Source organism: Pseudolactococcus insecticola, from assembly GCF_011170065.1.
GTDB lineage: Bacteria > Bacillota > Bacilli > Lactobacillales > Streptococcaceae > Pseudolactococcus > Pseudolactococcus insecticola.
This window is the reverse complement of the sequence record NZ_BLLH01000011.1, coordinates 1-57,671: the sequence shown is the minus strand read 5'-3', so window position 1 is coordinate 57,671 and position 57,671 is coordinate 1. Positions and strand designations below refer to the sequence as shown.

Sequence of the window (57,671 nt, the reverse complement as noted above, 5' to 3'; positions counted from 1 at the left end):
CAAATGCTTTGAACACATATGTAACAGGACTTTATAAAGTTATTAATGGTTCAATTTTTGTAGGTGCAGATGAAGCTAAATCTGAAGCTGCAGTTGTCCCAGAATTTGCTTCATTAGTCCAATCAGCAGAATATTCTGCTAGTGTGCCACTTGCAACTGGTGCTACAAGTAATGCTACTAATTCAAATACCACAGGAGATGCTGATGTAACACCTCCAACAACTCCTGCAAAAGATACTTCAAGTGATACAGCTACTTCTACAGACGTTGACGTTACTGTGCCAGTTACACCAACACCAACAGTTGTAACAAATTTTGTAGATGAAAATGGTAAAAGTATTTCCGCTCAAGTTAATGGTTCACAACCTAAAAAAGATATTACAGGTTATACCTGGGTGAGCACAACAACTGATTCAGATGGTAATACTGTTCATCATTATAAAGTAACCCCTACAGTTACAGTGCATACTAACTGGGTTGATGAAAATGGTAATTCATTAATTGTACAACAAGATGGTACACAACCTAAAAAAGATATTCCTGGCTATACGTTTGTAAATACAACAACTGATTCAGATGGCAATACTGTTCATCATTATAAAGTAACTCCTACAGTTACAGTTTACACTAACTGGGTTGATGAAAATGGCAAAGACCTGATTGTACAACAAGACGGTACACAACCTAAAAAAGATATTCCTGGCTATACGTTTGTAAATACAACGACTGATTCAGATGGCAATACTGTTCATCATTATAAAGTAACCCCTACAGTTACAGTTCATACTAACTGGGTTGATGAAAATGGTAAAGACTTGATTGTACAGCAAGACGGTACACAACCTAAAAAAGATATTCCTGGCTATACGTTCGTAAATACAACAACTGATTCAGATGGCAATACTGTTCATCATTATAAAGTAACCCCTACAGTTGGAGTTCATACTAACTGGGTTGATGAAAATGGTACACCATTGGTTGTACAACAAGATGGTACCCAACCTAAAAAAGATATTCCTGACTATACGTTTGTAAATACAACAACTGATTCAGATGGTAATACTATTCATCATTATAAACCAGTAGTTACAGTGCATACTAATTGGGTTGATGAAAATGGTAAAGACTTGCTTGTACAACAGGACGGCACACAACCTAAAAAAGATATTACAGGTTATACGTTTGTAAATACAACAACAGATTCAGACGGTAATACAATTCACCATTATAAAGTAACACCTAAAGCAGCAGTTGCGGTGCATACTAACTGGGTTGATGAAAATGGTACACCATTGCTTGTGCAACAAGACGGTACGCAACCTAAAAAAGATATTACAGGTTATACTTTTGTAAATACAACAACAGATTCAGACGGTAATACTATTCATCATTATAAACCAGTAGTTACGGTGCATACTAACTGGGTTGACGAAAATGGTAAAGACTTGATTGTACAACAAGACGGCACACAACCAGTTAAAGATATTACAGGTTATACATTTGTAAATACAACAACAGATTCAGACGGTAATACTATTCATCACTATAAACCAGTAGTTACAGTGCATACTAACTGGGTTGATGAAAATGGTAAAGACTTGATTACACAACAAGACGGCACACAACCAGTTAAAGATATTACAGGTTATACGTTTGTTAATACAACAACAGATTCAGACGGAAATACTATTCATCATTATAAACCAGTAGTAGCAGTTATTACAACTGACTGGGTTGATGAAAATAACACCCCTCTTGCTACACAACAAGAAGGTGCACAACCAGTTAAAGATATTCCTAAATATACTTATGTGAATACAACAACTGATGAAGATGGCAACGTTGTTCATCATTATAAAGCTGACGTTGTTACAACTAACTGGGTAGATGAAGATGGTAATCCACTCGCTGAACAACAGGACGGCGTTCAAGATAAAAAAGACATTCCAAACTATGAGTTTGTTAATACTACAACTGATGAAAATGGTAATGTTGTTCACCATTACAAAGCAATTGTTAAGGTAACAACTGACTTTGTAGATGAAGATGGTAATCCACTTCTTCCTCAAGAAGAAGGTACTCAACCTGAAAAAGATATTACAGGTTATACGTTTGTTAATACCACAACTGATTCAGACGGCAATACCGTTCATCATTACAAACCAGTTGTTAAAGTAACAACTGACTTTGTAGATGAAGATGGCAACCCACTTCTTCCTCAAGAAGAAGGTACTCAACCTAAAAAAGATATTCCAGGCTATACGTTTGTGAATACAACAACTGATGAAGACGGAAATACTATTTATCACTATAAGAAAACACCAGTTGTTGCGACTCCAGCTCCAGTGGTAGCGACTCCAACTTCAGCTCCAGTAGCAGCAACACCAGCTCCTGTAACTTACGATGCAACACCAGTATCGGCTGAACCAACTATTCCTGCAACAGCTCAAACATTGCCTGAAACAGGCGAAGCACAAAGCGTTGCAGAAATTGCTGCTGGCTTGGCTGCAATGGCACTTGGAAGCCTTGGCCTTGTTGCTAAAAGCATGAAGAAGAAACGTGAAGGCGAAATCTAAAAGATAATTTTTAGAGGTGAGCTATGACAGTTTTATTTCGCGACCTTTTCCCTTATTTCATCGAGATTGTTAAATACGTTCTGATTATAGCTATTTTTGGCTTGATTGGATATATGAATCACCCGTCTTTGAAAAAACGGGTTTCTGGGAACACCGCTGACTTACACTTCTCTAAAAGAAGTGCAGAGGTTACGGCTATTAACCAAAGGCAATTCCTGCCTATACAAGTTTTTACGCTTTTGTAACGCGTGTTTTATTTCTTGAAATTTGTTCCAAAATAACAGCGTGTTTTTCTGGGTCTGACGCCCATTCCAAAATGTTTTTGGCTGCGTTTATATCCCGATCAATTAGATGTCCAAAACTATTAGTGTATTTGCGAACAGACAAGTCATGTTTTATGACTTCTTGCGTTTCATAGTCGACTTGAGTTGTATAACTCGGGTCGATTTTTATTAACGTTTTGCCATACCATTCAGTTTTATAAGCCAACATCTCGCTCAATTTATACCATGACGCGTTGGCGATTGCCCGTGCAAGTTTATGATTTTTCATCATTTTGCTTGCTTGAAGTTTTTCAATGGCAATCACGTCGTAGTTTTTGACTAATTGTGTGGTGTACTTATGCAAGTAGTCTAATCGTTGATTGGCAATCTTTTCCGAGTATTTAGCAATCATATGCTTGGCTCTCGCATAGTTGCTAAAATCATCAAGTGTCAATTCCTGCCCAGTCAATTTTTTTGTGTTGTGTATCACTTGTATTGCCCTGTTACGTCGTCTAGCTAATCGTACCTCCCAGTAAAGTTTCTTTTTAGCTAACTGTTTATCAAAACGAATATTAGGTAGTTTGTATTCGTCTGATTGAATAGCTAAATCAGCTAAACCGAGGTCTACACCAACTGACTTACCAGTTGTGTCGTAAGGCTTAATTTCTGTTTCAGCTAAGACCATGGCATAGTATTTCCCTGTTGGACTAATACGTACTGTGACACGTTTTATTTTTCCATTTGGAATAGCCTTAGCCTTGAAATACACTGCGCCTAATTTAGCTAATTTAAGATGTTTGTCATCAATTAAGCTCATTCCCATTTTAGTCGTGTAAGACTTACGTGCGAACTTACGAGATTTAAATCGCGGTTGTCCACCTAACTTTTTAAAAAACCGTTTGTAGGCATCTGCTAATTGTTGATTTGTTTCTTGCAAAGCTGTGCTATCTGCTTCATTAAGCCATTTCAACTCTTGCTTTAGAACAGTCAATATGCTATTCATGCCGAACGTATTAATGAATTTAGCATTTTTGTTATTCTTATAGCGAGCTTTTTGCATCTCAAGCATTTCATTCCAAACATAGCGTGAATGGTTGATTGTAATATCAATCTGTTCTCTTTGTGAAGCATTGGGATATAGCCGTAATTTGAAAGCTTTCAACTTTTGCATTTGCTTTTTTCTCCTTTCGTATGGTATACTTTATTATATCATATAATAACCAAAAAGAAAGCGCATGCCATTTAAAAAATGCCGTGTAGGTGATTACGTTTGTCAAAGAAAAGAGAACCAATTCATGAACGTGGCTACGTTTATAATTTTCATTTTCATCTAGTTTGGGTAACTAAATATCGTCGTTCTATTTTTAAAACGCCAGAGCAAGTCTTAAAGATGAAAAAAATACTCTACGATATTGCAAAAAACAATGAGGTGAAGATTGAAAATTTGGAAGTCATGCCAGACCATGTTCATATGTTAATCAGTTTCAAACCTAAATATGCACCTACCAGTATAGTTAAATCTTTCAAGGGCACATCAGCACGCCTATGGTTCACAGCATTTCCTGAAACTAAAGAAAAGCTCTGGGGTGGTCATCTTTGGTCGAATAGCTATTTCATGAGTACACTAGGCGATATGTCACGAGATACAGTCGCAAACTACATTAAAAACCAAAGAACCCAAAAAGCAGCGAGTGGGCGACCTGCTAGCAAGAAATAAATATTAGTGTAGTGCATGCTTACATCCCCCCATTGAAATGAGGGGTTTTTCGCTCGCCTATAATAATTGTCGATGAGATATTGTGAAGTCAAACTAAAAGGGAAAGCACTAGCAAAATTCACTGCTAGTGTTTTTTCTTCGTGAAAAACGTAGTTAAAAGTGCCTGTTTTTTTGCTATGTTTTAGGCTATTATTGAGATAATCAAAAAGTAGGCGGTGTTAAATGGCGTTTTTTAATAAAGATAAAAGTAATAGTAAAGATAATCCGTTAAGAGTAGATCCCTTAAGTGGGAATGGCGTTATGGATTTGCTTGAGCAAAGGCGTCTTAAAGAATCACACGAAGATGATTTATATGACTTTTATGATAATCAACAGTTGGTCCGAGGTAGCCGTGACGTTGTTCAAGAAAAAAGTTTGTTTCTTCCAGTAGTATTATCAGTGACAGCATTTTTAGTTTTTATGATACTAATAGGAATTATCAATAGTATTTTAAGGATGATACACGCTGTTAATCCTGAAACTGGTCAGGTTATGCAGTTCAACCTAATTAGAAGACTTCTTTTTAGTTTTTTAGTGGCAATTACAACTTTTGGCATAGCATATGCTTATTTTAACAAGACCAACGCAACAAAAAATATATTAAATCGTAATGATGATATAAATGATTACAAAAATGATATGCACGTTATGCTGCCAAGGGAAATTATACGAGATTATAAGTTCGTGCCTGATGCTAACGTAGAATTCACAGGTCACGTAACGGCAATTGTTGCACATTTCATGGTTAAGAATGATTTAAAGAGTCCTGTTAAAGTGACTGTAAATGTTCCTGCGAGAAATAAACAAGGAAATGTTATCTTAGTTGATGAAGAAGGAAATCAAAGAGTTTCTAATTCAGTTACAGGATTTGATGATCGTTCGTTTAACGAAAAACCTTTATTTCAAAATAAAACTTTACCGATGTTTGATGAAGATTTAGGAAATGATTTGTTTAATGTTGCTTTAGTAGCAGATTCTCAAAGAAATTATTATCAGATAGATGATTTTGAAATTTCTAAAAAAGATATGCCATTAAGACAGCTAATAAAGGATGATTGGAAAATGCCTACTTATGAACATGGACGCCCTGCAGGTGTTTATGCGAGTATTTCTGAACCAGGACATGTTTTAATGATTTCTGCAAGTCGTTCTGGTAAAGATGTGACTTTAAATAATCCTTTTATCGACATATTGATGCGTGAAAAATCTAAGCCAAATATTATTATCAACGATACTAAAATGGAAGCACTTGTTGAACATGCTAAAATGGCTGAGGTTCGTGGATATGAACCTATACAGTTTAACCTGATGATTCCAGAAAATACTGACGGCTATAACACATTTGGTCCCGCTATTGAATCTACTCGTACAGGTAGGTACGAAGAAGTTGCTAAAAGAACGGAAGTTGTAGGCAAATCACTTTTTTCAGCAAACGGTTCAAGTGATCCATTTTGGACGGATGCTTCAAATAATATCTTCAAGCGCCAAAAATTGGAAATGCTTAGTTATTATATGAACGAAGAAAATTTGATTGTTTATAAAGGCCGTAAAAACAATTGGTCGGAAGAGTTTGTTAGTAGTAAAATAGATGAACTTTGGGGATTTGATATACCTTCTAATTTATATTATGCTATCTCAGATTTAGTTTCGAAGTTCACTGACGATCCTAGTTTAACATTTTTAACAGATAATGTTCCTGAAAATGGTAAAGTCGATTTAATGACTATTCTGTTTGATGGTATGATTGATGTACTACCCGAAAATGTGCTTACAACGTTTGCCTTAAATGCTCATAACGCTTTAGCTCCAATGATGGCGTCTGAGAAGACGAGAGCGTCCGTTTACGGCGTTTCTTTAACAGGCCTATCATTCTTTGTGGATCCAGTTGTTATGCGTCTGACCTCTGTTAAGCCTTCTCAGTCGCTCGATTTAGAAAGCCTTTCGTTCCCTCGTATGGTGTCAATTAAGTTTTCGTTTTCTGCATTTGAAACATATGATTTAATTGGAGATTTAGTTGTTTGGCATGCGTACAGAGATTCAGAATTTACCGATATGTATCCTGATTCTTTGTTTGGATATGAGGGAATTGTAGATGGTAACGCATGGGCGTCATATTATATTCGTGGGAAATTTGAAAGTTCTACTATATATATTAGAGCATCTGTTAAAGATTTAGCTTCTGAAAAACGTTATGAAAAATTTTCTATTGATTTTAAATTAACACTTGAGTATAAAAAAGATTTAAGTGGTGAAAATTATGTGATAAAAAATGGTCGTATGTTTTATCATGGGGGAGTACTTGAGGTTATTTCAAAAAAAACATACACTACTTATGCTAAAAGGTTAATACGTGAAGATAACGGCAATTTAAAACCAGTCATGGAAGAAAAAGAAGTTTATTATATTGATAAAACTAAAGTTAGATATACGACAAGACCTAAACAAATTTATTTAATCACGCCACCACATATGATGATTTACCAAAAACAAATCATTACAATTTTGACTCAGTTAATTGATGCTCAACTCGAACCGTCTTATGTCGTTGATAAAGACCAAAAGCCTTTTACGTCAACTTATTATTTCTTTAACGAGTATGGTAACTTACAAGCAGACGGTAAGGGAATTGAAAAAATGCCAACATATGTTACAGCAGCGTTGGCTCAAGAACAGTTCTTTATTTTTGCAATTCAAGCCTTACAACAAATAAAGAAAATGCACACAGATGATGTTTGGCAAATTCTCCAGTCTAATGCCAATGTAACGATGTTTATGAAGTCATCCGATAAAGCATTGATTAGTCAGTTATCAGAAGCAAGTGGTACGAAACACGAAAGTCATGTAAATTCAAAAAGTCTTACCATGGATACTAAGAAAATGATTCCAAGTGATAAGTCTGATGGTAAGATTCAATATACTAAGACAACAAGTGAACGTCCTGTTCTTGAAAAAAATGATTTCTTGAATCTCTCTCAAGGTAGATTAGGTAATACGATTTCGCTTATTGCAGGTTCTTCCCCAATTGTTGCGAGAAATGAATTAATGTTCCCTGCCTACTTTAGACTCAATAGAGATCGAAATATTGAGTTGCCTAAACTATCAGGTGCTTTGATACGTACGAAAGAGGGGACTGTTAATTTATCACGTTATCGTCTTGATACGGACGCTTATTTTAGAAAACGAATTGCGCAATATAAGATTGCACCGTATGCTACTGTTTATTATAATGAACAAAACGCTTATTCAATCGACTATATTAAGACATTAAACAGCGCTTTTTATTCTCAAGAAGTTATGCTTCAAATCAATTTGTTCATTGATTTAGAAAATGACTTAAAAGAAGAGATTAAAAGCTTTGAATCTAAGTTGAAATCTTACAACGGTGTTTTGGAAGAGTTTAACGGTTTTGTTGATATAGATAAGATTGAAGAACGTCATATCAATTATTACTATTATATCCAAGGACTTTTTGCGGTATCCTTTGAAGAATATAAGGACACGAAAAAAGGAGAAAGATTTGTCAAGATACATGAGAATAAAAAAATTGAAACACTTGCTTTGTATATCAATTTCTTAAAACTTTTCAAGGCATTTTATAGTCAAGAATTTAAAGATGTACTTCTGGATGAAATAAAAAATTACGATAATAAATCTGAGATTATTAGTGCAGCGATTAGTTTGTGTGTTGATAAAACTTCAGATGAATCTACTGAATCAAATAAACAAAAATACGCTAATGCACTTGCTCTTTTATCTCTTGATAGTAGTGATGTAGTTGAAAGTATTGAGGATCCTTTTAAAATTGCATATAATTTATTTGTTGATGAGATTAACAAAGTTTCTCTTGAATCGGATGAGCTTGAGTTTTACCCTGTTAGCTTGATTCGTAAAATGAGTTCTGTTATTTCAGACTTTCTATTTATTGGCGTAGTAGAGGGTGCTGTTAAAGGACTTAGTGAAGAAACTCTTATAACTTATAAGAAGCAGTATGGGATTCGTGTTAAAAATTCTCATATAGATGTTGAAAAAGGTATGAAAGATATTTCTGATAAAGATATTTCTAAAGTATCACATTCTACACTTACAGAATTTGAAGAAGACCATGAAGTTGATTTTGAAGTGAATGATCAGATTCTTAATGAAGCGATGAATTCTACTATTGAACAAGTATTACTTTTTCAAGATGTTTATAATACTAATATTGTTGAAAACTTTGTTACTGGGTCAGTAATGGATTCAGATCTTGTCTCTGTTTTGAGCCTAGCTTATCTGACAATGCTTGAAGAGAATAACTATTCTTTAGATAGTGATTTTATTATGGATAGTGATGGCAATTTGTCATTTAATGATGATGCAGTATCTAAACAAATACTGAGCGCAGCTCATTTAAATTGGTTTAAGAATGAAAAAGATGTTGTTCAGCCTATTGCTGGGGAAACACTTATTGCAAGACAAATCAATGAGAAAGATGAAATCATCAACACTCAAGATGTTGCAAAAAATACTAAAGCATTCGTTTATGACGGCGTAAGTAAAGAAAGCGTTGACGCAGATAATGATGGCTTGCAAGATTATACGAGCGAGATGGATGATGATGCTAATAACATGGATGTATTTAGATTTACAGGCTTGTTTTTAACGATTATTAGTGATCCTGACAGTAAGTATTTCATTAAGAATATTTTTGAAGGTAGACTTTTCAAAAAGTTTGTTGAAATGTATAATGCGCGTGATAATTCAGATGATGATTTCACTGATAATTTGTATGATTGATTCATGAAAAATAAGGGCTAAAAGTGCCTTTATTTTTTTAATCGTTTTGTTAAAATTGCTTTAACGATTAAATTGGAAAGATGGACTAAAAATTGGCAAGAAAAAAAGTAGTTAAGCTTAATCAATCCGTAATTACTGAAAATAATACTAAAAAGGTGTATATAGGTGAAGATTATTATCATGTTTTTGATAGTTCTTCTCTGACAGAAGAAACTGACAAAAAGACGCTTGATGAAATATTTGAAGGAATTGATTTTTCGACAGATTCTGGTGATATAGTTTTGAATACGGAAGAAATTGAAATTAAGGAAGATAAAGTCCAAAAGAAAAACGGTGTTTATGTAGGCGTGTACTCAGTTCATTTATCTGGTGCATACTCACAAGGTTGGATGCTTAATTTCTTTGGGGACTGGTTTGATAAGTCAACGCCAGATACGTCATTTACGCTGTTACAATCGTACGATTATGTACCCGATGATAAATTAAGTAAGATATTGAAGAAGTCTAGCGGTTCACTTAACGCTTCAGATATGTCTGAAACAAATGCGACTAAGCTCTCAGAACAAGTTGGTGCATTAGGCGATCTGACTGCTGATATGGGACGAAATTCAGAGTTTTATAACGGACACTTAAGACTGATACTTAAAGCTAATTCAAAAGAAAATCTGGAAATACTTATTTCAAAATTAGTTAAAGAGATTTTATCCAATAATACTTTTAAGTCAGGGTATAAATTTGCATTTAATGTACCACCTGTAACACCAGTTTTTGGACAAGTAACTGAAAATATATCTCCTATATTAAATCGTTCTGCCAACGATTTTTTAGAAGGTGGTTTACAGTCTTCAAGGACAATATCGGGTAGTACTTTGTTTCCGATGTCGTTTGCAAGCTCTCGCCGTGGTCTATATCTTGGAACAAGAAACTTTGATTATATGAATGAGCCAGTTCTTGAAGATTTCACTGACGTAGAACATTTAACAGTTATTGGGGATATGGATTCTACCAATAACATTGTTGATTCAATTATTCAAACAAATCTTATTGATGGTGGTAAAGTAGAAGCGATTAGTCTACATAAGAATCCATATAAAGGAATTGATTTAAAAAATGCAATGACAACTATTGGTACTAAAGAAGATCCTATCAATATCTTTGAATTTTTCGGTAATCGAAAAGATTCAGTAGAAATCTATAATTCAGGGTCTGAGCGTATCTTGCAAAGTCTTTTAATGTTTATAAAGAAAAACGAGATTAGTACGTCAATTGAAACTGAACTAAACAATATATTAAAAAACTTCTATATTCAAAATCACGTATGGAATGAAAATCCTGATGCTATGATGAATGATCTGCGTGTTATTGTAGATGAGCACGAAACAGTGGATACTTTTAGAGATTTTATTCAATATTTAGCACAACAAAGGCAAGCAGCAAATGTTAATCAATTTGCAGGAGCTAAAACACTTGATGATTTATACGGCGTTTTCTCGGATGTTCAATCTAAATTGTCATCTTATATGGATAAAAAGACTTCATATTCCCTTGATGAAAAATTGAAAGCCCCTTTTAACTTAGTTGACTTAGCAAATATTATGAACGCTGATTCAAAAGGTGGTCTTGCAACTATGATTATGAGTTATATCTCAAGGCTGCTTGCATTTGATGATACTGACAATGAACGTTATAATCATTTTACGTTAGTGCTATACGACTGTGATTTCTATGATGAACGTATCACTAAATGGCTTGACACTTATATTACCAAATTTAACGGTAGAAGAAGGATTGATAATCTTTCGCCTATAAAAGTCGTTTATCAGTATAACGATATTGAAAATGCGATTAAACAAAAAGATTTCAATAAGATGATGAAGAACTCGTTTGTTTCACTTGCAAGATATTTCTCAGAGCCTATTTTAAATGAAATTTTAGAGTATCGTTCATTCCCAGAAATGCTTAATGAACGCCTTGTTAGTATTTCACAAATTGATAAAGGTAATGGTTACGATGATGTTCATTTTCTTTATTTAAAAGGACGGGCAACTATCTTTACGGAAGAGGTGATAGTGAAATGATAGAATCACAAAATAAAAAAATTTTCAAATATAAAAATGCTGGAATAGTAAAATATAAAAATAAAGAAATAATAAATTACACAAATAATAAAACAATAAAATATAAAAAAAGCAAAACGTGTAAAACAATAATTAGTAAAACTTTGTTGTCAGTTGTGCTATTAGCTAGTCTTGCAGGTGCTAGTAGTGCAACTCATGTATTTGCTGATACAGACACCTCTACAACAGATACCTCAACAGTTGATACTTCTAGTTCATCTGCGGAAAGTGATGTCAATGGGCAAACAGATTTTTCGTTTGTGTCAGCGTTTCTTTCTTCAGCAGTCGGACAAGGTAGTAGTTTTGTTCCAAGTGATACAAGTGATCCTGATCAAGCGAAAAATGCTGCTTTATTTAAGACAAACTTGTCTGCTTATTTAGCGGATGCAGGAGATTCATCACAAGCAAGAACAAATCCATCATCGGTGACTTCTCGTGCAGGTTCTTTAATTGGTAATATAAGTTCTGTAACAGCTACTAAAAATAGTCAAACAAAGGGGAAAATTGTTACCAATTCAACAGCAGGTGCTGAGAAAGGTGATTCGGTAGTTGTCTATGATAAATCTTTTCTTGATGATTTAGATGCTAAAAGTGGGACGTCGGCTTTTAACAACTATTATAGCATTGGCCAATTTAAAGATAAAATAACCAGTGGTCAAGAGCTTACAAAAGGAGATATTGATAAACTCGAAAAGTGGAATAGTAACGACAGTTCGTTATTAGGTGCTTATAGTGATGTATATAACACTGTAGTTGGCAAGATTGTTGATTTCTTTATGTTGATTGATATATTTGCATGGTTAGCTAAACAGACGGCCTTTGCTGGATTACAGACTATTGGTTATGTAATTTCTGCTTTTGCTTTGTTGGGTGGTATTACACTTGCTTACATGCGTCAAAGAAATTTACGTGGTTCTGGTAAAGTATTCGGCAAGTTTATTATTCGTGTATTGCTTATTTTTGGTTCTGTTGGCTTAGCATCATCATTAGTTTATAGCATGGGCGATAATATAAAATCAGTTCTTCAAGTTGACGCTACTAAACAATCTGAAAGTGATTATATAGCAAGCCATGTTTTGAGTTTTAAACGATACGTAACAGAGTCTCGTTTCAACACTGCTGATATAGATAAAAATAATCCAACATCTGAGCAGGCAATATTAAAAATGAATCAGATGGCTTGGCATGAAACAGATTCTAAACAATTAGCTGCCGATATTTTAAATGACGCTAAAAATAATGTAAGCGATTCTTCAACATTTACTGCTAGTACAATAGCAAGTAGATTTTCTGTTTCCCTTAAAGATAGCAATTCTGGTACAAGTTGGTCAAGAAAAATCTTTGATTTAGATCCAGCAGATACTGATGATTTCTTCATTACAAATAAAGTTACTATTGATGGTGATGACCCGTTGTCAATTACTACTAGGTCTGGTCTTGTAGGTAGTACTGGTAGTGATGCTTTAGGTAGTGTTTCAAATACAGTTTCAGATAAAGGACTTTCACCATTAGCAACTTATAATATTTTATCTTCAAAATTTAATTCTGATAATGTTGAAGTATCAAATACAACTGCTAATGATGACTTACAATATGCACCATATTATAATTATGCTGATATGAGCGTGGTTGGTATGGGCAAGATTATTTCACTTTTCTTTGGGCTATTTTTGATAGCTGTAACTTTTATTGGCGGATGGTTTTTTGTTCAACATATTGCAGAAGCTTTGGCAGCCTTATTTAAAGGCGTGCTTTCATCAATTTTAGGTGGCATTCAATTTATTAGTGAGATTGTTGTATCATTTGTTGGTTTCTTTGCAATTGCACTTATGGGTGTTATCTCTGCTAATGTAGGGGCTGTATTATATGGTACATTGAAAGATATACTGGGGTGGTTTAAATCTGATGCAGAACAATCAAGTGGTGGCGGTTTAGGTAAAAGAATCGTTAGCGGTATTTATAACGTGATATTATTGGGACCAATTAAGTGGTTCCTTGAAACAGTTATCTTCCCACTTATTATCATTGCACTTACAGTTGTTATGTTTATCATACTTAAAAAGGTAATCACAACTCAATTGGAAAAAATGACTGCTAGACTTTTGAGCCTAGGCGAAAGAATGTCTGGCGGTATTTATGATAATACTGGAAGTACAGTCGTTGGTTCATTAGCTGGTGCAGCAGCAACTTCTGGCGTTAGTGACGCAGCAGGAAATGTTGCTTCTAAGGCGGGTGCAGGTGTTAAACAAGGCGGTAAATTAGCAGCAATGGCTGTTGGTGGCGTTGCTGGTGCAGCTTTATCTAGGGCTGGTAATGCAATAGATGCAAAAGTTGCTAATGATAACGAAGAAAAAACAAATCAAGAAAATAAAGCTAACATTCCTAATAATGTTGGTAGACCAACCGCTTCAATTCCAGCCGCTGGTAAAGTTGATAATAATGATAAGTTGAAAAATTCTGCACTTGACGACATGAGTGATGAAGAACGTGCTAAATTTGATAGCTTATCTCCAGAAGAACAGGAAGAATTCTTGAATGGTGAAGATGCTGTTCAAGCGTCAGATGGATCAGAAATGGCAGAAGTTAATCCTGAAACAGAAGCATCTAATAATATTATTGATGGGGATAATAATGAAATAGAACCTGTTGAAAATGCTAATGATGATATTGATACTCCAGAGGTTGCTACTGATGATGCAATTGTTAATGACGAATTTGATGGAAATACATTAAGTAGTGATGCTGATAATAGTAATCTTACAAATGATATTGAAAGGGGTAGTTTAAATGATAACGTTATAACGCCACTTTCAGACCAACCAGTAGGTGCAGATAATAATGCTATCGTCAGTGATAATCTTACTAATGATGTTGAAAATGGTAATCCAAACGATAACGTTGAAAATACACTTTCAGACCAACCAGTAGGTACAGTTGATAATGCTATCGACAGTGATAACTCTAATGACGTTGAAAATAGTAATCCAAACGATAACGTTGACAACACATTTTCAGACCAACAAGTAGGTGCAGTTGACAATGCTATCGGTAGCGATAACCCTAATGACGTCGAAACTGGTAATCCAAACGATAACGTTGACAACACACTTTCAGACCAACCAGTAGGTGCAGTTGACAATGCTATTGGTAATGATAACCCTAATGACGTTGAAAACGGCAATCCAAACGATAATGTTGAAAACACACTTTCAGAACAATCAGTAGGAGCATTCGACAATGTTATTGGTAGTGACAATCCTAATGACGTTGAAAATGGTAATCCAAATGATGATAAAACTGATTCTAACGGAAATACTATCAATGCGCTTAATCAGCCTGGTTCTCAAAAGGTTGAAAATTCTAATCAAGAAAATGGTGGTAAAACAGATATTGCTGGTAATACCATTAATCAAAATGATAAAGATAAAAACCCATCAACGGCTCGCCTTAAAGATGCTCAAGAGTCTCTTAATAAAGCTAAGCAGGACCTTAAAAAGCCTATTTCAGATGAGTTATCAAAAGTTCAACAACAACCAAATGTAGGCGTTAAAGATAAAGTTGTTAGTGATGCTACAGATAACAAACCTAAGACTGCTGCTGAAAGGGTTAAATCTATTAAAGATAAAGTTGGTAGTGTTGCTACAAGTGAACCTGTTAAAAAAGTTGGTAGAGGAACACTTAAAGTTGCATCTGCTACAGGTTCGGTTGTAAAAAATGGTATTAAAGATTCTACATCAGATTTAACTGGTAAAAACTTTAAAAATAATACTAGCAATCGTCTAGCGGCTCTACGTTCAAGACAAGCATATAAGGATTTAACTGATGGCGATCCTTCAAATGATCGTCAAGCTCTGAACAAATTAGGGTACGGTGAAAAAAGTAATACAAGTACGTATGATGCCGCTTTTGCAGAAGCGCAAGCATACAATCAACAGGTTGATTCGACCAATTCACAAACGGTTACAGGTGATTCTCCAAAGACATCTTTAGATAAGACTTCTAAAAAATCTGGAAAAAATCTGCAAAAAAATCGTATCAAGGAAGCCGAAGAAAATCAATATTTTGAGTAATCATAGACAAGTGCTTAAGGCACTTGTTTTTTGTGAAAAAAATAGTGAAATTTTGATGATTAGTAGTGTTTTAGACAAAAAGTGGGTTTTTTTTGTTTATCTGATAGTGTATTCTATTAATATATTAAAAGAAAGGCTTTTTAAAGGTACTTAAAATGAACAATGGTTTTGTAGTTGGAGATGCTAGCGGCATTTTTGATCGTATTAATACTGTATTGACTAATGCGACTCAAAGTATTACGACAATTGGTACGACAGGAAAAACTCTCTTGGCAGCAGTTGCAGTTGTTGTATTTGTTCTATCTCTCTTCTTTATTCTATTCACATTTTGGAAACGTCGTAAACCTGAAGGAAAACAACAACACAAATTGGGTGGGGTGTTTATCCTTGCTCTTGTTGCGTTAGCTTTTTCAACTGTAACTTTGATTGGTACTATCCAATCAGGCGGTTCTGGCGTGTCTAAGGATATTGTAACGACAATTACTGGCGAATAGTCAATTATTTCATTGATGAATTCAGAAAGAAAAGAATCGAATCATTAGCGATTCTTTTCTTTTTTGCAAATTTTTGGCTAAAATCAGCTTATATCAATACGCATTTTTTTGTATGATTGTAGATAATAGATAAATAGAAAGCAGGGAAAATGGTACAAAAAATAGATTACTTACAGTATTTAAAGAAAATACAACCACTGTCTATACCATTTAAAGGCAGAGAAGAAATTATAAGAACGATGCGTTTTGTATTAAGGAAACCGAGTATGCCTAATGTTTTGTTATTGGCTGACGCAGGATCTGGTAAGACGACATTAGTACAACATGTAGCAACCATTGATACTGAAAGAGATTACTACGAGTTAGATATTGCAGGGGTTATTTCTGAGTATTCAATGTCAAAAATGATTGCGCATTTAAAAAGTATGTCGAGTTCTGGTGGAAGGGAAATTGTTGTTTTCATTGATGAATTTCATAGGATAGCAGACATTGATGCAACTTCATCAGAGGAGATGTTACAACTGTTAGCTCAAAACGGTATTTTCTTTAAAATTTCATTCATTACAGCAACTACGTCAAAATGGTTTTATGAAAAGCTCCAAAATAATGAACCTTTGGTACAACGTTTTACAAAAATTCAGTTGCCAGAGTTAAGCGATATTGAAACTATTGAGGTTTTGAAAAGTCGTGTTAAGCAATACGAACGAGATTATGATGTTTCAATTGACGAACAATTGCTTAAAGAAATAGTCGCAAATACCTCAAGGTATATGCCTGCGGATGCACAACCACGTAAATCAATAGGTATGTTAGACTCGCTTGTGGGTTATTACAGAGAGTTTCATGAACCAATATCGCATAAGACATTAGCAAAAATGTTTAAAGATAGTATTGGCGTAAATATTGATTTTAAAATAAATATTGAAAAAACATTTGATAATATTAAATCAAGAGTTTTCGGTCAAGATAACGCTTTAGAAGCGGTTAAAGATTGGCTTTATATAGCAGCTGCAGGTTTAAACGATTTGCATAGACCAATTGCAAGTTTCCTGTTTGTGGGTCCTACTGGGGTTGGTAAAACAGAATTTGCTAAAGCGATTGCTGAAGGTATGTATGGTAGTGAACGTGAGATGATTCGCTTTGATATGTCTGAATATCCACTCGGAGATGTTAATGCGAGTAATCGTTTTAGAGAAAAGCTCTCAAGAGAAGTCTCAGCGAAACCTTTTTCAGTTTTGCTGTTAGACGAGTTGGAAAAATCTGATAAAGCAGTTGTCAATTTGTTACTGCAAGTGTTGGATGATGCGAGACTTTCAGATGAATACGGTAGGACGATTTCTTTTAACAACGTTATTGTTATCATGACAACTAATACAGGTACTGAGGTATTTAGGGAAATTGCTAAAACTGTGGATGCAATTGATTATGATTCTACAACTGACCGAGCAAAAAAGAAGAAGTTACGTGATATTTCAATGCGTATTAATGGCAGTTTGATTGCTAATCCAATTTTTGAAACAGCTGTACTTGGTCGGGTTAATTCAATTGTTCCCTTTATGCCTTTAAAACGTGGTGTTTTAGTAGATATTATCAAAAATCAGCTTTCAGTTATTTCAGATTTGGTCAAAAGAAACACAGGAAAGAAACTCTATATAGATCATCGCTTTTATGTTTATTTTATAGTAGATGTTGCAAGTCGTGATACTGAAAGTGGTGGTGTTCGTGATGTCTTACGTATTGTTAATGCGGATATGACAGCATTTATTGCTCAAAATATTATTAACTTTCAAAACGATCTACCAAATAATTTTGAAATTGAATTAGGTGGTAGTGTTCGTTTTATGAATGATTCAAGTAATGAGGATAAATCAGAATTTTTGATAAAAGAAGTTTATTCGGAAAATGAGATAAGAATTGCTTCAAGAAATGTTGAACAATCTATTAAAGCAACGCTTGGAATGTCTATAAAAATTGATATAGAGGAGTTCCTATCAGACGTCTCTGCTTATATTAGAAAAGAAGATGTGGCTAATTTAGAAGAATTAATAGTTTCATTGTTATTATCCGATGTAGAAAATGGAATTGTTAAGCAAAAATATAAACTTGCTATTGCTTATGATAAGCGTTCTGATGAAGTAGCTTTGGAAAATTCGTTACAAATTGATGATATTGAGGAGTTAATCGAGAAAGACTTGATTACTTGGGGAAGAAGCGATAGCAAAATTGTATTAGAAAGCGAGTAATTAGTTTGACAAAAATAAATTCAGTAGATGGTCTCTTGCAAGAATTTGATGAGCAGACAAACGGAACAAAAAAAGTTAAAACAAAAAAAGTTAAAACAAAAAAAGATAAAACCAAAAAAGAAAAAAAGGTAAAAAACAAAAAAACAAAAAAAGTAAAAAGCGAAAATCAAGATGTGAAAGCTGTAAATAAAAATTCTGATGCAAGTGAGCAACAATCCGATAAGGGGGTTGTGTTGAAATATAGGTCACTATATTACTCTCATGATTTTAAGTCGCTTGTTAAACGTGAGTATGCAATAGAACTACTTGAAAAAGGTAAAAAGCGTTCGGTAATTATATACGTTAAAAATTGGTTTAAAGTGCTTAAAAGATTTATTTCAACAATTTCTGAATATGGTCTTTGGCAAACTTTTAAACATTTTAAAAGTGGTGTTGGCATAAAAAAGAACTATAAAAAGAGTTTGTATTTTAGATTTGGCGCAGTTTTTTTACTGTTTGCAGTCGCAATTACGATGAATTATCGTAAGTTTGAAGCAGATAAAGCAGCGTTAAGAAAAATTGAAGTTGTTCAAAGTAAACAAACATATGCCTTTAAAAATAGTTCAGATAATACATTTCATTTTTTAGCTGGTAACATTGTTAATAATAATAAATTAGCAGTAGCTGTTTTCAAATTTGATAGTGATAAAGTACGCTCATATAACGCAAACGATTATAAACTTTTGGTGACAAAAGGAAAGAATGCTGTTCAATCTTCTAAATTAAATTTAAAAGCAAAACTTGCATTTTATGGAACGTCAGGATATGGTGCTATTGTAATTCAATCTAACGGTTCAGAGACGTTGAGAAATCTTGAAAATATTAATATTTCAATATTCAATACTTCAATTTTATCTAAGATTGAAGCTAGAGACATGAATCTTAAACAATCAAATAAAGCACTTAAAGATCTATCATACGTAACTGTCCCAATGAATTTTGTTGCCAGTGGCTATGATAGTACTTTAAAAGGCAAAAATGATGTTTCTGTAGACGATTTTGCTAGATTCTATAAAGCATACGTGTCATTGTCAAATGATACAGAATATCTGAAAGATAGTAAAGCCTTAGCAAAAACAATCAAAGTTGACCGTGCAAAGCTAGATACTGCTAAGTCTTCTCTTGATACTTACGGTGTTAAACAGTTCCCAGAGTTATCTAACGGATATGTTGAAGGAAAAACGCCAAGCTTAGGCTATCAATTACCACTTGAAAATTTGACTAAAGTTGATTTATTAAAAGAACTTGGTTTTAGTAGTAATGCTGAATTATATAAATCATACGAGCAAATGAGCGCATCTATTCTTAATTCAGGTACTACTGATGATGCAAATTTATCCACTTATGATGATCTTGCAAATGACTTTAAATATCAAACAAGTTCTGGTAAATATTACCAACAAGACGATTCGTCTCAAGGATTGATTCAGAGTGATAAACCACAAGCGGTTGATGCAAATAAGATGGTAAAAACTGACTTGAATTATGATTCAATTTCTACTTTAGTTTCAAACTATAACAGTGCATATAAAGCTTTGATTTCGGATTATAACAAGTTATATCTTGATGTTAATATGAATAGATTAAAAGATTATTTATCTTTCTATACGTACGAAGATAACAATGCTATGAGTATAATTGATAGTAAAAACGTATCTATTCCAAGTAAGTGAGGGAAAAAATGAAAAAAAATCCAGTAGTTATCATTCTGTTGATTGTTTCACTGGTAGCTATTGCTGCTGTAACAGGCGTGATGACATATAAAAATATATCGTATTATGGCGATAAGAGTATTAAATCATGGCAAGCTAAATATAGCTCCGTAGAGAAGCAAGTAACAAAGCAAAAAGCTATTAATACATCTAAAGCGAATGATGAAAAGATTGTTACTAAAGATGAAACTGATGATTATTCTGATGTGGGATATGATTTAAAATATTTAGATGTTAAAACAATTAACGATAGAATGACTTCTCTGTATAATGATAAAAAAAGTAATGATATTAAAAACATAGAAGCACAGAAATTGTTTTCTCAAGCAGATACAAGCTTTAAATTTGATTCAGCATATAGTACAATTAGTAGTGCGAGTGGTGATGGATTTGAAGGTTTCGTCACTGTTAAATATTTTGCTTTTAAAACAGGAAGTGATACGTCTAAAAGTGATATGACGCCTAGTTATGACGTTTATGCTTTTAGTAGTGAAGATGGAAAAACATTAACTTATAGTTACCTTGGGACAAAAGTAAGTTAAAAGGAAGAGGAATTGATGAGTATTTTATTTTTAATTTTTATTATGATTGTCGTTTATGCAGTTATTTATCTGACAATGTTTGTTTTTAACGATGATTTAACAACTTTTTTTAAAATCATATTAGGTTTTCCATTAGCTGGTATGATTATTGCGGCAGGATTTATTTTCATTGATTCAACAATGAAAATAAAGAGTCCAGAAACAGATAAAACAATAGTAGTTGCACGTTCAGCATATGTAGATGATCTTGTAAAGGAGTATAATCAATCTAGTAATCAATTGATTGAGTTGAAATTAAAAAAAATTACCCCCAAAACTAAAATTGAAGTCAATCACTTAAAAGTTGCGAAAAAAGAAGTACCTCAAGAGGTGACAGATTTTGCGAATAAGATTATTGATTTAAACAGTACTTTTTATGATAATCTTCATAACAATGTTAAACCAATAATGTCTGATAAGATGAACGAAGAAAATAAATATCTGACAAGCGTTATTGGTAGTCGTTCTGTGATGGGTTCTTCAAACATCTTTACGCCAAATGATAAGTTTGATTATTCATTTAACAGTTCAGTAACGCCGTATAACCCAGATTTTCATTACAGTATTTCGATGAGTCAAGATGATTCTCCTGTAGGCATTTTGTATTTTTCTTTTGATAATAACACTAAAAAAATTAATATTGAAAACGTCGTTTGGACAAAATCTATTCAAGGATATGCCTTTTAGCTGAAAATAGGTGGATAAGTAAGATAAAAGTACCTTTAATCAGGTGCTTTTTTTTCGTATAATAATTTTTATATTTATCGAGATATGCAACAGAAAGGGGATAATATTATTGAATATTTCTAAAAAACGTATTGTTAGTATTAGTGCGGCAGTTTTAACTTTATTCGGGTTAGTAGGCTCTGCTCAAGTATTTGCTGAAAATACTAAATCTGATGCTGATACTTCAAATAGAAACTATAAGAGCTATCTTTATGATGATGGCACTTGTAGCATTTCTTCAAGTGATACTTCAAGTGATGCTGCCGATAGTGGTTCTAAAAACGGTTCTGCTTTAAGTGCTAAAATTGGTGCAAATTCTGCTAACGTTAAAACTTTTATTGAACGTGAAAAAGATAAAGGCTTTTCAGGCGCGAATTTAGCTGCGATGATAGCTATTGGTGCGCGTGAGTCTGGTTGGGATCCGAATGCTAATAATACTTCTGGTCAGGTTAAAGGTATCTTTCAGTGGGGTGCAGGCTCAATTAATGGTAATCGTTACGGCGATACTAAAGATACACTTGATTCACAACTTGATTTAATGGAAAAAGAGCTTAGTACTTCACACGCACAAGTACTTTTAGGGGGTTCATATAACGGGGATACCTATAAAGGTTTTGCAAATGCCCTAGACGATAAGACGGATTCTTTGATGAGCTGGTCAATTGGATTTGAAGGAGTTTCTTATAACGGAGATTCTCAAACAAATGTATCTGAAATAGAACAGTTTTATGATGATGCTTTTAGTTTATTCCCTGAGTTAAAATCTATTAAAGGGGATTCTGCTAAGTTGAAAGCTATGGTTAGTTCAGCAAGCTCTACTGCGACAGCTAATTCATCAGGTGGTCAGAATGGTTTATCTTCAGATAATTGTTCATCAGATTCTTCAGGAACTACTCCTGATGGAACAGGTGTTCATACAAGTCCTACTGGTACTCCTTGGCTTCCAGAAGATCTTCCAGCTGATGTTAAAAAATACATTATTGACCCAGCTAAATTAGGTATGTCTTTTGGAAGTTCTAAAGGTTGGACGTTAGCATCTACTGGTGGACAGTGTACAGACTTATCTCGTTCGTTTATGGTTCAATATTCTGGAAAAATGATTAGTGGTGCAACTGGTAATGGTGTAGAAGTAACGTCATCACCAATTCTACAAAATCTTTTTGGTACTAAGAAAACAGATGTACCTTCAAGTGTATCGGTATTCTCACAAGATACGGGTACTACTTTTGGACATACTGGTATTGTCGAACATGTTTATGCAAATGGAGATTTCTTAATTGTTGAACAAAACTATGTAGGTGTATCAGGAGATGATGCTGGCAAGCCTTATACTTGGGATTATAGAATTGTTCCTAAGGATCAGACAAGTAAGTATTCATTCTTGAAAGTTCCTGCCAAATGAAAAATATGGAAAATAAATGTGAGTGTGAAAGTAATGAAAAAACGAAAATTAGTAGCGGTTAGCTTTTTGGCAGCTGTAGCAGCAATGGGAATTTATGTGCAGTCAACTGTTTCCGCAAATGATGTAGGTTCTCAATCAGTATATCGGTTTTATAATTCTAAGTCAGGAGAAAATTTTTATACCGCAAATAATACAGAGTATAAAAGTCTAGTCGGCAATAGTAATTGGACTTATGAGGGTATTGGGTGGGTTGCTCCTGCTAGCTCGAAAATTCCTGTTTATCGCTTGTATAATAAAAAAAGTGGTGAACATCAATTTACAGCAAATCAAGCTACAAAAAATAGTTTGATTAAACAGGGATGGATATACGAAGGTGTTGGGTTCTATAGTGCAGAGAGCAAGAAAGTTCCTGTGTATCGAATTCACAACCAAAAGGTTGCCTCTGGGCTCCATATTTATACAGATGATACCATTGAACGAAAAAATCTTATCAAGGATAAATCTGTGTGGTTAGATGAGGGTGTGGCGTGGTCAGGAATTAAAAAAGGAAATATATCAACTGCAACAGTTAGCGAAGGAAAGTCGATAATTGCGACAAACGGAACCTTTGCAGATCCAACTGCAATCAGTGTGAATGATGTAACATACATGTATTCTACTAGTATAGGCACAAAGAAAATTCCACTCGCAATCATGGATCGTGATGGCGGTTATGAAATTAAGAAAGATGTATTAAATAGGTTGCCAAAATGGGCGAAGGGGAGTATTTGGGCGCCAAGTGTTAGTAAATTTAACGGAAAATACTATCTATATTTTTCGGTTACTGACAAGACAACAAACAAATTTCGGATAGGTGTTGCTACTTCTAATACCCCTGATGGCACATTTAGTGTTTCTGATGAGCCAGTGACAGCTATGGACGCTGCGGGTGGCGTAATTGACCCTTCAATTTATATTGAAAATGGGACACAATATTTGGCTTTTAAAAATGATGGTAATGCAGTTGGACAAGCAAGTAATCTCTATATTATAAAACTAACTGCAGCAGGTTCTCATACAACAGGTAGTTCTTATAAGATGATTTCAAATCTTAACGTAGAAAACCCTAATCCTAAATATAAAGGAAAAGCAGCTTATACAATTGAAGCACCTTACTTGGTTAAAGCACCTGATAACACTTATGTATTGTTCTTCGCAGGAAATTCATATGCGCAACTTGATTATTTTACAGGCTATGCAACATCAAAAAGTTTGCTTGGTGCTTATAAATATCAAAATACAGTTTTTACGTCAGAAAAAACAAATAATAAAATACAAGGTCCTGGCGGGACAGAAGTGCTAATAAGTGATAAAGGCGAAAAAATGCTTTATCTACATGGTTGGGTGAATTATAATAAAACAGACTCAACTAAAAGACGTATCACTTATGGTGTACCCTTTTCTTGGCAGTCAGGGCATGTGCCATATGTTAATGTGAAGTGAGGAATTCGAAAATGAAAAAAATAAAGATGATAATAAAAAAAATTAAGAATTGGATAGAATCGCCAATTTTCATTGATGATTATGATGAATACTTAGAATCGTTAGATGTGTTATGATTATTTTGACTAAACAATGGAAACTAATCAGGTGTGTTGGTATTTTAGCTTTAGCTGTCATAATTGGAGCAATGCAGCATGGCAACACTAATAATCATAGCAAATCAAGTCCATATAGAGTATGTGCTGACTCGATTGCAGATAAAACTGGTGCACGGCTGCGAACTCCGTATCAAAGTGGTTCAGCGTCCCTATACAACCAGTTATTGACTGATAACGTTACAGCGACACTTGATTTTTCAGGTAAAGTACCTGCAGATGTTACGAAAAACGGCGTCTATTTCAAAATTTGGTCTGAAAGCAAAGGACAAGACGATGTTTTTTGGTACAAAGGTGTCAAAAACGCTTCTAATGGTTATGTTGCTATGATAGATGCAATGAAGCACCTTACCTCAGGAAATGTCACTGTACAAGCCTATACAGGCGATAAAAAACGGTTGATAATCAGTGATACATATGCAAATGGAACAATCAAAACAGCAAGTGACATACAGACAGCAATTAATGCAACTAAATCAGGTGGGACAACTGTTTTGTCAGGTATTTATCGTTTGGATGGCTCAAGTATCTATATGGCGTCAAATAAGAAAGTTGATGCTAGGAATGCAGTATTTATCGGTTCTGGGTACATGTCAGCCGTTAATGCCAGCAATATTTCGTGGAATGGCGGGACATTCATCAGACGTAACGACAGTGATCCAGTGAATCGAACCAGTAGTAGCATTTTAGTTTTTCCAATTTGGAACTCAGATCATCTTAACTTCACTAATATGTCCTTCATTCACAATGGCATAGATAGCCATATGTTTGACCTCATGGGCGCGTCCTATGTTACTTTTTCAGGAATGACTTTTAAGGGGTATCACCCGTTAGCCAATTCCTTTGTGACAAACCAATTAGTGCATACTTATTATGCTGAAAGTGTTCAAGTAGATTTTGCAACAGCAGCCTCTGCTGGGGGTACTATCTTTGACAAGATAATTGCTCCAAAAGGTGGAAAAGAAACAGGTGCCCCAAGTCATCACATTACAATGCAAAATTCGACTTTCACAGATTACAACGTCTGGGGGCGACCGTATGAGAAGATGAAAAATCCAATGGGAAACCACAATAATCCGAATCCAGCACTAAACGGTGCCCCATTACCAGGGAAAAGCAAAGGAATCGGTTGGACTCACGATATATTAGTACAAAATATTAAGTGGAATCCAAAAGTAGGAGTTCCATTACCAAGTGGCTATAAGACATTCATGTTTCCAGGCGCTTATAACGTGACGTTGCGATGAATCATAGAAAATTATTATAGGCGAGCGAAAAACCCCTCATTTCAATGGGGGGATGTAAGCATGCACTAGACTGATGTTCATTTCTTGCTAGCAGGTCGTCCACTCGCTGCTTTCTGAGTCCTTTGGTTTTTAATATAGTTTGCGACAGTATCACGTGACATATCGCCTAGTGTACTCATGAAATAGCTATTTGACCAAAGATGACCACCCCAGAGCTTTTGTTTAGTTTCAGGAAAAGCTGTAAACCATAGACGTGCTGAGGTACCTTTGAAAGATTTAACTATACTGGTAGGTGCATACTTAGGTTTGAAACTGATTAACATATGAACATGGTCTGGCATGACTTCTAAATTTTCAATCTTCACCTCATTGTTTTTTGCAATATCGTAAAGTATTGTCTTCATCTTTAAGACTTGCTCTGGCGTTTCAAAAATAGAACGACGATATTTAGTTACCCAAACTAAATGAAAATGAAAATTATAAACGTAGCCACGTTCATGAATTGGTTCTCTTTTCTTTGACAAACGTAATCACCTACACGACATCTTTTAAATGGCATGCGCTTTCTTTTTGGTTATTATATGATATAATAAAGTATACCATACGAAAGGAGAAAAAAGCAAATGCAAAAATTGAAAGCTTTCAAATTACGGCTATATCCCAATGCTTCACAAAGAGAACAGATTGATATTACAATCAATCATTCACGCTATGTTTGGAATGAAATGCTTGAGATGCAAAAAGCTCGCTATAAGAATAACAAAAATGCTAAATTCATTAATACGTTTGGCATGAATAGCTTATTGACTGTTTTAAAGCAAGAGTTGAAATGGCTTAATGAAGCAGATAGCACAGCTTTGCAAGAAACAAATCAACAGCTTAACGACGCCTATAAACGCTTTTTCAAGAAATTAGGCGGGCACCCACACTTTAAATCTCGCAAGTTTGGGCGTAAGTCCTACACTACCAAGATGGGTATGAGCTTAATTGATGACAAACATCTTAAACTAGCTAAATTAGGCGCAGTGTATTTCAAGGCTAAGGCTATTCCAAATGGAAAAATAAAACGAGTCACAGTACGTATTAGTCCAACAGGGAAATACTATGCCATGGTCTTAGCTGAAACAGAAATTAAGCCTTACGACACAACTGGTAAGTCGGTTGGTGTAGACCTCGGTTTAGCTGATTTAGCTATTCAATCAGACGAATACAAACTACCTAATATTCGTTTTGATAAACAGTTAGCTAAAAAGAAACTTTACTGGGAGGTACGATTAGCTAGACGACGTAACAGGGCAATACAAGTGATACACAACACAAAAAAATTGACTGGGCAGGAATTGACACTTGATGATTTTAGCAACTATGCGAGAGCCAAGCATATGATTGCTAAATACTCGGAAAAGATTGCCAATCAACGATTAGACTACTTGCATAAGTACACCACACAATTAGTCAAAAACTACGACGTGATTGCCATTGAAAAACTTCAAGCAAGCAAAATGATGAAAAATCATAAACTTGCACGGGCAATCGCCAACGCGTCATGGTATAAATTGAGCGAGATGTTGGCTTATAAAACTGAATGGTATTGCAAAACGTTAATAAAAATCGACCCGAGTTATACAACTCAAGTCGACTATGAAACGCAAGAAGTCATAAAACATGACTTGTCTGTTCGCAAATACACTAATAGTTTTGGACATCTAATTGATCGGGATATAAACGCAGCCAAAAACATTTTGGAATGGGCGTCAGACCCAGAAAAACACGCTGTTATTTTGGAACAAATTTCAAGAAACAAAACACGCGTTACAAAAGCGTAAAAACTTGTATAGGCAGGAATTGCCTTTGGTTAATAGCCGTAACCTCTGCACTTCTTTTAGAGAAGTGTAAGTCAGCGGTGTTCCCAGAAACCCGTTTTTTCAAAGACGGGTGATTCATAGGCTAAAAGTGACTTAATAGGGTCACTTTTTTTAGATATAATTAAAACAATCAAAATTAAGGTGGTAGATAGTGGCTAGAGTAAAGATTCCTTTCAGTAAAGGCAAAGAAGATGAAGTAAAAGATATTCCAAATGCGAATAAAAAACTTTTAGATAGATATTATTATGCTTGGCATGATTTTATGAATATGGGCGTTCTTGAAGGTGGTGTTAAGGTAACAATACCAGTTATAGGTACTACAAAAATGTTACCAATAAGAAATTTAGCAATTGCTGTAGGCTATTTTGTTATTGCATATGTTTTATTTCAAATTCCATTTACTAGATCAATTTTATTTTCATCACTTTTAGGAACAATTTTTATCGTTTTAACGTTGATTGCTTTGTATATTTTTACAATTCTTCCGAAAATTGATAATAAAAACGCTTTTACACAAACAAGATTGTTTGCACAAGCTGATGCTAATCCCAAACTTATTGAAGCTGACGATTTTAATTTAATGATTAAGTCCGTTGGTGCTGGCAAAAATGAAGGAATTCTTTCTTCTAATGGATCAGTATATGCCGTTTTTGAAGTGTATGGTAATTTTTCAAATTTCAATGAAGATATGATTAACGAAATGTCGCTTACAAATGGTGTAAATTTCTTTGATGCTATGAAGAAAAGAAATATTGATATTTTAACAGCAATTGCACCTATGGACGTTGTTGATAATTTAGCGGCGTTTGATGAACGTTCTCAAGATAAAAATGTTAAGCAAGCAGTAGAGAACTATGAAGTCCTCGGTATGCTTAGAGATACGTCAAGACGTGTTATTTCTGATTACGTTGGGAAAGAAGTCAAGGTAATTCGTCAATATTTAGTTATTTCATCAACGCAGTTGCAGTCTTTGCATGATGCTATTGATTTTCTTTTAGGTGGTCAATATGTTGGAAAAAATAAAATTTTTCTTGAAGCAAAAATGATGAATTCACTGGAAGTGAAAAGGTTTTTTGAGAAAAATTCTTATGAAATTTCTTTGTAGAAAGATAGAAAGTTGGTTTGATGGATGAGTATATTGAATAGAAAAAATAAAACGAATAAAAAAGTGTTCACTCGTTATGCGGTAGTTGTCTTGCCATTGAGTATTATTACTATTTGCGGTCCATTATATGGACACGAGAAGTCACAGGAAAAAATGTCTGCGGTACACGCGAGAGAAATTAAAGCTGAAAGAGTATCTCAAAGAAAGTTGGCAGATACATATGTATATCTTGCTCAAAAGTCGGATTATAAAGAAAAATTGCTTTCGTATAATATGGAAGTTGCTGAAAAACAAGCACAAGTAGCTAAGCAAGTACAGACAGCCAAACAAGCACAAGCAGCTAAGCAAGTACAGGCAGTTAAACTAGCACAAACAGCTAAACATGCACAAACAACTACACAAGCAGCTAACCAAGTACAAGCTGAAGAAAATTCGGTACCACTTGAGAGTTCTCAAACAACAAATGCTACAAATACTGTAACTTCTAGTGCAACACAAGCAACTCAAAAAGTTATTATTCCAAATACAGGCAAAGCTATTGTTTCAGGTGCAAGTGCTTCGGCGGTAACACAATACAGCCATACTGAAAATGGGCATTATGAAGGACAATACTACAACATTAACGCTTCACAGCCAACTATTGTGAAGACTTCGGGTGGTACAACAGTGAGCGGTACAATTTCACGATTAAACAGTATTGGCTTAGAAAAAGGCTCAATTGTTCTCAATTATAACTTAAACTTTGACGGTAACGGGAACTATGTTAGTGGCGAAGTGAACAGTTCAGGATATGTCAGTGCAAGCATCAACTTGGCTTCTGGTCAGAATTATACAGGACAAACCACAAATTTCATTTCAACAAGTGGTGGTCACGCAGGATCTGGATCCTACATATATCCAATTATTGCAACTATGTCATTAAGATAATCTATAAAATATAATATTATTAAAAAATATAAGAAAGCAGGTGATTTAATTATAATGATACATATGCAATCAAAAGATATTGCTAAGGTGGTAGCTGGTGGCCTGCTAATTACTGCTGGTGCAATTGGTACAGTAGTATACGTTGGACAAAATCCTAATAAACAACTTTCAAGTGGTACACATAAGCAAATATCAAAAAAAACAACGACGACATCTTCTGAAAAGAAAGGCTTGATACCAGAGATTTCAGTTGATAAGAAAATGCGTGAGGATTATAGTAAAGATACTTCTGCGTCTAAAAGTGTTTCAGAAAGTAAAGCTAAACAAGCAAGCATTGATGAATCTAATAAAGAACTTGAATCTGCCGATAAAGGCACTGTTAAAAACATTGGTATATTGCCTAAAGCAGCAAGAACAACAGCTGCTGCCGATGATACTTTGCCTAATACTGGAACTGAAAAGACATCTGAAAACAAATCATCAACTATACGCATTCAATATGTACCTACTATATATAAAAAGATTGGTGAAGGATTAACTGCTAGTGAAATTACTAATAGCATTATCAATGCGGATACAAAAGAATCTTTAGCAAAGTATGTTACATTAAAGGGATCTTATATTAAGGAAGTTGCTGGAACATATGATATGAATTTTATAGTGTCTATGACAGGTATTCAAGATTTCAAAGGCTCAATTAAAGTTATCTATGGTAATGCTTCCTCCGCAGCAGTTGCGCCACAATCAGCAGTTGCAGCACAATCTCAACAAACTAAGGCTAAAACTATTTCAAATACTGCTAGTGTCTCTGCAGCAGCCTTTAGACAAGCAGGGCGCATAAATCAAAACGGCATCTCTTATACGTACTACAATTTGCCGATGGCAGGTATACAAACTATTGCAGCAAGCAAAGGACACACGCTGGCAGTAGATGGTGATGGTGTGTGGCGTGATGAGGAAGGCTATGTTGTTGTCGCATATGGCATGGGTGAAAAACGTTTCACAACAATAGATACACCTCTAGGCATGGGCAGAGTTTATGATTCTTGTCCAGCAGGCGCTGCTGATATTGCTGTGACTTGGTAAGAGGATAATTATATGGACGTGTTTATAAGTAATACATTTTCTACAAAAGAATCAGGATCAGTTAAACCTGCAAAATTTGTTGATGATTATATGGCACGGGAAGATTTAGGAGAGGTCGGAGAACCTCTTTTAGATTATCACGCGCATATAGACTTAGAATCTGGCGTAGTTGAAGAAGCGCAAGTATATGATAAACTGACTACACCTATTGATGACTTTTTAGACTTGTATCTAAGTGACGGTATAGCCTTCACTAATGAGAAACTATCTGTAAATGATGAAGAAGTAGAAGAGGTCGCAAATGATATACAAGCGGCTTATGACAATCATCATACATTGAATCGTTTTGTTATTTCGTTTGACAATGATGCACTACTGAAACTTAATCTCATCAATAAAACAAAATCTGATGAAGAATTTAAAAATAAAGTCGCAAGAAAACAGTTTTTAAATAAAGCTGATCAGCTTAAGCTAAGATTAGCTATACAGAAGTCTATGCAGACGTTTCTTGAAGAAGCAGGCTATCAGTCTCCTAAGATGGTTGGTGTGTTACAAATGGATACGAATCACTTGCACTGTCATTTAGCAGTAATTGACGAAAATTTTTCTCCAAAACGTTTAGTTAAATACAATGGTAAGTTTGAAGAAAAAGGTTCGATTAAATTATCTTTACTAGATAATATTAGAAGTAATGTTTTGGATAATTTGATAGGAATGGAACGTATTAATCCTATAAGCCAGAATTTTGGTGATATAGCTGAACGTAGTGAAGAAAATAAAGAAATAGAACTTGACGATAGGACGTTTGCGGTGCTACATGAAGATGAAATTTTTAGTAGATTATTTCTAAAAGTTGTAAATGAGTCAATCATAAATGATGAACTTAAATTAAACAAGGGTCAAGAAAAAGAATTAGTTTCAAATAAGGAATTAATTGAAACTCTATCAAAAACGATAGAGTTTATCGGAATAAATAAGTTAACTGCTAATCACGCGCATATCTTTAATAAAATGCTTGAAAGCAATCTTCAAGATTTGGCTTTAGGAAAAATTGAAGATGAAACTATAGGTAATATTTTTAAAACTGACGATAAGGAATTAAATTATTTACAAGTCGAAGAATGGTTTGTCAAAAAAACGCTTGAATTATATCCTGGGAGCAAACTTGAAAGTAGTCTTGAAGAAAGTTATGTCGATGCGGTAGATAAAGAAATTATTTCAAGTAATATCCATAAAGAAATACTTGAGATGGCGCAAGAAGATGAACGTAAAGAAAAAGGGAAATCGAAAACTTTAGATTTAGAGGGCCATCCAACAACTAAACTTAAAGAGCATGACGCTTTAAGCAGGTGGCGGAAGATGACGTCAGTCGTTAAGCGAGAGATTGTAGATAACCTTCAAATAAAACCTTATGAAAAATTCTTGAAGCAAGTCCATAAGGGTTTTAGCAGATTTAAGCCTGTAGATGATAGCTTACAATCTTATGATGAAGTTGCTTTCTTGACACCCATAGTTTATAGAAAGTCCTCGCATTATGCTAAAGATACCCTTTCAGATACACCTGACAAGGTGAGTGATAAGACTAATGAAAAAGAAGTTATTGATGGATTATACTGGCGTATGATACATCAAAACGTGCCTATTATATTAAGTAATCAGTTGAAACTTTTGAGGGATACTTTAAATCGTGCTCAACGTAAGCTGAAAGATTTTACAAAAGAACGGTACGAAAGAATTTTTTCAACAAAAAAAATTGATGAAACTGCCTTAAAGCAGGAAGTGTTTGAGAGGTTGTATAATAAAGCTTATAAGATAGACATTGATAGTGAATCTTTAGTTAGCTCTGATGAGATAGATTTTGCTAAAAGTTATTATGAAAGTAACAATAAAAAACTTTTGACTGAAAGCCAGACGCTTGAGCTTACAGATAAACTTTCAACTGTCGCGCGTGAGTTTACAGCTTTAGCAAATGTTTCAGGTGATCCTAAAGTGATTAACTTTAAAAAAATACTTGAATCTATCAAGGAAGATAAACTTAATGCTGATTTTTTATCAGATAATACAAAAACTGTTCTTGCAGCTGCGCTTGTTAATGATTTTTTTATCACTTTATCTATCAATGCTCTTGAAAACGGTGACTTTGAAAAACGTTTAACACAATTATCAATAGATGTACTGGGTGATGAACTTGTAAGTGACTTTAGCGAAAGCCGTCATTTATTGAGCTCAGAAAATAATCGAAATCGGTTGGACAGTGCTAAGGCACAATTTGACAAAAGAAAAGGTAGCAGTGAAGATACAAACGAAAAACCTCGCCTTGCAAACATTAGTCCAGAAATTGACCTATGAGCTGAAAAATCAGTTGTTCTGAAATTCCGAACAACTGATTTTTTCATTTTCATTAATAGTGGTTGAAAGTGTCTTTTTTAAAAAAAATGTTCTGGTAAAATAAGCAGTAATAACATTAAAATTGAAAAAAGGATAACTAACAGATGGTCTCTTTATTTAAAAAACAAGATATTGAAAAAACTCCTAACGAGTTAATCGTAGAGCGCGTGATTAACACAACATTAAATGGTGAATCTGATGAAGAAAATGGATCTGATAAAAAAGCTAAAAAAGCTAAAATAAAAAAAGATAAACCAAAGAAAGATAAGCAATCTAAAGGATTTGGCTTGCTTGGTAAGAAAAAAGAAAAACAAAATTCTGATGTTGATTTATTAGCTGGAGAACCAGAGGTTGGTGATAAACCCGAGGTTTTATCTTCATATGGTTTTAAAGCTTCCAACTTAGAGTATAAATTTGAAAATGCGATTAAAGAAATTACTGAAAGAACGTTAGATGAATATTCTTTAGTTGAAACAACTGATTATATTCCGCTAATTATCTTTAAACTAGACGAAAATTCGTTTGAAAGAGCAAACGGTTCACTAAATGCTAATGCTATTAACTTAATCAAACAAAAATACTTCATTCCTTTGGATTGGTATCAAGCGGGAATTAACCAAGTAGCAGTAATTTTAAGTGATTCTTTTACCAAAAATTTAAACTTGATTTTTAAAGATTTAGTCAACATTAAAGCTGTTTTAGGTGTTGCAGAAGACTTCCAAATTTATGAGTTGGATCAAGTTATTGACGTTGATTATTTAAATAACCTATCCGAAAATGTAGTTAATAACGAAAATGCTACTTTTAGTTATGATTCAAAAGAGGATCGCTGGGATATTGTTATTGTTGGTGATGACAATAATGTAGTAGTAGATGAAGCCGTGCAACAACCTGCTTTGAGTGTTGTGCCAGATCCTGTTAGTGAAGAAGTTCTTCCTATAATTGATGATATTGATGATGACTTTGAAGTTGTAATTGATGAGCCAGAGGAATCCGCTGTCAATAGCAATTCAGTAGATATTGAACAACTAAAAGCAGAAGTTGAAACGCAAGTGAGAGCTGAAAAAGAACATGAAATTGAACAGCTAAAAGCAGAAGAAAATGAAAAGATTAACCAAGTCTTAGTAGAAGAAGCGCAAAAGAGAAGTGCACTCGAAGTTGAACTGATTGCAAAAGAAGATGCTTTGCGTGCTAAGGAAGCTGAAATAAGTCGTGAGAAAGAAGTACGTGATGCTGAACTTGAAGCGATGAAACTTAGAATTGCTGAGCTAGAGAAAAAAGACGAATCGCCAGTAGTAAGTGAAATAGCAGAAACGGAAATAGAACCTTCTGAATCATTTGATGATGATTTGAAAGATGAGTTTGAAGATGAATTGGAAATGTTATTGGCTGATGCCGAAGAATCTGTTCTAAAAGTTGAAACTGAACCTGTGCAAGAAACTATCCAGGAAGAACCCGAAGAACTTGTACAAGTACTCATCCAAGAACCTATCCAGGAAGAATCTGAGGAAACTGATTCTGATTTGGCTGATAGTACTTCTAGTGATAATTCTAACGTTGACTTAGCTAATCCGTTGGCGTTTGATAATATGCCTGAAGAACAAGTGAAAGCTTTGTTCGAGCAAATGGCTCTTAAAGCAGGTTATGATTTGTCTTTGATGCAATCAGTGGACAGTTCAGGTAATATAATTGGTAAAACAGAAACAATTGATATTTCCGAAGTATTTGATGAAGAAGATTATCTTGCGTCTGTTCCTAGCCATATGTCAGGATATAAGGATGTTCTTGTAGAAGATGCTAAAGCATTCGTTACAGAACTTATTAAAGAAAATCCAACTTCTTCTTCGGATGATCTGAAAGAAACGTTTAATAGAACGACAGCAGAATTATTTGTGGGTATTGAAGAAGCTAAATCAGGTATGGATAATGATGTTATTGAACTAACACAAAATGGATTTCCAACCTATCTGACTGAAGCTTTGAAATATTCGATAGATGAGCAAGAACGATTTTCTATTGAAACTTCTAAAGAGGAGTATGAGTCACTTATTTCAAAGTATCGAAAAAAATATTTGGATAGTACAAAGGAATATGATAAAGACTATAGAGTTAAGTTTGATGATCTAGTTAAGAGACAAGATAGTATTGCTGAGGAATACTTTCAAGACCATCTTCAAGTTGCTTTAGAACGTCTTAAAGAAGAAAGTAATGCTTATGTTCAAGCTAAGTTAGATGTAACTCGATTAGATCGAGATAGACATGCAAGAAAAATGCAACGCTATTACTCAGAAATGCTTAAAGATGACACTTTGGCATTGCGTAAGGGCGTTGTAAGAATGATTATTAAACGTCAATATGATGCTGATGCTGCTAAAAAAATAGAATAGAATCTGCTATAAATAGATAGGATTAGTAATGGCAAGCAAAAAAGTAACGATAAGTGTTGATGAAACGTTATTTAACCGTGTGAAAATTATTAACGGGAAGGAACAAACATTTTCTGGTCTAATCGAACATTTATTAACTCTTTACGTAGACAATAAGATAAATGAGCATGATGATATGAATTTTGAGTTAATCTATCATAGGTTAAACCAGTTGCTGGGTTTGAATAAAATGCAGCTTGATATTTTGCTAGAAAGGACAGAAGATGGTTGAAATGGATGATTTGCTGAAAAATGCAAATGTTGCTGATATGTTGAAGGGTTTTAATATTAACAGTGATTCTCTAGTTAAGTCTAAAGATGATGATACTGAATTAGAATCCTTAGGTACTAAAACTGATCAGAAGATTGACTTAGACCCAATTGATACTATTGTAGACTCTGAAACAGAAGTATCTAGCAGTGTTATTGACGGGCAAGATACTGAAATAGAATCAGATAATAATGTAGTAGAACCTGAAACTAAACAGGAAATTCAATTTACAGAAGCTCAACTAGAAGAAATTTACGCGCCACTAATTTTTACTGAAACAGTCATTGCCCGTAACGTTGAACATAAAGATAGACGCGATGACATAAGTAAACTAGATTCAGATGAATTAGATAGCAAAGAAGATAGCATTGATGAGACTAGACAGGATAATCGTATTCGTTCAAATTTTGTTTCAAAAACTATCATAAGAGACCTTTTAAAAAAAGTTGTTAAAGACTTTGAAAGAAAACGTTCTGAGATTTACATTGAAAGTAATTATCAAGATTTTACCTTTAAGGATACTTTTCAGTTGTCAACCTTTAGCAATTCTGTAGATAAGCTAAGTGATGGCCAAGTCTACGATCTGTATATTTTACAATCCGTTTCAAAAAAAGATGCTGAAAAGATTGCTAAAGACTTGTATCAGACAAAAAAATCTGCTGGTGAGTTAGCGTTTATTTTAATTGAGTTATTACAGGCTTTCCGTCAAGATGAATCTAAAGAAAAGGCTGAAAGTGATACTATCAATAAACAGCTTAATGATAAACTTGATAAACTGATAGCAAGTTCAGCAAAGCAAGAGGAGGTATCAGGTAAACTTTTAGGCAAAACGCAAGTGACTTTAAATCTGGCAGAAGCGCTGGGCATTTCTACAACGGCTATTTTAGTGTCGGCTTTGGGTAACTTTAATGAAAGTGGCCAATTGATTGACGGTGATGGCGATTTGATGAGTGATATTGATATGCTAAATAACATGAAGATAGTATCTGGTCTAAACGTTGTTGATGAGTACAATAAACAAACCTACGAGGACGTCCGTAAACGTGGCGTAACGATTGGTAAAGATAAGGAACGTAGAAAGTAGTAGATATATTGAAACAAGTCTCTACCAACGCATACAAAACCAAATTACTCCCCTAATCAGCTTGGTTTTGTTCTGGATTATTGAAAATAATTTTTAAGCATTCCCAATAATTTTAAATAATTTACAAAGATTTGAACTAGGCAAAGAGGGGAGGGGGCTTGGATTTAAAAATAGAAGATAAAGTCAGTAGCTTTTAGTTGCATGATATTTTTTCTGTTTCCTTCTTTCATATGATATAATTAAACCATGCTTAAGAAAATAACTTAAGCATGGCTTTTTGCCTTAGTTAAAAATCATAAGAAAGCGAATCTCATAGATGGCTGACTCAAAATTCATTCCTCAAGAACAGAACCCTCAAAATTTTCCTTTTGATTCTCCTCAAGAATTGGCTCATTTAGCGACCTCTGCTGGATTATCTGTTAAGGCATATATGCAGCTGTATTTTGATAATTTGTATGAAGCGCAAACTAATTACTGGTACACAGCAAAGCGTTTTAGAGCAAAAATTGAGTACGTGTCTGGTGAAAGAAATAATGCAGGTTTAACGACATTCACAATTCATTATTATTATGGTAATGATTACGAAAAAAAATCTGAAGTCAGGATCATTGGCGTGCAGGAAGATAATAACATACACGGTACCTTAGACATAGGAAAACGTGCTAAAGAGCTTTCTCAGCGCACTTTAGGAACATCTCTCCAAGAGACTCCCGAGGTGTACCTTGTTCAAGCATATGCGAAGAACCGCTATCAGAATATCATTGATGTCATGACAGTAGAAGAAGCACCGAAAGGAAAATAATCAAAAATATGATACCTTATCTTAACCAGTATGTTGACTATCTACTTGATACTGGCATGGAACAAAACAGTATTGACTACTATACTAAGTCCCTTTTTAGATTGTTGTCACGCGCGCGTGACTTAAATGTGCTGTTTGCTAAAACCAATGATCCTAGGAAAATTACCGAGGAAGACTGGGCTATTATTTTCGAGGAAATACAATACATGTACGCTCCAGGCACCTTTAATAAATTTCATACAATCGTTAATAGTTACTACAAGTTTCTATTAGTAGAGTTGCGCCTTAATGTCCCTCCATTAAGTTGGACTATTGACAAAAAGAAACTCGATAAACTTATAAAATACCCTGAGTATGACTGGCAGGAATTAACCGAAAAAGTTATTTTAGATGATTCTTTTGATGATTCTGAAAAAGCAATCTTTTTGTTCATTTCTAAAGGGTTGACTCGGACACAGATATTAGCTGGTACACGTGATTTAGGCGACTATATACCCTATTCTAATATAGAACGTAACTTTATTCATGACCTAAAAGAAAAGCTTTCAGACGTGCCTGTATACATTACTGAAGGTGTCATGGTTGTGTCAAAGCGAGAAAAAAAGAAACCTCAAAGGGCTGCTATCAATAAAATGCTTGCAGGTGTTCTTAAAACCCTTGGTATTACAGAAAAAAGCGGTACATTGACCTCTGATGCTAGAATCTACAACGCCTTAATCAACGATTGGGGTGCGCGTGAAATTGAGGATAACTACAATTTAGTTGCTAATCTGGAAACTAACAGAGAAGTGCTGAAAGAAGTAGCTAAAAGAAAAAATAGCAAAAAACACCTGTTATAGTCTATCACCCGTTTTTTCAAAGACGGGTGATTTATAATAAGACAGGTGTTTTTGAAATTTTTGTTGAGAATAGAGATTGTGGTAAAATTTTCTCCAGTATTTCTAATAGATGTTCGATGTAGTCAATTCTCTTTGTGCATTCGCTTACTACTTTTAATAATGATAGGCACTCTATAACGGTTATCGTGGCATGTGCATCTTTTGTTTTATGAAGATTATCCATTTGATCTATTACTAAATATTTTTTGTTGTACAGATTTTCTTGGACGTTGATGTAATGATTGATTTGTTTCTTTTTGTTGTATTTATAATTTCTTAGCTTATCAATTTTTTGGTAGTTTAGTTTGAATTTCATTTTTATTTTATCTCCGTTTGTTTCTTATGATGCTGTAAAAATCTCATATATTCGAGTATGTTTGTGGTAGCTTTTGCAAAATGATTGTTATTAAGCAGAAATCCCATGTTTTTCAACGGCATGTTTTTAACTGTAATCACAAAAGCATATTCTGGTTCTGTATTGAAATCTTTTCGATTTTTGTTATAATATTTTTTTCCTTTGTCATTTAACAATTTTTCAACTTCCTCAAAACTTTCCAAGTTTTCAATGATAGTCAAAAAATCAAATTTAGGATCTTCAAATATGTTTCCATTATTTTCTATGAAGATTATTTCCATTTGACATAGTGTACTTTCTTCTTGTAGCAAAACATTTGTATTGTTGATGTATGTTTGTAGCTTTTTTGATGGTTCACCATGTTTATCAATATTATAAGTTAATATTTGTTTATTGTTTTTATCGCGAGTGATGAGAAATTTATCTTTGGTAGCAAAAATGTAAATTTCTGTTGTATTTTTTTTCATGATTACCCTTTATTAACCTTTTAGTGAAAATTTAAAATATAATCTGTTCAAGTTCAACTTTTAACAGATCCGCTAGTATTATTGCTTGATTAACGTTAGGTGTAGATCTTGAATTTTCCCAGTTCAAAATTGTGTTTGGAGAAACGCTAAGCGCAATCGCTAAATCTTTTTGGGTTATTTTTTTTTCTTTACGCCATTCTTTCAGTGATAATTTAATGATAATATTCAACTCCTTTCTTATAAAATTATTAAACTGCTATTTTTAGAAAATCACTATAGTTGTATTATATACAACTATTTGTATTTTGTAAAGAGCAAAGTTATATTTTTTATAACTACAAACTCAAAATATTGTATTTATTTGCAACAACATAGATAGATATTATTGTATAATATTATTATGACTAAAATAACATTGGAACAAAGAGAAATATTTAAAGTAAATTTTCGGCATTATGTTACAAATACAGATATGACAACAAAAAAATTTGCGGAAGATTTAGACTATAGCTATACATCTGTTAGAAACTGGTGGAATGGGGACAGAATTCCTCAAAAGAAAGCTTTGGAAGATTTAGCAGATTATTTTAACATTACTGTTGATGATTTTTTTTCAGATAATACTTTTGATGAAAAAGATCCATTGGCAAGTGAGTTGGCAATGAATTTTTCGAAATTAAATGTAGAAAATAAGAAAAAAATCATACAAAAAACTCTTGATCTGTTAGCAAATCAAGAGAATTCTAAAGACGTACTTAGTGAAAGAATTGTTGCTTATCCTTTTGAGTATCGAACTAAGGTAGCAGCTGGCTTGGGATATGGTTACGATGATTTAGATAGTGATATAGCTTATATTAATTTTGATCCTGACGAGCTGGGACGTTATGATTTTGCTACTATGGTATCTGGTGATTCTATGGAACCAGAATATCATGATGGAGATATAGTTCTTCTAAGAGATTTAGGCTTTAAAAACTTTTCTGGAGAGGTTGTTGTTATTGTAATTAATGACAAAAGTTTCCTTAAAAAAGTTTATTTAGAAAAAAATCAATTACGTCTTGTGTCAATTAACAAGAAATATGACGATATTCTGTTTGATTTTCCGCCTGATGAAGATACCCATATTAAGATTTTTTCAGTTGTTGATTCTTTTGCAACGTTGAAAACTCGATATTGAGTATCAAGAAATTTTTACGCGATTTATGGTATAATTGATAGGCAACGGATAAGTGTTTTCTAGGTTTAGGACATCAAGCAAATTTTATCCAATGAGTTGCAGGAGAGAGGACAATTTTTGTCCTCTCTTTTTTTTGCGACAAATTGTGCTCACTTGTCCCTGTTTTTTCCAAAAGAAATCAAAATACCAATTGACATAGTCGCATAAAAAGGCTAAAATAAAAATTAAGCTTCAAGCTTACCTGAGCAAAATTGTGTAGGTTTGGTAACTAAAAACTAGACGAGGTAGAAAATATGCAAAGAAAACTGGAACGGGTTAATCATGGACTTAGTTGCAACTGTAACAGAATGCGTGAGACAGTAGTTATTGATGGCGTAGAAATCGTTAGCGAGTACACAGTTGACGAAGAACACGGAAACGAGCTATCTGAAGAAACTTGGCGTATGATCTTGTCTCAAATTAATGCAAAAAAAACTGAAGTGAGTGCAGGTAAATAATATGACTATAGCGGAAAACATTAAGAAACTGCGCAAAGAAAAAAATTTACTACAGAAAGAAGTGGCAGAAATAATCGGTGTCACAAGACCTGCATACAGTTATTGGGAAAAAGGTACTTATTTGCCAACAGAAGACAAGTTAGAGAGCTTGTCCAAACTGTTTGAAGTAGATGTAGCAGATATTACTCAAGATGATAAGGTAGAGCTAAATGGCCTCTATGACGAGTTGTCAAAGAATAATAAAGAGAAGACCTTGACGTATGTCAATAAGCTTCACAGAGAACAAACGCAAAACCAGAGCACACCAATCAAGCTATTCCCGGTCAACGTCTACGAAAAACTTTCAGCTGGTACAGGGTTTAATTATTTTGATGATGGATCATTTGAGACTGTGTACACAGAGAAGGAGTTTCGGTACGACTTTGCCTCATGGATTAACGGAGACTCAATGGAGCCAGAATTCCCAAATGGTAATGTTGCGCTAATAAGAGATATTCCATTTGACATCAACGGAGAAGTATATGCTGTTGACTGGGACGGGCAGACTTACATCAAGAAAGTCTATAAAGAAGATTCTGGGCTTCGGCTTGTGTCCCTTAACAAGAAATACAAAGACAAATTTGCGCCTTTTGATGAGCAGCCACGAGTCATTGGCAAAATTGTTGGTAATTTTGCGCCAATCGACAACTCACGCGCATAGAGATCCATCATACACCTCAGGGAAAAGAAAGCTATGGAAAAATTTGACAACAGAAAAATAATACCTGATTTTGATTACTCACGAGAACAGAGAGAAGCTATTGCCTTCATAGATATGAAGAGCTTCTATGCCAGCTGTGAAGCGGTAGCCTTAAAGAAGAATCCGTTAGAAGTTTCTCTATGCGTTATGAGTAAAGCAGATAACTCAGCTGGGTTAATATTGGCATCATCACCTGTATTCAAGAAAGTCTTTCAAAAGAATAATGTGGGTAGAGCTTATGAGTTGCCTTTCTACATACATAACCGAAAATTCAACTATAAGAATTACTACCAGCATGCACCATTTAACCTTGACACGAATAGACCAGATCCTCCTGATCCTGAATACGTTAAGTATATCGAGTACTGGGCAAAAAGAACAATCATAACGCCACCACGTATGTCGCTGTACATCGAACAGAATATGAAGATACAGCACATAATTCAAAACTACTCTTCAACTGATGACATGCACTGGTATTCAATTGATGAGGGATTCGTTAATTTGTCATCAAGTCTCTCGTATTTCTATCCAGACAGCAAAGATGAGAATAGGAAAATGTCTAAGGCTGTTAAGTTAGACTTATTGTCACGTGACATACAAAGAGCAATACTGAAAGAAACAGGAATCTACTCAACTGTTGGCATGTCACTTGGAAATCCACTGTTGGCCAAACTGGCACTTGATAACGAAGCAAAACACACATCCAATATGCGAGCAATGTGGACTTATGAAAACATACCAGAGAAAATCTGGAAAATCAAAGAGTTAACCGATTTTTGGGGGATAAACACAAGAACCGAAAAACGTCTTAACAAGCTTGGTGTCCAAAGCGTATATGACCTTGCCCATACAAATCCTCGGATACTAAAAAAGGAGTTTGGGGTAATTGGCGTGCAGCTATTCTTTCATGCCAATGGTATTGATTCATCATCAGTCTATGAGAAATATCAATCCAAAAGTAACTCTCTCGGTAATTCACAAATCTTGCCAAGAAATTACACAAGAAAAACTGAGATAGAAATTGTTATCAAAGAGATGGCCGAGCAGGTCGCTATTCGGATGAGAAGAAAAAAGAAACAGACGACAACTGTTTCTCTCGGTCTGGGCTTTGCAAGTGATGGAGGTGAAGGGCGTACTAGAGGTATCTACAAACAGCTTACAGTAGAGCCGACAAATAGCACACACAAGCTTGTCGCAGCAGTTCTGACTCTCTTCCAAAAGAACTACATAGGCGGTTCAGTCAGACAAGTGGCGGTCTCATATGGCAACCTGATAGACGATGACTTCAAACTTATTTCATTGTTTGACACAGTGAATACAGAACAAATCAAAAAAGAGAACAAAAAAGAAAAAGTAGATGATGTTGTTGACGAAATCAGGGATCGATTTGGATTCTTGGCTATCCAAAAAGCAACATCGTTAAGTGAAGGCTCACGAGTAGTCGCACGTAGCAAACTCGTAGGCGGGCATTCAGCAGGTGGTTTAGACGGATTGGAGACTAAAAATGGCTGATATAGATAGAACTTACAGTAAGTTCCAAGAAGTAAGAGAATACCATGATAGGGGCATGCTAAAATGGCAAGGCTTCTATCTATCAGAACACACCGCAGCAATGGAAGAAGATGAAAAAGAAAAAAAACTATATCCCGTCTTAGTGATTGGGTCTCTAATCTAATATCATCACGCGCATCATGTATGTTACTTTTTGTAGCTTTCACGCGACTAAAACACTTGTGCTGGACATAATGAGTAGAAAAGCTGAATCGCCCGTCTTTTTAAAAAACGGGCGATTTTCATTTTTTTTCTTTGAATACAAAGTATTTTAGTTTTTCCCCTTTAGAATCTGTAAATGTATCTTGAGAAAGAATAACGTTGTGTGTTTCAGATTCACCTTTTTTAGTTTTGAAAACTAGCTTAATAGGAGTACCAGCAGCAATTTCTTCAAGTTTATCTTCAGGAACGGTTGCGCTAAAGTATCCTGCACCTTTTAAAGTTAGGGATTTTTTTAAATTGATTGTGCCATAAGTTTTATGTGTAATCTGAATTTTGTTTATGTCTTTTGCGTTGAATTTATAAACAATCTCGCCAGATTTGTTTTTGAATTTTTCTATTTTTCCTTTATATTGGATTGGCTCTCTACCTTCATAAGAGATACTAAGAGCTATTTCATTTCCTTTAGATAGTTCATTTAATTCATCTTGAGTGAATGTATGAGTCCCAAAGCTGCCTTTAATCTTTATTTCTCCATATGTTTCATGTTGTAGAGTAATTCGATCATCAACAAACTGTACACCATATTTTTGACGATCATTATAAATATACTCTGTCAGATGTATCTTTGTTTTGAAAGTCTTTTTATCTTTGCTGACGTAGTTTATTTCAAGAATCTCTCCAGCTTCAAGTTTTTCTTTTTCACTATCATTGAAAGAATAAGTCCCAAAATTTTCACTGTTATATTCTCTTTCAATTCCGTCTTTATCCGTGAATTTTTTAAGGACTTTAGGTACTATATTAAATTCCGCCATAATTGCTTTTGTTTCAGCATTTGGATTTTGAGATATTTCTTTAAATCTTTCTTGGAAGTGTTCTCTGTCGTGCTTTATAATATCATTGATAGAATCAAGAATTTCAATGCTTTTTTCAGAGTAATTTTCAAGAGTGAGACTATCAAGACTATCTAAAAGATTTTTTGTAATGTCTTGGTCAGCAATATTTGAACCTAAGGTTACTTCGTAAGTAAGTAAGCCTTTTTTTGTGAGCTGTAACTCACCATTTTTTTCAATGATATAAGTGTTAAAGTCACTTTCAATCTCTTTGCCCTTTAGTGTTACAATGGTACTCAATCTTGTCGATCCTGTGCCAATATTATCCTTTTTAAGCATATTAACTAGCCAAGCAGTAGTTGATTTAGCAGGCTTTTTATTTGTCACTTCATCAACAATAAAACTAAAGGGTAACTCATCTCCAACTGAGAAATTAAGTGCTGTTTCACTTATTTTGTCATCTAGTTCTTCAAAATTTTCTTGTTCATCTGAATTGTCAGATTTAAGCAAGTTTAGAATATCTTTGTAACTTTTTTTTGTGCGTTGCAGTTCGGTTTGGTAAGAAATGTATCCGCTGAATAATTCTTCTGATACGTTTGATTCAAAGTAAGCTTTGGTACTAAAATAGTTGTCCGCAAACATTGATGCTGTTTTGACAAGTAATGTGTGATAAATCAGACGCCCTAATTTTCCATGTTTTTCTTCGATTTCATCAAGAGAACTGGGATAGGTATCACCGATTCTGTTTGCACCGTGAGCTAGATCTAGTCCAATGAATTTTTTTCTGCTTGTTGTGATTGGTAGAAGTGATTCATCAATGTTTAGCAAATTTGCAATTTCTGATTTATGGGCAAGGATTTTTTTAAAATCTCCTTCAGTGATTTTAGTATCGGTTGTACGTGGATAGCTTACGAAGTTTTCATTACCTTGATACATGTTTTGATAGGTTTGTAGAAATTCTTTTTCATTGAATTTAAGACCTGTCTTATTTTTCATCTGAATTTCGCCCATTAGTGTTGACAGGTCAAATAAATCGTTAGGTTCAGTTTTTGTGTCTTTAGTTTCTGTTACTTTTCCAATAAAATGATTGTTTTGGGGAAGAATAATGTCACTTTGATTTGCTTTTGTTTCTTCATTTTTTCGTTTCAGTTTTATCTTGTATTCTTCGTTGTAGAGTCTATCAATGTATTCAATTTTTTTAACGTAATTTTTTCTAGCGATAAACTGGTTACCTATCTTATTTAGGATGTAGGTTTTTAACCTTCCAATACGCATTCTTCCTAGCATATTCCTGCTGCTTAAACTCGCAATTCGAGTTAAGGCAATAGAAGTGTAGTCCCATAGTTCACGTGTCTGTGCAATCTTGTAGGGCAAATTTTTTTCAAGTGGTAGTAGTTTTGGCTGATCGACAGCTTTTCGTAGGGTTTCTTCAAGTTCATCTTCAAAGAAAAGACGTGTTATTGTGATATTCTTTGGATATTTATTTTGTAGGTGGTTGATGATATTTGCTGCAATAAGGTCACCTTCTCCATATGGATCTGAGTCGGTTGCAATAGCAATAGTATCAACAGAATCATCATTATAGTTATTTTCTATGATTTCAATAAGTTTTTTATTTCTGTCTTGACCATTTTTGGTAATGTAACTAATCGGAATATATTTTTGATGTATATCTTGCCATTTCCAATCCATTTGATTGATGTCATCAAAACTTTTATATTTTTCAACTAGATTATCATCTACTAAATTTTCAGGATTGTCCATTTTAAATAGATGCCCAGAAGCGTTTGTGATTATATAGTCATTACCTCTATATTTTATTTTTTCATTAACATTATATTCGCTGCCTGTTAATGCTTTTGAAAAATATTTAGCAACTGTTGCTTTTTCAGCAAGGATTAAAGTTGTCATTTGAAATATTCTCCTAGAATTTTATTGTTAATTTTTTTCTGCATGCCAATTCTATTGATAATGATTGATAGTAATTTGTCGTCCATTGTACCATTTTTATACTTTACACTTGGTGTTTTAGATTGTTTTTTTAAAATTTTGAATTTTTCTATTTCGTTTAATTTCGATAATTGAGTTTCAGATAGAGTAAATGATATTGTTTTATTATTTGTTTCGTTTGTGAAATAATATTCCTCAAGTAGATTGCTGATTATTTGTAAATTACTTGTTGTTGTATTGTTATGAATTGTATCATATCCTACAATTGGATTGATTTCAAAGGCGTGCATTGACTCTTGTATAAATCTTTGTTCTGATATGAGAGGTTTTTCCAAAAATTGATATAGTATTTCTGATATTTCTTTAGGTGTTTTTTGTAGATTATCAATGATATTTTTAGGAAAATAAAATGTGTCTTTTGGGGAAATTTCAATATTTGTTGTCATAATAAACGGGAATCTCTTTTCTTTATTTATTAACAGAGTTTAGACTTTGAATGATTTTTTTAGCACGGTTATTTAATTCTTTTGTTTTAGCAAGGTCATTTTGTAGTTTGATAATTGTTTTTCTTTGATTTTCAATCATGACTTTATTTTCGTTTAGTTCAACAAGTAATTCGTCAGTTGTATCTAATATTTCGTTATTGGTATTTTCTGAATCGGCAAGCTGTTTTATTAAAGCTTTATTCTGTTCTTCTAATATCATTTTCTCTTGTTCAAGTTTTGCATGGCTTGCAACAATGAGCTCGTTTTGACCAACTAATTTTTGAGTTGATTCGCTTAGTTCTTTAAGTTGATTTATACGTTCGTTTACTTCTGTTTTAGCTATTCTTGCTTCTTCTTTAGCGGTTTCTTTAAGATTTTGTTCTTCACTAAAGGCGTTTCGGATATAATAGATGTCGTTTTCAAGTGTTTCATAATCTGCTTGAACTTGATCTTTAAAAGTTGTTATTTCATCTTTATCAAGCTTATTTTTTTTTATTTCTGCAAATTCGTGATATTTTAAATCTTCACTTGAAAAGTTCAAGTTTTCAATTTGTTTGATTTGTAAAGCTATTTGCTTAGCTGTTGTTTTTTGTTCGTTATTGTTATCAGTCATTAGTTGTATCCTTTATTTTTCTTTATTGATTTTAAGAATACCGTTTTTTGGGTCTAAAAAAAAGATACTTTTAGCTAAATATTTCATTAAGCAACCTATGAATGATAGTGTTCGTGAAAAAATCTTCTAAATTATGTTGATTGGTACTCTTTTGGGCGAAAAGTGTCTTTAAAAACATATGGTGCATTGCTATTATTGTTATAAGGTAAAGCGAAAGAGCTTTGCAAATTTTATAAACCAAAAAGTGAGGTAATAGAAAATGGCAGAAGATACGTTCAATGAAGATTATTACGGTAATCCAAATGATGACGGAGCTAACTTTGATGACTTAATCAATGGTGATGCTGGTATTTATGATGAAGAAGTTTTTGATAATGATCCTTTAAACGAGGACGTACCACTCTTCAATAATTCTTTCAATAGAGCTAGAAATGTTATTATTGAAGGCCAACCATTGCTTAAAGGAACGATTGATTTTGATGCTTTCCATGCTGAGCGTAAAGAACAATTAATCAATAGTTTTGTTCCAAAAAAAGTTTTTAAATCTATTGAAAATAATGGTGCTGCAAGCGTTGATATTGATGATGCCTACATTAGCTCTGTTTCAAACGAAACAGTTAATAACTTTGATTTTCAAATGTATTCTGGAACGCTTAAACGGACTTTTAAAAATAGTTTGGTTTCAGACATTTTGGAAGATTATCTAAAAATTCCAGAAGTAACAGAGTTTTTGAAAGAAAATATAAATAATCTGAATCGTGATGATAGCCCTACTGTAATGAGTGAAGAAGTGTCAAGTATTCTTGATTCATTTATTTCTAAATATACCTATTTGGAAAATACTATTAGGACAGCATTTGATTTAGGTATTCAGTTTGATGTGGTAAGCAATCAACGTGGCGAAAGTAAGGAAGTTAATTTAGTTTTTGAAGATGCACAGAAAACAACGGTTGTCGTTATGGACGGTGTTAGTGGCAATCGTACGGGATCAATATATAATTCTGACTACTCTATTGAAAACATTGCTGAAGGTATTGAAAATTCTGCTTCTTATAATGTTAGTTCTTACAGAGCACTATTTTTCAAGGAAACTACAACGGAAAATGGTATCTCTGTAAAAATACCATATAACCTTGAATTATTAACAGCACTTTCTATGAAAGATGTTGCTGATTCTCTGGGTGTCTATTATAATAATGATTCTGTTTCTTTGGTGTCAGTAGGTCACGGAACTGGTAGTAAGACAAGCGGTACAAATACTTCTATTGCACGTTTTGACTATGAGATTAGTAATGAATTTGGTGGTCAGAAAATTCGCTTAAGTCGTAATAGACGTTATAAAAACCGTTCAGCAATTTATACGCAAGCTCAATTTGATAATCTTGAAAAAGAAACCATTAAAGAATTTTCAAGTAAACCTGTTACAGAATTGTTTTCTGAAACGTATTATAATGAAAATGCTAATGTTATTGATGGTATTAAGAATTCGGCAGATTTCGATACACCAATCTATCAATGGGATGGGGAAGAACTAATTTCTGCTAGTGATGTCGTGAAGAATGTTCTTAGAGACGGACTTGAAAATCCAGTTGTTGTGAATGGGTTTAGAACACCAAATTTTGAAGAAGGATTTGAGAAGATTGATGCTTTAGTAGCAGGCGATGAAAATTCTGCTTTAGAAAAACTTACAGAAGCATTTTTTGCAAGAAATGAAGATGTACCACGTGTCATTAGTGGCGAATTTGAAGATGCTAACTTATTAACTTTCTTGCGTCGTTCAAGTCTTCCTACCGATCCTGCTGAATATTTTGGATATAAAGAAGGCTCTGATAATCAATTATTAAATGAAACATCTTTAGTTGCTAAAAAGCTTAATTATGTATATAGAAACAATATTGAATTAAAACATGGTCCAGGCGCTAAAGAACATGATACTTTAGATATTTCAGAAAGATTGACACCTAAAGATAATAAAGTTTTGCAAGGAAGTTTGCTATTTAAACCCGTTTCTGGTTCTGCACAAAGACGTAGTGTTGTTAAACCTGAAAATGATAGCTCAATATCTGTTTTAGATAATAAAGGTGTTGAACGCTATGATTATCCAGTGTATGCAGCAGAGCCTATTTTGCAAGTTATGCAACGTGCTTTTGATGAAAGTGCTACAAATTCTCAAGCAGCATCATATCTTGAGACTAACTTTTTTAAAGAAGATCCTGTTACACTTAATTTCATTAAGCAAGGTTTTGTTCAAGAAACCGATATTATTAGTTCAAATCGTGATTTTGTTAAATTACGACGACGTTCTGATGTTTATCAAATGCGTGAACGTAATTTTGATAAAGTTGAAGATTCGTTACAAGCTTATTTAGTTGGTGAGTCTGGCGAAATTTCAAATCAAATCTTTGAAGTTATGCAAGATTTGACTGATACGTTAGAGTTCTTTGACATTGAAGGATTCAAAAATCCATCTTTTTATGGCACACTTGCAATGTCTCCTATAACTGAGCCTGATTTAGAAAAATATCAAGAAATGATTGATAAATTTTCTGTAACTAATGGTGCATTGCCTTGGCAAGAACGTTTGCTTGAAGATTTGGATATTAATACTCCTGAAAAAATGGTTGCTTTCAATAGACAAGTTAAAGCTGGTAGTATTACAGAAGAAGATGTGAAAGCCGCTGTCGTGTCAAGCTTTATGTCTGCTAAATATGGTGACTTAAAAGGCGAAACTTTTTCTCCTGACTTAGTATTTATTGCTGAATACGGAGATATAAATTCGGTTAGCCGTAAATTTTCATTTTCAACTTTGCTTGATGAAGCAGCTTTTAAATATGAAGATTTTAGTAAGGATCCTATTGATGAGTTTTTCGTTTTAAATTTAGCACCTAGTGATACTATGCAAGAGTTTGTGACGATTTCAGAATATAAAGCTGAACGTGGTGATAATGAATCTCTCATCGTTGATCAAGCACAAAAGATTGTTGATTATTTAAATTCTTTACGTTCGAGTAATTTACAAGAGTTTACTTTAGATGATTTGACGTTATCAAAAACGACTGGTACTATTACTTATCCAGATCCGACTATTTCAGATAGAGATACAGTACAACGTCGTGGGGAATTAGGACCATTTCTTGAATATAACGAGGATGGTACTATTACAGTTTCTAAAGGGTTTGAACTTGCTGAGGATGAGCAACAATTGGATACAGACGTAGTAACTCTTTCTGATGAAGAAGAAGTGCAGGCATCATCATCGTCTTTCTTATTTGTTCCAGGTGGCGATGCTTACTATGTTCAACTAACAGATGAACAACTTGAAACTGTTAGAAATGATGTTCTTGCTAAATATGGCGAAAATTGGTTAGACAATGACGATATTAAAAAAGAATTATATCGTAACTTGCAAGAGCCAGAGAGAGAATTTGTTGATAAATTATCTGCTGAAGAACAACTTAAACAGCTTGCTTTACAACGTACAGCAGCCGAACGATTTCGTGTTAGAGACTTTGAGAGCCATTTGTTCTCAGGTGTTAAACAAATTATCAATAGACAAATTGGCTCGTATATTGACGTTGTGAACGATAACGGCATCGGTGTTGGTATTGATAAAACAGGATTAACTAAATACTATGGTAGTAGCTTAGCTGGTTATGGTACACGTTTGCCAATTGATTATTTGAATAATGACCACGATGATTTGATGATGAAACAACTTAAAGTTGGTATTGTAGGCACATTGCTTAAGAAAATTAAGCTCTCGAATTATTATAGTACTGCTGATTCATATATCAATACAGGTGATAATTTAATTGACACTTATTCAAAAGATATTAAGCATCATTATATTCGTGATGAACTGCTGCCTGCAATGAATGTACGTATTTTACCGCGTGAATTGAAACATGTTATTGATATGAATGCTACCAATCCAGGCTCTGTTTTACAAGGTTTGTCGTTATTCTTAACAAGCGATGCTAAAGTTAATTCCAATGGTACAATAATACCAGGCGAATCCCTTTATACACCATTAAATGAGCTTGTTATTACTGACGAAAACGGTAATTCTATTAAACCAATGGAATATGCTGAACACGATATGACAACACGTTCGATGATGGCTTTCCAGTCAATGAACCAAACAATTACTTTTGCTCCTAATACAAAAGTAGGCTTTACAACGATTGGTTCTTGGACTGCAGATGATGGTTTTCTTGTTAGCAAAGCATTTGCTGAAAAAAATAAAGTTTACGATAAAAACTTAAAACCAAAAGCAGGCATGCGTCCTCTTTTGATTGGAGATAAAATTACGGACTATCATGGTAATAAAGGGGTTATTGGTATAATTGTTGATCCTGATATGAATCCTGAATTTGCACGTGAACATGGTTATGATCGCCTTACTGAGTTCTTTGGCAATAACCCTAGTGTCGAAGTTATTGCTAATCCTACAAGTGTTATGGGACGTCAAAACGCTGGTATTTTTAAAGAAGCTATGGCTGATGGTAAAACACAAGAGGATATGATACTTAATGATGGAACTGTTGTTAAAGGTGGTATTGTAGAACTTAACTTTGGTATTACAGAACATCAAGTTACGAAAAAAGTACATGTTATTGATGAAAATTCCCCTAAAGGTGCTGCTATTGGGGCAGGTTTGTTACCAATTTTAGCTGCAGAAGATGCTAAAGGTCTTATTAATGAGTTTTACAATGCTAAATTCTCTAAGAAAAAATGGCGTGAACTTAAAGGTACGCTTGAAATTTTCGGTATGACTTTAGATAATGAGACAAAAACTACTTTAGCATTACCACTTAATTATTTTGATAATAAAAAAGCTATTGAGAATGAAGCAGATTTCAACTCAGATAATGTCTATATTGACGTTAATAAAGACTTTTCAATTAATCTTTATAGTGAATATGAAAACTCGAAAGCTTCTGATGAAGAGAATTATGTCAAAGCAAGGAAAGAATATATTAAAGCAGGCTTTAATAATAAAATTCCAGTACTTTCAGCAAGATTCCGTAATGAACAACAACTTCAAGATGGGACTATAATTGAGGATAAAACAACCTCTGTTTATAGAAATATTCTCAAGTTAAATGAATTGTATGAAACAGTACTAGCTGGCGAAACTTTCAATATTAAAGATTTATCTGCTGATCCTTATCTTGAAAAAAATCATCTTAGAACGTTTTATTTGAGTGTTAAAGATGACCCTACTTTAGAAAGCGAATTTTCAGATTTAGGTACAGCAATCTTTAGAAGTGCAGCATTTGCAGATGGAAAAACAAGCGTTAATGACATGCCTGATAGATTCAATGAATCTAATGGACGTTCAGCTGTTTCAAGAGTGATTGAAAATAATCCTGTTTTGAAAGAAGCGTTTAAAGAGTTTACTGAACGTAAAATTAACGAAGCAGTAAAAGACATTCAAGATAAAACACTATTTAAACTAAGCGGTCAAGGAAACACTAAATATTCATTTTTCAGACGTGGTATTGAACGAGCAGAAGCAGAAGATGGTATGATTGCTGTTATTACTGCTAATCCAACGATTGCATTGAACGAAATGGTTATTTCTCAAGACTTGATTGAAAAATGGGGTATCAAAGAAGGTGATTACGTTCTGGGTAATCGTGCACCTGATCTACAGGCAGGTGCTGCAAAAGGTTTTAAAGTTGTTTCCTCTAAATCGCATGATGAAAATGGTTTGAAAGTAACGGGTGTTATGATCAATCCGCTTATTACAGAACTCATGAATGCCGATTTTGATGGTGATACATTTAAAGTTATTTATCCTAGAACGCCAGAAGCGCAGGCTGACCTAAAAAATCAACTTTCAATTGAAGCGTCATTACTGAATCTTCAAGGAAATGGTAAAGAATTTGTTTTAAAACAGGGTGAAGCGTATTCTTCTGGAGAATATTATCAAAAATATCGTGGCACATTATCAGCTCAGCGGGATCAGAAAGATATTGCATTAGATTATTACAACACAATCATTGATTTCGTTTATGATAAAAATAATTTTGATAAATTGCCTATTGATATTAAACGTGTAGTAAATGCTGACAAGAAAACTGATTCTCGGACGTTTACAAATGCTTATCATTCAAAATTGCGTACTTTAGTATTATCAGATGATATATATAGAGAACGTTTAATGAAATTTGTGAACGAAGTTGATAGTATCACTAAGCAAAATGCATACAATGACCTTGGTCATGCTGCTCTATCTTTTGAATCTGACGATTCTCTTTATCATTCTCTTGAAATGATTGCTGGTATTCGTGATTACGATGGAAATCTGCGAGAAGACGTTGAAGAACAGTCTAAATGGTCTCTTAAAGGTGACTCTGGTAAGATTGAAGATGTAAAAACGCTGCATTATGCAAAAATTAAAGATGAAGCACGTGAGCTTAATGAGCTTGCATTGGGTGCTAAGCAAGATATGGTAGGACTTGGCGGTACGTCACAACAACGTGGTACATTATATGGTGGTGCTAATGCTGAAATCTCTTACGCATTATATGCGTTGAGTCAGCCTGCCGTTCAATCTGTATTCCAATTGAAAAAGGATCCTAAGAAAAAAGAAGCAATCTATAATATGCTTTCTTCTCTTAAAGAAAATTATGACGGTAAATTTACACTTCGAGATGTTCAATTGTTATCTATGAATAAAGTTAGTGGATTCACAACAGATACTGTCAAAGCATTTGAACGTGGAGATAAACCTACAATGAAGACTAATACTTTCATTGCGCTTTATAGCATAAAAATGGATAATTTAGGCATTGATTACAACAAAAACTTGTTGGAAATTGGTGCTAAGGGATTATCTAACCAAGATGGTGTTATTTCACATACTTTTGATGATACTGATAAACGGTATATTTTACATGCTTTAGCTTATTCAAAAGAGGAAACTTTTAGTAACAAACTTTTTAGTCATTTAATATCTGGCAATAAACTTATTGATGATAAATCAGATGTTTTAATTGAAAGCATTCGTCCTGATGTAAATCTTGGGGTTGCACCTGATTTATCTGTTGAAAGTTATGATTCTTATAAAGCGACACTTGAAAATCGTTTAAATAATAATCGGCTTATTAAAAGTGATACTGAAAGATATGTGTTTAGTGATATTGAAAAAGATGCTCTTCAGTTGTTGTTCAAAGACAAAAATTTTAGAGACAAATATTCTAAGTTTGATCTTGAAGGCTATGAATCAACAGTATTTACGCCAAAAGGTAATGTTAGAAAATCATTGTTCATTAAAGATATTCCTACTTTTAAAGAATTTGAACAAGATTTAATTTCAAAAATAACTGAGTTGGGTTATGATACTTTTGAAAAAAATGCTAAGATTGTTAGTCGACTTGAAGAACTTGAACAGGCGCAAATACTGTCAGAAGAAGTAGATTTAAATTTAGCTACTAATCCAATTGCTAACATTGAAAACTGGGAAAATACACTTAATATTAACAAAGCTAGTGTTATGAATGATTATCCAAATGTTGTTTTAAATGATGTAAAAATCAATAGTATTATTGGTGGCAGAGATTCGTATGTAAAAGATGATTCATATCATATTAGTGCTATTGGTAATCTTCCATTAGCAACTGCTGATAAGGACAAAGCGTATGCGTCAATGAAAGAACAACTTGATATTGCTATTGCAGAAAATAACAAAGTTACCATTCATTTAAATGGCATAGATAATGTTATTAATAATGAGTGGAAACGTCTTGCTGTTGATTCTAAAATGGATCATTCTGATAAAGTTAATATAGTATTTGATTTGTTTGCTATTGAAAAAGAAGATGGAACAAAGAGAATTCCAAACTTTAACGATAATGTATCAGTTTATTCTGATGTTATCAATGTTTATAGTGCGGATAATTCAGGTGAAAAAGGTAATAGTGAAAAAATTGTTGAATCTAGTAAAACTAGAGATGATTTGAAATTTAGTGAAGTACGACCACTAATTGATCAGTCAGATAAAGTTGTTTTGCTATGGGACATGGTTGAACCTTCTGATACTAATGATAATGATATAGTTAAGTCTGTTGATTATATATTGTCTCATGATAAAGACGTTGCGTTGTATAAAAATATTTCTGGTGGATTTAGTAGCCTTGTGGGTACTAAACTAGGCGATAAAATGTACACTGCATTGTCTGATGGTAGACTTTCTGATGTTGTGCTGGATAAAAGACGTAAAGCTGAAACAGTTACTGTTGCTGAAACTTCTGTTAAAGAGGTTTCTATCGAGCCTAAAACTATTGTTAATCTTGCTGATGATAATTTAAATGCTGAGGTTAAAGAATTTTTGCAAGATCTTGAGTTTGCTGATGTAGTACCTGAAGTAGTGATTAACGATGTTTCTGTTGCGGTAGCACCTGAGGTAGTGATTAACGATGTTCCTGTTGAGGTAGTACTTGAAACAGTGACTAACGATATAACTCCTGAGGTAGTACTTGAAACAGTGAATAACGATATAACTCCTGTGGTAGCGTCTGAAGTAGAAATAGCTGAAAATGAAACAATTTCTAATAAGCCAAAATTGAAAAAAACTTATGAAGAAGTCATGGCGGAAATTAATTCAAAAGAAAGTAATCATTCAGAAGTAGTGATACCTGAAACAGTTGTCAAAGAAGTACCTGCTGAGGTAGTTCCTGAAGCACCGATTGATAAAGTTTCTGCATTACTTGCTGCTGCGAAAGCTAAAAATAGTGCTAGTGAAAAAAATAGTCGTGATGATGATTCTAATCTGAGAAATATGAACGATTCAGCATCTCAAAATTCTACTGTTCAAACAGTAGCTACAAACAAATCTAATGGCTTAGAACTTTAAGGTTTGTGATTCACAAAAACAGTTGTCAAAAATAATTGACAACTGTTTTTTCATATTATCCTCAAATGATTTCTTTCAGTTGGACAATCACGCGCACCTTTCCTAGAAAAATCATCATGAATGTCTTTAAAAATATTTGCTAAATAGGTGTACTTTTCTGGTTCGCTCATATTATCGCTCATATGTTCGACTATAACTTCGACAAATTCTTTTCCAGAGTTATTTTTAGAAATGGTGATATTAATTTCTGTTGGTATTGGTTTGAAATTGTGCTTAACAACGTTGCTGATAGATGATGATTCAGAAGTGGTTTCTTTGATTTTTTTTCTAAAAAACATACGATAGACCTCTTTTCGGTTTTTTCATAGGTAATTGCTGTTAGTTTTATTCTATCAATAAATCTTTTCACAATGAAATGAAATGAAATCATGGATTTATGTAAGTGCGAAAAACCATCCTAGAGATAATCAATCTTATCAAGCAAATCAACCATGAAATCACCACGTAGCCAGAAATACTGTCGATACATGCGAATACCGTTTACCATTTCTGTCTTTTGCGCTGCGTCACTCCCAGTTCCTCTTAAAAATGCAATATTTTCTGTTGACTTTGGAAAATTAACTCTCGTCATAGGAACGTTAGTAGTAGGTGTATATCTAATTTCGCCTGTTTTCTTTAAACGAATATATTCTTCCTTTAACTCGTTATTGACAACAAGATTTCTTACTGTCGTCCATAAGTCACGAATTTTTCTATCAACAAAATCTTCATCAAACATTATTCGCTTAAATCCAATGAATTTATTTTTTTTCAATGGAGCATTCTTATAAGCTTCTTCATATATCAAAAAGACAAAATTATGGTTTGAGAAATAATCAAAAATTGCAGATTCTTCGAAGGTTTCATTTTCAGTCCATTCATCAAAGTCAACTGAATCGAATTTCATATCCTCTGTTCTTTTCCCGTTTGGCGAAAGTGTAATTGATTTCGGAATGATTCCAACCTTAGAAAATAGTTCAACATTTTTCAATTTTGCTTCATTAGATCCAAAATACTTTGCCATGACCTTTTCAACAACTCCTTTGTTGTCTTTTATATTTAAACCCAAATCCTCGCAAATTGCATTTAGTGGTTTCCCCTGATATTTCAATGTGAAATTGTTCAATAACGCGTCAAATTGACTAAAGCTGCTAATATTGACATCTATTGCATGTGGATTCTTATCGAAATGTGCTTGAACGATTTCTTTTAGGAATGGTTCCTTTAACCGAAATCTTGGCTTTTTGGGCCATTTAGGCGCTGTATCCATTATCATCATCTGGTCACGAAGTTTAGAAATACCTGGATACCCAACAGTTGGGTCTTCTGGATGAGTAGTTTGCAAGTGAACTACACCGACTTAACTAAACCTAGCGGTTATTAACGTTTGAAGTCGGAGCATCAAGATTACTTCGTAATCAAAAATATCTTGATTACGTTGTCACTCGAATTTTTCCTAAATAACCACGACT

General features: G+C 33.8%; 39 protein-coding genes (1 of these 39 running past the window's edge). 29 read left to right on the top strand and 10 right to left on the bottom strand.

What is annotated here, in order from left to right; translation table 11 throughout:
* On the top strand, positions 1-2,576 hold the 3' portion of the coding sequence (locus Hs20B_RS08650) for a MucBP domain-containing protein (protein WP_172357596.1). Its footprint begins 913 nt before the window's first position; 2,576 of the gene's 3,489 nt are visible here — the last part of the coding sequence; its start codon lies off the left edge, out of view; its stop codon occupies positions 2,574-2,576.
* A gap of 231 nt (positions 2,577-2,807) precedes the next feature.
* On the opposite strand, the gene Hs20B_RS08645 is transcribed toward Hs20B_RS08650, so the two are convergent.
* On the bottom strand, positions 2,808-4,010 hold the full coding sequence (locus tag Hs20B_RS08645) for a transposase (RefSeq protein WP_228407535.1): 1,203 nt from the start codon (positions 4,008-4,010) through the stop codon (positions 2,808-2,810).
* A gap of 99 nt (positions 4,011-4,109) precedes the next feature.
* On the opposite strand from Hs20B_RS08645, the gene tnpA (Hs20B_RS08640) reads away from it, so the two are divergent.
* The 12 genes from tnpA (Hs20B_RS08640) to Hs20B_RS08585 all read left to right on the top strand — a co-directional run bounded on the left by tnpA (Hs20B_RS08640) (position 4,110) and on the right by Hs20B_RS08585 (position 25,636).
* Complete coding sequence (gene tnpA / locus Hs20B_RS08640) at positions 4,110-4,556, top strand: IS200/IS605 family transposase (RefSeq protein WP_172357594.1); 447 nt, start codon at positions 4,110-4,112, stop codon at positions 4,554-4,556.
* 222 nt (positions 4,557-4,778) lie between these two features.
* Positions 4,779-9,368 (top strand): TraM recognition domain-containing protein, encoded by a 4,590-nt coding sequence (locus tag Hs20B_RS08635; RefSeq protein ID WP_172357582.1) that lies wholly within the window; start codon positions 4,779-4,781, stop codon positions 9,366-9,368.
* A gap of 92 nt (positions 9,369-9,460) precedes the next feature.
* Positions 9,461-11,446, top strand: coding sequence for a hypothetical protein (locus Hs20B_RS08630; RefSeq protein WP_172357573.1), 1,986 nt, complete (start codon positions 9,461-9,463; stop codon positions 11,444-11,446).
* The gene (locus Hs20B_RS08625) at positions 11,443-15,555 is read left to right on the top strand and encodes a hypothetical protein (RefSeq protein ID WP_172357571.1); all 4,113 of its coding nucleotides are present in this window, start codon (positions 11,443-11,445) and stop codon (positions 15,553-15,555) included. The genes Hs20B_RS08630 and Hs20B_RS08625 overlap by 4 nt, the downstream gene beginning before the upstream one ends.
* Positions 15,556-15,710: 155 nt before the next feature.
* Positions 15,711-16,049 carry a hypothetical protein gene (locus Hs20B_RS08620; RefSeq protein WP_172357569.1) on the top strand — a complete coding sequence of 113 codons (339 nt, stop codon included), beginning with the start codon at positions 15,711-15,713 and terminating at the stop codon, positions 16,047-16,049.
* A 149-nt stretch (positions 16,050-16,198) separates the two neighbouring features.
* Positions 16,199-18,292 (top strand): AAA family ATPase, encoded by a 2,094-nt coding sequence (locus Hs20B_RS08615; protein ID WP_172357567.1) that lies wholly within the window; start codon positions 16,199-16,201, stop codon positions 18,290-18,292.
* A 5-nt stretch (positions 18,293-18,297) separates the two neighbouring features.
* Entirely contained in the window at positions 18,298-20,004 is a 1,707-nt protein-coding gene (locus Hs20B_RS08610) for a hypothetical protein (RefSeq protein ID WP_172357565.1), read from the top strand.
* An 8-nt stretch (positions 20,005-20,012) separates the two neighbouring features.
* Complete coding sequence (locus tag Hs20B_RS08605) at positions 20,013-20,585, top strand: hypothetical protein (protein WP_172357563.1); 573 nt, start codon at positions 20,013-20,015, stop codon at positions 20,583-20,585.
* A gap of 15 nt (positions 20,586-20,600) precedes the next feature.
* Positions 20,601-21,311, top strand: a complete 711-nt coding sequence (locus Hs20B_RS08600; protein WP_172357561.1) for a hypothetical protein — start codon at positions 20,601-20,603, stop codon at positions 21,309-21,311.
* Positions 21,312-21,420: 109 nt separating this feature from the next.
* Positions 21,421-22,752, top strand: coding sequence for a phage tail tip lysozyme (locus Hs20B_RS08595; RefSeq protein ID WP_172357559.1), 1,332 nt, complete (start codon positions 21,421-21,423; stop codon positions 22,750-22,752).
* 33 nt (positions 22,753-22,785) lie between these two features.
* Positions 22,786-24,234, top strand: coding sequence for a family 43 glycosylhydrolase (locus tag Hs20B_RS08590; protein WP_228407538.1), 1,449 nt, complete (start codon positions 22,786-22,788; stop codon positions 24,232-24,234).
* 322 nt (positions 24,235-24,556) lie between these two features.
* Positions 24,557-25,636: a GBS Bsp-like repeat-containing protein gene (locus Hs20B_RS08585; protein WP_172357555.1), complete on the top strand. Its 1,080-nt coding sequence runs from the start codon at positions 24,557-24,559 to the stop codon at positions 25,634-25,636.
* A 77-nt stretch (positions 25,637-25,713) separates the two neighbouring features.
* Here Hs20B_RS08585 and tnpA (Hs20B_RS08580) read toward each other — a convergent pair whose 3' ends face one another.
* Positions 25,714-26,160 (bottom strand): IS200/IS605 family transposase, encoded by a 447-nt coding sequence (gene tnpA / locus Hs20B_RS08580; RefSeq protein ID WP_172357553.1) that lies wholly within the window; start codon positions 26,158-26,160, stop codon positions 25,714-25,716.
* A gap of 99 nt (positions 26,161-26,259) precedes the next feature.
* On the opposite strand from tnpA (Hs20B_RS08580), the gene Hs20B_RS08575 reads away from it, so the two are divergent.
* From Hs20B_RS08575 to Hs20B_RS08530, 10 genes are all read left to right on the top strand, one after another.
* On the top strand, positions 26,260-27,462 hold the full coding sequence (locus Hs20B_RS08575) for a transposase (RefSeq protein WP_228407534.1): 1,203 nt from the start codon (positions 26,260-26,262) through the stop codon (positions 27,460-27,462).
* A 190-nt stretch (positions 27,463-27,652) separates the two neighbouring features.
* Entirely contained in the window at positions 27,653-28,606 is a 954-nt protein-coding gene (locus tag Hs20B_RS08570; RefSeq protein ID WP_172357551.1) for a hypothetical protein, read from the top strand.
* A gap of 33 nt (positions 28,607-28,639) precedes the next feature.
* Entirely contained in the window at positions 28,640-29,533 is an 894-nt protein-coding gene (locus tag Hs20B_RS08565) for a hypothetical protein (protein ID WP_172357549.1), read from the top strand.
* Positions 29,534-29,587: 54 nt separating this feature from the next.
* Positions 29,588-30,619 (top strand): hypothetical protein, encoded by a 1,032-nt coding sequence (locus Hs20B_RS08560; protein WP_172357547.1) that lies wholly within the window; start codon positions 29,588-29,590, stop codon positions 30,617-30,619.
* A 12-nt stretch (positions 30,620-30,631) separates the two neighbouring features.
* Positions 30,632-32,968 (top strand): relaxase MobL, encoded by a 2,337-nt coding sequence (mobL, locus tag Hs20B_RS08555; protein WP_172357545.1) that lies wholly within the window; start codon positions 30,632-30,634, stop codon positions 32,966-32,968.
* Between the two features lie 143 nt (positions 32,969-33,111).
* Positions 33,112-35,394 carry a hypothetical protein gene (locus tag Hs20B_RS08550; RefSeq protein WP_172357543.1) on the top strand — a complete coding sequence of 761 codons (2,283 nt, stop codon included), beginning with the start codon at positions 33,112-33,114 and terminating at the stop codon, positions 35,392-35,394.
* Positions 35,395-35,422: 28 nt separating this feature from the next.
* Positions 35,423-35,665, top strand: a complete 243-nt coding sequence (locus tag Hs20B_RS08545) for a hypothetical protein (RefSeq protein ID WP_172357541.1) — start codon at positions 35,423-35,425, stop codon at positions 35,663-35,665.
* Positions 35,658-36,788 (top strand): hypothetical protein, encoded by a 1,131-nt coding sequence (locus Hs20B_RS08540; RefSeq protein WP_172357539.1) that lies wholly within the window; start codon positions 35,658-35,660, stop codon positions 36,786-36,788. The genes Hs20B_RS08545 and Hs20B_RS08540 overlap by 8 nt, the downstream gene beginning before the upstream one ends.
* A gap of 316 nt (positions 36,789-37,104) precedes the next feature.
* Positions 37,105-37,590, top strand: a complete 486-nt coding sequence (locus tag Hs20B_RS08535; RefSeq protein ID WP_172357537.1) for a hypothetical protein — start codon at positions 37,105-37,107, stop codon at positions 37,588-37,590.
* An 8-nt stretch (positions 37,591-37,598) separates the two neighbouring features.
* Entirely contained in the window at positions 37,599-38,429 is an 831-nt protein-coding gene (locus Hs20B_RS08530; protein ID WP_172357535.1) for a hypothetical protein, read from the top strand.
* Between the two features lie 31 nt (positions 38,430-38,460).
* Here the strand turns inward: Hs20B_RS08530 and Hs20B_RS08525 are convergent, their stop codons facing one another.
* From Hs20B_RS08525 to Hs20B_RS08515, 3 genes are read right to left on the bottom strand one after another with little or no spacing between them, the layout of a single operon-like run.
* Positions 38,461-38,784, bottom strand: a complete 324-nt coding sequence (locus Hs20B_RS08525; protein WP_172357533.1) for a hypothetical protein — start codon at positions 38,782-38,784, stop codon at positions 38,461-38,463.
* Positions 38,785-38,786: 2 nt separating this feature from the next.
* Entirely contained in the window at positions 38,787-39,290 is a 504-nt protein-coding gene (locus Hs20B_RS08520; RefSeq protein WP_172357531.1) for a hypothetical protein, read from the bottom strand.
* A gap of 31 nt (positions 39,291-39,321) precedes the next feature.
* Positions 39,322-39,519, bottom strand: coding sequence for a helix-turn-helix transcriptional regulator (locus Hs20B_RS08515; RefSeq protein ID WP_172357529.1), 198 nt, complete (start codon positions 39,517-39,519; stop codon positions 39,322-39,324).
* 171 nt (positions 39,520-39,690) lie between these two features.
* Here Hs20B_RS08515 and Hs20B_RS08510 point away from each other — a divergent pair, with 171 nt between their 5' ends.
* From Hs20B_RS08510 to Hs20B_RS08490, 5 genes are all read left to right on the top strand, one after another.
* Entirely contained in the window at positions 39,691-40,467 is a 777-nt protein-coding gene (locus tag Hs20B_RS08510) for an XRE family transcriptional regulator (RefSeq protein WP_172357527.1), read from the top strand.
* A gap of 347 nt (positions 40,468-40,814) precedes the next feature.
* Positions 40,815-40,964 carry a hypothetical protein gene (locus tag Hs20B_RS08505; RefSeq protein WP_172357525.1) on the top strand — a complete coding sequence of 50 codons (150 nt, stop codon included), beginning with the start codon at positions 40,815-40,817 and terminating at the stop codon, positions 40,962-40,964.
* Between the two features lies 1 nt (position 40,965).
* A complete protein-coding gene (locus Hs20B_RS08500) occupies positions 40,966-41,664 on the top strand; it encodes an XRE family transcriptional regulator (RefSeq protein ID WP_172357523.1) in 699 nt (232 codons plus the stop codon).
* Between the two features lie 33 nt (positions 41,665-41,697).
* Complete coding sequence (locus Hs20B_RS08495; protein WP_371863853.1) at positions 41,698-43,218, top strand: Y-family DNA polymerase; 1,521 nt, start codon at positions 41,698-41,700, stop codon at positions 43,216-43,218.
* Positions 43,211-43,381: a hypothetical protein gene (locus tag Hs20B_RS08490; protein ID WP_172357521.1), complete on the top strand. Its 171-nt coding sequence runs from the start codon at positions 43,211-43,213 to the stop codon at positions 43,379-43,381. The genes Hs20B_RS08495 and Hs20B_RS08490 overlap by 8 nt, the downstream gene beginning before the upstream one ends.
* 118 nt (positions 43,382-43,499) lie before the next feature.
* On the opposite strand, the gene Hs20B_RS08485 is transcribed toward Hs20B_RS08490, so the two are convergent.
* The 3 genes from Hs20B_RS08485 to Hs20B_RS08475 are packed head-to-tail and all read right to left on the bottom strand — an operon-like array spanning position 43,500 to position 47,297.
* Positions 43,500-46,160 carry a DNA topoisomerase gene (locus Hs20B_RS08485; protein ID WP_172357519.1) on the bottom strand — a complete coding sequence of 887 codons (2,661 nt, stop codon included), beginning with the start codon at positions 46,158-46,160 and terminating at the stop codon, positions 43,500-43,502.
* Positions 46,157-46,645, bottom strand: coding sequence for a hypothetical protein (locus Hs20B_RS08480; protein WP_172357517.1), 489 nt, complete (start codon positions 46,643-46,645; stop codon positions 46,157-46,159). The genes Hs20B_RS08485 and Hs20B_RS08480 overlap by 4 nt, the downstream gene beginning before the upstream one ends.
* A 22-nt stretch (positions 46,646-46,667) precedes the next feature.
* The gene (locus Hs20B_RS08475) at positions 46,668-47,297 is read right to left on the bottom strand and encodes a hypothetical protein (protein ID WP_172357515.1); all 630 of its coding nucleotides are present in this window, start codon (positions 47,295-47,297) and stop codon (positions 46,668-46,670) included.
* Positions 47,298-47,556: 259 nt separating this feature from the next.
* Between Hs20B_RS08475 and Hs20B_RS08470 the strand changes: the two genes are divergently transcribed.
* Positions 47,557-56,160 (top strand): hypothetical protein, encoded by an 8,604-nt coding sequence (locus tag Hs20B_RS08470; RefSeq protein ID WP_172357513.1) that lies wholly within the window; start codon positions 47,557-47,559, stop codon positions 56,158-56,160.
* Positions 56,161-56,210: 50 nt separating this feature from the next.
* Here the strand turns inward: Hs20B_RS08470 and Hs20B_RS08465 are convergent, their stop codons facing one another.
* Both Hs20B_RS08465 and Hs20B_RS08460 read right to left on the bottom strand, forming a co-directional pair.
* Entirely contained in the window at positions 56,211-56,498 is a 288-nt protein-coding gene (locus Hs20B_RS08465) for a hypothetical protein (protein WP_172357511.1), read from the bottom strand.
* 119 nt (positions 56,499-56,617) lie between these two features.
* Positions 56,618-57,544 (bottom strand): PDDEXK family nuclease, encoded by a 927-nt coding sequence (locus tag Hs20B_RS08460; protein ID WP_172357509.1) that lies wholly within the window; start codon positions 57,542-57,544, stop codon positions 56,618-56,620.
* Positions 57,545-57,671: the final 127 nt, after the last annotated feature.

Coding starts and splice junctions, on each gene's coding strand:
- Hs20B_RS08645 (WP_228407535.1), bottom strand. CDS start 4,010: ATGCAAAAGTTGAAAGCTTTCAAATTACGGCTATATCCCAATGCTTCA.
- Hs20B_RS08635 (WP_172357582.1), top strand. CDS start 4,779: ATGGCGTTTTTTAATAAAGATAAAAGTAATAGTAAAGATAATCCGTTA.
- Hs20B_RS08625 (WP_172357571.1), top strand. CDS start 11,443: ATGATAGAATCACAAAATAAAAAAATTTTCAAATATAAAAATGCTGGA.
- Hs20B_RS08620 (WP_172357569.1), top strand. CDS start 15,711: ATGAACAATGGTTTTGTAGTTGGAGATGCTAGCGGCATTTTTGATCGT.
- Hs20B_RS08615 (WP_172357567.1), top strand. CDS start 16,199: ATGGTACAAAAAATAGATTACTTACAGTATTTAAAGAAAATACAACCA.
- Hs20B_RS08605 (WP_172357563.1), top strand. CDS start 20,013: ATGAAAAAAAATCCAGTAGTTATCATTCTGTTGATTGTTTCACTGGTA.
- Hs20B_RS08600 (WP_172357561.1), top strand. CDS start 20,601: ATGAGTATTTTATTTTTAATTTTTATTATGATTGTCGTTTATGCAGTT.
- Hs20B_RS08590 (WP_228407538.1), top strand. CDS start 22,786: ATGAAAAAACGAAAATTAGTAGCGGTTAGCTTTTTGGCAGCTGTAGCA.
- Hs20B_RS08575 (WP_228407534.1), top strand. CDS start 26,260: ATGCAAAAATTGAAAGCTTTCAAATTACGGCTATATCCCAATGCTTCA.
- Hs20B_RS08560 (WP_172357547.1), top strand. CDS start 29,588: ATGATACATATGCAATCAAAAGATATTGCTAAGGTGGTAGCTGGTGGC.
- mobL (WP_172357545.1), top strand. CDS start 30,632: ATGGACGTGTTTATAAGTAATACATTTTCTACAAAAGAATCAGGATCA.
- Hs20B_RS08550 (WP_172357543.1), top strand. CDS start 33,112: ATGGTCTCTTTATTTAAAAAACAAGATATTGAAAAAACTCCTAACGAG.
- Hs20B_RS08545 (WP_172357541.1), top strand. CDS start 35,423: ATGGCAAGCAAAAAAGTAACGATAAGTGTTGATGAAACGTTATTTAAC.
- Hs20B_RS08540 (WP_172357539.1), top strand. CDS start 35,658: ATGGTTGAAATGGATGATTTGCTGAAAAATGCAAATGTTGCTGATATG.
- Hs20B_RS08535 (WP_172357537.1), top strand. CDS start 37,105: ATGGCTGACTCAAAATTCATTCCTCAAGAACAGAACCCTCAAAATTTT.
- Hs20B_RS08530 (WP_172357535.1), top strand. CDS start 37,599: ATGATACCTTATCTTAACCAGTATGTTGACTATCTACTTGATACTGGC.
- Hs20B_RS08525 (WP_172357533.1), bottom strand. CDS start 38,784: ATGAAATTCAAACTAAACTACCAAAAAATTGATAAGCTAAGAAATTAT.
- Hs20B_RS08520 (WP_172357531.1), bottom strand. CDS start 39,290: ATGAAAAAAAATACAACAGAAATTTACATTTTTGCTACCAAAGATAAA.
- Hs20B_RS08510 (WP_172357527.1), top strand. CDS start 39,691: ATGACTAAAATAACATTGGAACAAAGAGAAATATTTAAAGTAAATTTT.
- Hs20B_RS08505 (WP_172357525.1), top strand. CDS start 40,815: ATGCGTGAGACAGTAGTTATTGATGGCGTAGAAATCGTTAGCGAGTAC.
- Hs20B_RS08500 (WP_172357523.1), top strand. CDS start 40,966: ATGACTATAGCGGAAAACATTAAGAAACTGCGCAAAGAAAAAAATTTA.
- Hs20B_RS08495 (WP_371863853.1), top strand. CDS start 41,698: ATGGAAAAATTTGACAACAGAAAAATAATACCTGATTTTGATTACTCA.
- Hs20B_RS08490 (WP_172357521.1), top strand. CDS start 43,211: ATGGCTGATATAGATAGAACTTACAGTAAGTTCCAAGAAGTAAGAGAA.
- Hs20B_RS08485 (WP_172357519.1), bottom strand. CDS start 46,160: ATGACAACTTTAATCCTTGCTGAAAAAGCAACAGTTGCTAAATATTTT.
- Hs20B_RS08480 (WP_172357517.1), bottom strand. CDS start 46,645: ATGACAACAAATATTGAAATTTCCCCAAAAGACACATTTTATTTTCCT.
- Hs20B_RS08475 (WP_172357515.1), bottom strand. CDS start 47,297: ATGACTGATAACAATAACGAACAAAAAACAACAGCTAAGCAAATAGCT.
- Hs20B_RS08470 (WP_172357513.1), top strand. CDS start 47,557: ATGGCAGAAGATACGTTCAATGAAGATTATTACGGTAATCCAAATGAT.
- Hs20B_RS08465 (WP_172357511.1), bottom strand. CDS start 56,498: ATGTTTTTTAGAAAAAAAATCAAAGAAACCACTTCTGAATCATCATCT.